Raw genomic sequence first — 56,467 nt, forward strand, 5'->3', positions numbered from 1 at the left:
CCCCTGGGCTCCGACACTCCGGCAGAGCTGCGGATCGAGAGCAAGAAGCGCCTCCGGGTCACCGGCGGTCAGGGCATCGTCGATGGCTGATTGCACGCCCGCGGCGCGCTCGTCGAAGCTTCCGGGCGCCTTTGCCGTCAGCGTGGACGCACCGTCAGCCACGATCAGAAGCCCTTGCGGTCGGTTGTCGCTGTCGAGTTGCTTGCGCAGCTGCTGCCCGAATTCACGACATTCATTCACCGACGCCTTTGCACTGACGACGTGCATGTCGACGGTGATCTCCACGTCCGCTCGGGCACGCAGCCAGCCGGCAACAAGGGCGCACAGTTCGAGAGATGGCAGCGGTTCACCTGCCGCATCCGCGTCCAGGGACGTCCGGACATCGGCGCCGAATCCCGCGAAAGTACCGATCTGCCCACGTCCGACGCCCGATCGCCAGAGTTCGCCTGCATTCTCGGGTTCTGCATTCTCGGGGCCGACACCGACGCCCACCCAGTGAACCGCCTCGTGAGAGAGCCGGCGCACGGCGGCCGTCGCCGCGGCGCGCACCTGAGCAGACTCGGCCGAATCACCGGACAATTCCGGCACGAGTAACGGCGCCGAGGGGACAAGAACAGCGGAAGTCAACACAGTTGCCACGCTAGTCGACCCCGAGGTGGCGACCTCACACCCTCTTACCTGATTCAATAGTCGGAGAACGTGAGTACCGGGTTCAATGGAACCAGGAATGCGATCAGGCAGCCGTGACGCGCGGCAGAGACGAGGACCGATGACCGAGAACAGTGAACCCACCCCCGGCGCCGACAGCAGTTCGGCCAGCCCGAGCCCGGCAGCACCCAAACCCGGTGCTCCCAAACCTGGTGGACCACGCCCCGGTGCGCCCCGCCCCGGAGCACCTCGCCCCGGCCCGGCAGCCTCGCATGCCGTCACCGCCGCGCCGGCCAGCGACCCGAGCAAGTTCGGCCGCGTCGAGGAAGACGGAACCGCCTGGGTGAAGACCGCTGACGGTGAACGCCAGATCGGTTCGTGGCAGGCCGGCGACGCCACCGAGGGCCTCGCCCATTTCGGTCGTCGCTACGACGACCTCGCGACCGAGGTCTCACTACTCGAGGCTCGTCTGACGTCGGGCGCCGGAGACGCCAAGAAGACCAAGGCTGCCGCCATCGCTCTATCCGAATCCCTCTCCACCGCTGCCGTGATCGGGGACCTCGACGCTTTGGCCCGCCGACTCGACGTGATCGTTGCCGGGTCCGACGAGGCCGCAGCGCACGCGAAGGAAGAGAAGGAACAGTCTCGCGCCGCGAGCACCGCCCGCAAGGAGGCCCTCGCAGTCGAGGCCGAACAGATCGGTTCGGAGTCGACCCAGTGGAAGACCGCGGGTGATCGACTGCGCGAGATTCTCGACGAGTGGAAGACGATTCGCGGAATCGACCGCAAGGTCGACGACGCACTGTGGAAGCGGTACTCCAAGGCTCGCGAGTCCTTCAACCGACGGCGTGGAGCGCATTTCGCCGAACTCGATCGTGATCGTGCGAGCGCCCGTTCGACGAAGGAAGAACTGGTCGAGCGCGCCGAGAAGCTGTCGACCTCCACTGAATGGGGACAGACCGCTGGAGAATTCCGCGATCTACTCAGCGAGTGGAAGGCTGCCGGCCGCGCGCCGCGCGAGGCCGACGACAACCTGTGGAAGCGCTTCAAGGGCGCTCAGGACGTGTTCTTCGCCGCACGCAACGCTGCTGCATCCGAGCGCGACGCCGAATTCGAGCAGAACGCGGTTGCAAAGGAAGAGCTGCTCGCTGCGAACGCGAACATCGATCCGGCACACGGACTCGAAAACGCTCGTGCAGCGCTGCGCGACCTGCAGGAGAAGTGGGACGCGATCGGCAAGGTGCCGCGCGACCGGATGCAGGAACTCGAAGCGAAGCTTCGGGCCATCGAAACCAAGGTGCGCGACGCCGTCGACGCCGAGTGGCGTCGTACCGATCCGGAAGCACTTGCCCGGGTCGCGCAGTTCAAGGAGCGGGTGAGCCAGTTCGAGGAGCAGGCCGCCAAGGCTCAGGCTGCCGGCAAGACGAAGGACGCCGAGAAGGCTCTCGCTCAGGCAAAGCAGTGGCGTGAGTGGGCCGAAGCAGCCGAGAGCGCTGTCAGCGAGTAATCGACGACGAGCTGCTTTGACAACAACGCCGGCTGACTCCGAAAGGAGTCAGCCGGCGTTGTCTTGCGCTATTGGCTAAGAGAACTTCCGTGTCAGCCGACGTTCCATTCCTGATGCTTCTCGGCTTCAGCCGCAGCGATCCGGCGTTGTTCCTCGGCAGCGAGCTGAATGTTGGTTCGGGTCCAGACCACCTTGAGCCAATGGAACGTCAAGAACACGACGGCAAACCATCCGATGACCAGCCCGATCGACGGTCCTGCCACGTTGAATCCGGCGGGAATGGTCTGACGTGACCAGACGGCCATCATTCCCAGCGCACTCGCCACGGCACTACCGGCCAGCGCGACCCACGCCAGACTCCAGCGCCGCGTCACGAGTGCGAGCATCGAGAATCCGATGCCGAAGATGACAACGAACCACACGAACAAGCGTGAGAACAGTGCAATCCGTTCACTTTCCGCGTCCTGGTTGTACGCGAGCACATCCCAGCCGTTCGCAACTCCCGCATGGGGCAGTGCAAGTGTGCCGACCAGCACGAGCACCGCAACCGCGACAACCATGGCGCGCGCACCCGGATCGATTTCCCCCGCGACCTTGCGTTCCGCGTCGTCGAGGTCCTTGCGGTAGCCCTCGAAGGCGTCGTCGCCCGGCTGAGGTGTCTTGTTCTCGTGTTGCGAGGTCATGCGTTGCATCCCATCTGGACGGGTTGTGGGGCTGGGGCACCGATCTTCGGTAGTCCGAGACCTACGCCGATGGGCGGGGTCTTCGGTGTGATGCCCTTTTCGAACGAATCACCGGCGCGGGTCCGACGGTGTGTGAGCACTCCGTCATCTGCCACGAGGTGATGGGGGGCTCCGTGGGTGACGACGACCGTCACCACATCGCCGGGTCGGATTGTGCCGTCGAGGTTTCCCTCGGGTCGGAAATGCACCAGGCGGCCGTCTCGCGCGCGACCGCTGAGACGGTGAGTCGCTGCATTCTTGCGGCCCTCACCCGCAGCCACCAGCAGTTCTACCTCGGTGCCGACGAGTTTGCGATTTTCCTCGATGTTCACTTCTTCCTGAACCGCGAGCAATCGCATGTAGCGTTCCTGGACAACCTCTTTGGGGAGTTGATCGGCCATCTCCGCCGCCGGCGTGCCCGGGCGCTTGGAGTACTGGAAGGTGTAGGCGTTGGAGAATCGCGCCTTACGCACGACGTCCAGCGTCTCCTCGAAATCCTCTTCCGTCTCCCCCGGGAACCCGACGATGATGTCCGTGGTGATGGCGGCGTGCGGCATTGCGGCGCGCACCTTCTCGATGATCCCGAGGTACTTCGACTTGCGGTACGAGCGCTTCATCGCCTTGAGAACCTTGTCCGAACCGGACTGCAACGGCATGTGCAACTGCGGGCAGACGTTGGGAGTGGTTGCCATCGCTTCGATGACATCATCGGTGAACTCTGCCGGGTGCGGCGATGTGAACCTGACCCGTTCGAGGCCGTCGATGTGTCCACATGCCTTCAAGAGGGAAGCGAAGGCTCCGCGATCGCGCGGTTGTTCCGGATCGGCGAACGACACGCCGTAGGCGTTGACGTTCTGTCCGAGCAGGGTCACTTCCGAGACACCCTCGTCGACGAGTGCCTGCACCTCGGCCAGGATGTCGCCGGGACGTCGATCCACTTCCTTGCCACGCAAGGCCGGAACGATGCAGAACGTGCACGTGTTGTTGCAGCCCACCGAGATGGAAACCCAACCTGCATAAGCAGATTCGCGCTTGGCTGGCAGTGTCGAAGGAAACGCCTCGAGTGCGTCGAGGATTTCGACCTCGGCGCGCTGATTGTGACGCGCACGGTCGAGCAGCGCAGGAAGCGAGCCGATGTTGTGAGTGCCGAAGACGACATCGACGAACGGTGCCTTCTTGACGACGGTGTCACGATCCTTCTGCGCCAGGCACCCACCGACCGCGATCTGCATGTCGGGGTTCGCCTCCTTGTTGGGGGCGAGCTGGCTGAGGTTGCCGTACAACTTGTTGTCCGCGTTCTCGCGGACCGCACACGTATTGAAGACGACAAGATCAGGATCGGTTCCGGTCTCCGCCTTCGAATACCCGGCGTCCTCGAGCAGACCGGACAGTCGCTCGGAATCGTGGACGTTCATCTGACAGCCGTACGTCCGCACCTCGTAGGTGCGAACAGGCGTAGCAGTTGCCTCCGGAACTGCAGTCGGCTCCGGAAGTGCAGGGGACATTTCGTCGATCAGTGACACGCTTCAGCCTAGCTCACGTCCACTACGACGTGTAATAACGCCCTGATAAACAGCCGAAACGCGACACAAACGTCGTCACAGTAAAATTTCCATTACATATGGCAAGAACCATGGCGAAATCACGGGCGTCGACGCAAACTACGCCTAAGGTTCTCGTTTATGACCCAAGCCGACGATGCGACGACGCCGACCACCTCCGGCGATTCCACATCCATGATTTCGATGACCTCGGTGAACAAACACTTCGGGGAACTTCACGTCCTGCAAGAGGTCAATCTCGAGGTACCCAAGGGCCAAGTGGTGATCGTCCTCGGTCCGTCGGGCTCCGGTAAATCGACTCTGTGCCGCACCATCAATCGCCTCGAACCCATCGACTCCGGCACCATCGCCGTCGACGGCAAGACGCTCCCTGAAGAGGGCAAAGCACTTGCCGCGCTTCGTGCCGACGTCGGGATGGTCTTTCAGTCTTTCAACCTGTTCGCGCACAAGACGATCCTCGAGAACGTCATGCTCGCACCGATGAAGGTCCGCAAGGCAAAAAAGGACGAAGCCAAGAAGACCGCGCAGGCGTTGCTCGAACGTGTCGGTATCGCCAATCAGGCCGACAAGTACCCGGCGCAGCTTTCCGGCGGTCAGCAACAGCGTGTCGCCATTGCTCGCGCTCTTGCGATGCAGCCGAAGGTGATGTTGTTCGACGAGCCCACCTCCGCTCTCGACCCCGAGATGGTCAACGAAGTCCTCGACGTCATGACCTCCCTCGCGAAGGAAGGCATGACCATGCTCGTGGTCACGCACGAGATGGGCTTCGCGCGCAAAGCCGGCGATCGTGTGCTGTTCATGGCTGACGGCCAGGTCGTCGAAGACACCACGCCCGAAGAGTTCTTCACCCATCCTAAGTCGGATCGGGCCAAGGACTTCCTCGGCAAGATCCTCACGCACTGATTACAGTCTCCCCTCCGACAGTCCTGTCCTCGTCCACAAGACAACTTGCTCGACTGCACCGTTCACCTCGGCTGCACCGTTCATCTCGACTGCACTGTTCGTGTGTCGACAACTGAGAGGATCTTCATGAAGATCAATCGTTCCGTCCGTTTCGGAATCGGAATCATGGCCATCGCGTTCGCTGCCACGGCCTGTGGCGGCGGCGAGGAGAACAAGTCGATCACCGAGAGCGCTTCCGACGGCACTCTCACCGTCGGCATCAAGTTCGATCAGCCCGGCCTCGGTCAGCGCAACCCTGACGGCACCTTCTCCGGCTTCGACGTCGAGGTAGCCCGTTACATCGCAAACGAACTCGGCGTAAAGCCCGAAGGCATCACCTTCAAGGAATCTCCGTCAGCCCAGCGCGAGACCCTGATCCAGAACGGCGAGGTCGACTACATCGTCGCGACATACTCGATCACCGACACGCGCAAGGAAAAGGTCAGCTTCGGCGGCCCGTACTTCATCGCAGGCCAGTCGCTGCTCGTTCGCTCCGACAACACCGACATCACCGGCCCTGATTCCCTGACCGGCGGCAAGAAGCTCTGCTCGGTGTCGGGTTCGACTCCGGCGCAGAACATCCAGGACAACTACGCAAAGGACGTCCAGCTCCAGCCGCTCGACACCTACTCCGCTTGTGTCGAGGCTCTGCGCAACGGCGCTGTCGACGCTGTCACCACCGACGACATCATCCTCGCCGGCTACGCTGCCCAGTACCCGGGCGAGCTGAAGGTCGTCGGAGAACCGTTCACGACCGAAAAGTACGGTGTCGGCCTGGCCAAGGACGATTCCGAGGGTCGCGGCAAGATCAACGATGCCATCGAGAAGATGATCTCCACCGGCGCGTGGGAAGAAGCCTTCAACAACACCGTTGGTGCTTCGGGCTACCCGATCCCGGCCCCGCCCACCGTTGATCGTTACTGACCTGCTTTTTTCACCGTCAATCTCGCTGCGGCTCCCCACTTCGGGAGCCGCAGCGCGTGACGCCACCAACGGAGATCCCGTGATCTGGGGAGACGGCAAGTGAACCTTCTGAGCAAGTACGGCGACCAGATTCTGGAAGCCTTCTGGACCACGATCCAGCTGACGTTCTTCTCCGCGATCGGCGCCGTCATCATCGGTGTCCTGATCGCGGCCATGCGCGTGTCACCGGTTCCGGTCGCCCGATTCCTGGGTACCGCGTACGTGACCGTGTTCCGCAACACCCCCCTGACACTGATTCTGCTGTTCTGTCTGTTCGGTCTGTCGCAGACGCTCGGAGTCAATCTCGCCAAGTCGGACTCACCGACGTTCTTGACAGACAACAACTTCCGACTCGCAGTACTCGGCCTCAGTGTCTATACCGCCGCGTTCGTGTGTGAGTCACTTCGATCGGGAATCAATACCGTTCCGGTCGGCCAGGCCGAAGCGGGCCGATCACTCGGTCTGTCGTTTGCACAAAATCTTCGGCTGATCGTCCTGCCTCAGGCATTTCGCGCGGTCACAGCACCGCTGGGTAGCGTGCTGATCGCACTGACCAAGAACTCGACCATCGCCGCGGTGATCGGCGTATCCGAAGCGTCAGCGCTGATGAAGAAGATGATCGAAAACGAAGCGGCGATCTTCGTCGTCGGTGGAATCTTCGCTGTCGGTTTCGTGATCCTGACACTTCCCATGGGCTTGATCTTCGGCAAGCTGAGCAAGCGATTCGAGGTTTCACGATGAGCAACCGCGCAACAGTCCTCTACGACGCGCCAGGTCCCAGAGCGCGAAATCTCTACCGATTCGCATCCCTTGTCGTCGCTGCACTCATGGTCGCAATCGGTTACGTCATCTACCGCGCACTCGACGAAAAGGGCCAGCTGACAGCAGCGAAGTGGGATCCGTTCCTCGAATCCACGTCGTGGACAACGTATCTGATACCCGGCATCCGGGGAACGCTGATCGCGGCTGCGATGTCCATCGTCTTCGCGCTCATCCTCGGTTCTGCCCTGGGTATCGGCCGACTCTCCGAGCACAACATCATTCGGAAGATTTGCGGCGTCATCGTCGAATTGTTCCGAGCAGTACCGGTTCTGATTCTGATGATCTTCTCGTATCAGGTGTTCGCCGAATACGAGGTCTTCAAGTCCAAGTACCTCGCACTCGCGGCAGTCGTCGTGGGTCTGACTCTGTACAACGGGTCAGTGATCGCCGAGATCGTCCGTGCCGGAATCAACTCACTCCCACGAGGGCAAAGTGAGGCCGCCAAGGCACTGGGCATGCGCAAGACGCAGATCATGGTGACGATCCTGCTCCCCCAGGCGGTTACCGCCATGCTCCCGGCACTGATTTCACAGATGGTCGTGGCGTTGAAGGACTCCGCCCTCGGTTACCTGATCGGGTATGTCGAGCTGGTGCGTCAGGCCCAACAGCTCGGCACCTTCTACGGAAACTTCCTGCCGGCGCTCATCGTGGTCGCCGCGATTATGATCGCTCTCAACTCGGCTCTGACCTTCCTGGCAACCAAGGTGGAGAAGCGCCTGCGTTCCGGAAAGCGAAAGGGCAAGGGCCCCATCGCGGCTCCGTCCGCCGACCCAGCCGTTTCGGTTCCGGGCATGGACCTGACCAAGCCGTGAATCAGATGGAGCCGTGAGTCGAATCCAGCCGCGTTAGCGCGAATACACAGCAGGGCGGGGGTACCACCGAATTTCGGTGGTACCCCCGCCCTGTTGTTCTGAATGCTGCACTTCGCTACAAGTCGGTGACCGCCGCCATCTCGGCTTTGACCACCTCGTACGACATCCCAGCTGAATATCCCTTGCGTGCCAGCATCGAGACCAGTCGACGCGTGACCTTGTCACGATCATCGACGGGCTTGTTCTTCAGCTTCCGCCGAACCAGCTCCGCTGCTCGCTCGCGCTCATCTTCCGGATCGATCTGCGACAACGCTTCGGAAGCGACGTCCTGGTCGATTCCTTTGAGCCGCAACTCGACTGCAAGCGCACGCTTTCCCTTGCCCGAGTACGTATGCCGCGAATGAACCCATTGGTTCGCGAAGTCCGCGTCGTCGATCAACCCGATTTCCTGGAGTCGATCGAGGACCTTGGTAATGATCTCGGGTTCGAAGCCGCGTCCGCTCAGCTTGGTTTCCAGTTCGGAGCGGCTGCGCGCCCGGTCGGTCAGAAGGCGCAGGCAAGCATCTTTGGCCTGCGCCTCTGTCCCACCTTCTGCGCGTTGCGACGGCTTCTCGGATCGTTGACGGGATCGACGCCGAGGAGCGCCGTACTCTTCACGAGCATTCTCGCCGTTGTCACCGTCGTCGAAGCTCATGACTGAACTCAGAAGTCGGCGGGAGCTTCGTCGGTTGCAGTGACGTCAGCACCGATACCGAGCTTTTCCTTGATCTTCTTCTCGATCTCGTCACGGATATCGGTGTTCTCCAGCAAGAACTTACGAGCATTTTCCTTGCCCTGACCCAACTGGTCACCTTCGTAGGTGTACCAGGAGCCGGACTTGCGGATGAACCCGTGCTCGACACCCATATCGATGAGCGAGCCTTCCTTGCTGATGCCCTGGCCGTAGAGAATATCGAACTCGGCCTGCTTGAACGGCGGCGCGACCTTGTTCTTGACGACCTTGACTCGAGTGCGGTTACCGACTGCGTCGGTACCGTCCTTGAGAGTTTCGATACGACGGATGTCGAGGCGGACCGAAGCGTAGAACTTCAGTGCCTTACCACCGGTGGTGGTTTCGGGAGAACCGAACATCACGCCGATCTTCTCGCGAAGCTGGTTGATGAAGATGACGGTGGTGCCCGAGTTGTTCATGGCACCGGTGATCTTGCGCAGTGCCTGACTCATCAGTCGAGCCTGCAAACCGACGTGGCTGTCACCCATCTCGCCTTCGATCTCGGCGCGAGGAACAAGAGCGGCCACGGAGTCGATCACGACGATGTCGAGGGCGCCCGAACGGATCAGCATGTCGGTGATTTCGAGAGCCTGCTCACCCGTATCGGGCTGCGAGACCAGGAGTGCATCGGTGTCGACGCCCAGCTTGGCTGCATAGTCGGGATCGAGTGCGTGCTCCGCGTCGATGAACGCCGCGATGCCGCCGTTGGCCTGAGCATTGGCAACTGCGTGCAGTGCCACGGTGGTCTTACCCGAAGATTCCGGGCCGTAGATCTCGATGACGCGGCCACGCGGCAGTCCGCCGATACCCAGCGCGACGTCGAGCGCGATGGAACCGGTGGGAATGACGGCGATGGGCTGACGAACACCCTCGCCCAGGCGCATCACCGAACCCTTGCCGAAGTTCTTGTCGATCTGCGCCAACGCGAGGTCGAGTGCCTTGTCCCGATCAGGTGCCTGTGGTGCCATCGTGATCCCCATCCTTGTTTCAGTCTTCAGTGCCTGCCTGAGCAGACTCCGTCTCTTCAGCGCCTGCCTGAGCCGACCCTGTTGGTGTGTTGCGATCAGAGTAGATCCGGCCACCGACAGACTTTTCGATCTTGCTTTCGCGCTTGTCGATCACTGTGCTTGTCGATAACCGTGCTTGTCGATAACCGAAAGTTCGCAGTTACGAAAGGAGCGTCACCACCGAACAGCTTCAGCATAGACGAACACGTGTTCGAACAGAAGATGGGAGACGTTCGACACGCCGAAAAAATCAGCGGCGGGCGGGCGGTACGTCGAACTCCACACAGAGCGCACGCCACACTTCGCGAGGCTCCCAACCTGCTTCGACGGCCTCCGCAGCAGTCATTCCGTCGAGACTCTGGAGTACATGGTCGATCAGCATCGAGTCGCCTCGTACCTGCCCGAACTCTTCGCGCACCATTTCATGAAATTCGGTCAACCGCACAGCCGCCACCGTAGTCCACAGAACGGTGCACCTGCATTCAGGCGCAACATGCTCACGCCGTCACACCGCCGTTGACCACCTGTCGGCACACCGCCACCGGATCGGTGACCTGCGACGCAGTCGCGGCAGCGGACATCGCAGCTTCCGCGAATCGTTTGTCGGAGAGCACCTGCAGCACGGCATCGCGAATCGAGCGGGCATCTGCGGGCCGCACGATCACCGACGTCCCTGCCCGCGCAGCGCGATTGGCCAACTCCCACTGGTCCCCACCCCCGGGAACGACGACCGTCGGCACGCCGGCCAGCAAGGCCTTCGCCAACATGCCGTGCCCGCCGCCGCACACCAACACCGACGCGTCACGCAGCATCGCGTCCTGGCGTCCGAGACCTGCACGAACCCAATCGGGATGCTCGCCTTCGGCTCCGTCGAGCATCGACGCGATCAGCCGCACACCGGCTCCGCCGAGTCCTTCGACCGTGCCCTCGAACATTCGCACTGCGCCGGTGTGCGCCGTGGAGGGCGCCACCATAACCAGCGGTTCGTCACCTGGCGGTGGATCCAGAATCACCTCGGTCGGCTCCCAGAGAAGCGGGCCGACGACGTGAGCGTGCTCCGGCCAGTCGGGACGTGGCACTTCCAGTGCCGGAAGTGTTGCGATCAGGCGAGCATGCGGGCCTGGATCCAGGGCGGGTAGCCCGATGCCGACACGGGCCTGCGAGCGCTGCGCCAACCCTTGCTTGATCGAACGTCCTGTTGCGGCGCGCATCAGGGTGTCGCGAAGTCGACCACGAATTCCGATGCCGGGCGCGAGCCCACTGCCGATCGGCGGTAACCCCCGCGACGGTGAGTACAGCGGGTGAGGCGAAAGTTCCACCCAGGGGATGCCGAGTCGTTCGGCGGCCAATCCGCCTCCGGCAGTGAGGATGTCGGAGACGACGAGATCCGGGGAGACGGATTTCAGGTCGGGAAGCAGTTCGGTGGAAATATAGGCGGCGCGCGAATGAATCCGAGCGCCTGCATCAAGATCGTCGTCTCCCGGCCGCGGGGCCAAGCCCTTGAGAGGCTCGGCTTCCACGCCGGCCGCTCGCGCTGCCTCGACCCACCGGGTCCCCGTGTACAGAATCGGGTCGTCGCCGGCCTGGATCAACGCCAGCGACAACGCTATTGCGGGAAAAGCATGACCCGGGTCCGGCCCGGCAACAACGGCTACACGCACCGGATCAGAGTGTCACACCGAGTGAAAGGCCTGTTCCGCCGCACCCAGTGCGCGTTCGCGATCCGAAGCCACCAATCCGATTCTCGTCCTGCGATCAAGGACGTCGTCGACGTCGAGTGCGCCTTCATGCGATACCGCGAAATCGAACTCGGCGCCGCAGATCTCCAAGTCCGCAACCGATCGGAGTCGATCGCTGCTCGCCGCGGCCACGACCTCGGCCTCTGTGCCGTATCGCGCCACCAACGACGCCGGTGCCTTGATCTTTTTCAATTCCACCGGTGATGCAGCGCCTACCAGCGGCAACGCGCGTGTCCGACACGCCCCGGCGCTCAGCGATCCGACCTCGACCGCGGCGTCGACGGCGTCTTCGGCCATCTTGCGGTACGTCGTGAGTTTTCCGCCCACCACCGTGACCAAGCCCGAGTCCGAACGGACTACAGCGTGATTGCGCGAGAGGTCGGCCGTCGAGCCTTCACCGGTGTCCAGCAACGGACGCAGACCCGCGAAGGTCCCCAAGACGTCCTCACGGGTCAGCGGAACTTCCAACGCCGTGTTCACGGTGTCGAGCAGGAAGTCGATCTCGTCCTCGGACGCCGTCGGTACGTCGGGCACCGGTCCCGGCGCTGCTTCGTCGGTCAACCCGAGGTAGATCCGGCCGAGCTGCGCGGGCAGCGCGAAGACGAAACGGTTGGTCTCGCCGGGAATCGGCACGGTCAGTGCTGCCGTGGGGTTCCCCAATCGCGCTGCATCGAGCACCAGGTGCGTCCCGCGGCTGGGGCGCAGGGTGATGCTGGAGTCGACCTGATCAGCCCAGACACCGGTCGCATTGACCACGACGCGGGCACGCATCAAGAACTCGGACCCGGTCAACTCGTCGCGCAAGGTGGCCGACGTTCCGGATACGTCGTATGCACCGACGCGGGTCAGGATTCGCGCGCCGTGGGACGCTGCGGTTCGGGCGATGCCGACGACGAGGCGGGCGTCGTCGATGAGCTGCCCGTCGAACGCGGTCAAGGCGCCGCGTAAGTTCTCCTGCTTGACCGCGGGAGCCAATTCGCGCGCCCGCGCAGCGCTGACCGTCCGTGATCTGGGTAAAACCGAAGCCGGGGTTCGCGCCGACATGCGCAGAGCGTCACCGGCCAGGAAACCGGTACGCACCAGGGCCTTCCCGAAGAACGACGTTTCGGGCAACAGCGGTACGAGTTGAGGCATGGCGCGAACGAGGTGCGGCGCGGTGCGCGTCATGAGAATGCCGCGCTCGACCGCACTTTCACGCGCTATACCGACATTGCCGGAAGCCAGGTACCGAAGGCCGCCGTGTGCCAGTTTCGAACTCCAGCGGCTGGTGCCGAACGCGAGGTCGTGCTTTTCGACCAGCGCAACACTGAGCCCACGAGTCACGGCGTCGAGAGCGACACCGACACCGGTGATTCCGCCGCCGATGACCAGGACGTCAACCGAATCGCCGTTCGCCAACTGCTCGAGCTCACGAGTACGCCGCTGTGCATTGAGAGCTGAATCGCCGCCTGCTGAATCACTGCCTGCTGAATCTCGAGGGTCCACAGCTATTCTCCCGAATTCTTTGCAGGTGCCAGATACGCAGCGACCGCATGTCTGAGTTGCTCGACCGACGCGTCGGCGGAAAGTTCCGGCTCGAGAGTCGGTGCGGAGATGACGACGGACTGAGCCATCAGTAGAACCATCGCCGCAATCTCGTTGACGCTTCCCTCGCGAATCGAACCGTCTTGTTGACCGGCAGCGACGACGGAAGTGATCAGTTCGAGAATCGACTTCTGGCTCGCGCCGAGTCGGTCCACGATGTAGGTGGTGAGCAACTCTTGATCAGCGTGCCGAATCTTCACGAAGAGCGGATGGTCGCGAATCTGGCCGACGACGTCCCCGATCGCTTCCACGAGCAATGTGGCCGCAGACCCGGTGAAGGTCACCTCGGGCAGCACCGATCGAATCTCCCGGGTGAGCAGATCCGCGACGACGGCTCGCGTGTCCGGCCATCGCCGGTAGACGGTCGGCCGGCTCACGCCGGCGCGACGCGAGATCTCCGCCAGTGTGGTTCGCTGCATTCCGAAATCGAGGACACACGACCTTGCTGCGTCGAGAATCACGTCGTCGATCTCGCGGCTGGGGATGCGCTGACCGTCTGCCTTGCGAGGGACAATTGGGCCATCTGCGTTACGGATTACCATCGTGTGTAACACAATACCGGACAAGTCACCGGTAATCCCGTCGGGACTTGCGAGTTCTCTCGCTCAGAGATCATCAGAAATAGTACAACTCGAAACCAACTGCGCGCTCGGCGTCGAATCCAGGCTTCGGTCCGCTGACCATGTCGATCTGTGCGCGCGCCTGTTCCCGGATCGGCGTGGAACTCAACGCCGCCAGATATCGCGCATGTTCTGCGAGCGAATCCACGGCGCGATCGACCGTCGACGTCACGTCGACGCAGTGTGTAGGAGTCATCGTGTTGACCGCAACCCACCGAACGCCGGACCACGGCGCCAGTCCCTGCGCCGTCAATGACGGAAAGATCCATTCGTTCGCCGCATCAGCGGTCGCGTCCAGGACGCTGATCCCGAGCGCTCGGTGATCCGCGCTGTTGAGGTAGCCAGGCCCCCAGGTATAGGAGAAGTTCATCGTCACCACCAATTCCGGGCGGTGACGACGAATTGCTGCGGCGAGAGTCGAGCGCAACTCCAAGCCTTCCACGAGACGACCATCGGGCAGGCCGAGGAACTCCACCTCACTGACACCGACGATCGCGGCCGAGCGACGCTCTTCTTCCTCGCGGACCGGGCCGGACTCCTCGGGCGACAGACCGGCAATTCCGGCCTCGCCGCGCGTGGCCAGGACATATCGCACGTCTTTGCCGAGATCGGTCCACTGCGCCACTGCTGCGGCTGCGCCGTATTCGATGTCATCGGGATGCGCCACGATGACAATCGCGCGCTGCCAGTCCTCGGGGAAGTTTTCCATAGGGCAGATCTTGCCCGTCAGAACCGCGAAGCGGGCGAATTGTCGTCACTTCCCGACATCGCCTTCACCAGGAAATAGATTCCGAAGCCGACAGCGCCGACCACCAGAACCCAGAAAAGCCCCTTGATCAGCGCACCGACCACCGCGAGTGCGACCCACACCAGTACGACGGCCAAAACGATCTTCCAAAACATGCTTGCCTCCAACGTGCCGTTGAATAATCAGTCGAATCGGACAGGTGCTGCGTCGTCCGTAGAACCAGCCTGACAGGTCTGGCGTGACAAAGCAGCAGCTCAGCGGCAAGTTCAGGTAAAGATCAGGGTTCACCCCGAGACCGGCCCTCACGCAGGTCAGGTGTCCAACCCATCGGAGCTTGCTCCTGGCGTAAACTCGCGAAGTTCGATCCCGTATGCCGAAGGAGCACGTCCGCAGTGTCTACGACCCGTTTCCCCGCTCGCGATCTCGCGCATGTAGCCGTCTTCGCCGCACTCATCATCGCGCTGGGCCTCCCCGGGTCGATCAACATCGGCATCTCCGGTGTACCGATCACACTTCAGTCCATGGGCGTCATGATGGCCGGCGCTCTACTCGGACCGCGCAAGGGTGTTCTCGCCGTCCTGACGGTCATTGCCCTGGGATTGGTCGGGCTACCGGTCCTTGCCGGCGGTCGCACCGCACTCGTGTCCCTCTCCAGCCCGACGGCCGGATTCCTCATCGGTTGGATCCCGACGGCGTTTGTCATCGGATGGCTGACTGCCAAGATGCTGCCCAAGTACCGGATCATCGCGGGCATCGGCATCAACCTTCTCGGCGGCGTCGTCATTCTCTACGCGTTCGGCATCGTCGGAATGATGGTCCGCGGACACATGAGCTTCGTTGCCGCATGGTCGGCCAACGCCGCCTTCATTCCTCTCGACGCCGCAAAAGCGGTCGTCACCGCGTTGGTCGCGTCCCAGGTCCATCGGGCATACCCGGCACTACTGCGCGACTCGGTGATCTCGTCGAACAAGACCGTGGTGGCGAATTAATCTCCGATGAGTGAGATCGTCTTCGAGAACGTCGGACACAGCTTCGGTGAACGAACGGTCCTGCAGCAGATAAATCTGCGACTGAGCGAGCAGCGAATCGGAATCGTGGGTGCGAACGGAAGCGGCAAGTCGACCCTCGCTCGCATGATCAACGGACTGGTCGTTCCAACGGAAGGACGCGTCCAAGTCAACGGCTTGGACACGGCGAAGAAGGGCCGCGACGTACGCAAGCAGGTCGGATTCGTCTTCACCGATCCCAACCACCAGATCGTGATGCCGACGGTTGCAGAGGACATCGAATTCTCGCTCCGCCGTAGCGGATTGGGCAAAGCCGAGCGCGCCGCAAAGGTGGCCTCGGTGCTCGAACGCTACGGCCTCGCCGGGCACGCCGACCATCCCACCCACCAGCTTTCGGGCGGGCAGAAACAGCTCCTCGCGCTCGCAGCCATCATGGTGACGGAACCGAACGTACTGGTCGCCGACGAACCCACCACGCTCCTCGACCTTCGCAACTCTCGGCTGATCAGCTCGGTATTCGAGTCACTCGATCAGCAACTGATCGTCGTGACCCACCAACTCGATCTCCTCGAATCCTTCGAACGGGTGTTGGTCGTCGACCAAGGACGCGTCGTCGCTGACGGCTCCCCCGCCGACTCCATCGATCACTACCGGTCGTTGGTCTCGTGACCACTCTCGGCGTCTACCGTCCGGGCTGCTCACTCCTGCACCGGATGCCGACGGGGATCAAGCTCTTCGCCTTGGTCGTGGCCATTCTCGCCGTCTCGATCTTCGTGCGTGAGCCGTGGCAACTGGCAGCTCCCACGATCGTCGTTGTGACCCTGTACGCGATTGCGCGCATTCCTCCGATGACTGCGATCCGGCAGCTGCGTCCGGCGCTGTGGATGTTGCTCTTCATCGGGGCGTTCCAGCTGATAGTCGCGGGATGGCAGCGAGCGGCCGTCGTTTGCGGGGTTCTGATCATTTCGATCGCCTTCGCGGCGATCATGGGTCTGACCACACGGATCTCCGAGATGCTCGACGCGATCACCAGATTTCTGACACCCTTGCGACGCTTCGGCGTCAATCCCGAACGGATCGCCTTGCTCCTCGCAATGACGATCCGGTGTATCCCGCTGATGTTCGAGGTCATCACACAGGTGTCCGAGGCACGCAAGGCGCGAGGGCTCGGATTCTCGCTGCGATCCTTCGCAGTGCCGGTCATCGTCGGCACCCTGATGACCGCGGACGCAATGGGCGAAGCATTGGCGGCACGCGGCGCCGACGACTGAGATGTCGAACAGGGAGCATTGATCGGCGCGAGGGCCGATCAGTTGTACTTGCGGGTGATGTCGTCCACCTCGCCGATGGCGTCGGCAAGCGCCGAGAGCCGCTCGGCGGCCGCGTGCAGCGCCGAAAGCTCTCGGTTGAATCCCACGAGCGCCGACGGGCTGTGAGGCGCTGTCAGAGCAGCTGCCGAAGTCACCAGATCCTCGTACTGATCCAACCCCGACTGCAACTCACGGACTGCGCCGTCGATGGTGGGATCAAGAGGTTCGGTTACCTTCGGCGTCGCGGCCACGGCGCGTTCCATCGCGACGACATCCGAAGACACCGCGAACATCGCTCTCAGTGCCGAATCGGCGGTAACAGTGATTTCGTCCAACTCACCGGGGTCGATGGTGTCGGCGCGTCTGAGCACACTCAAGATCTCGAACAGCGAAGTCTCGGCGCCGATGAGGCGCGACATCGGGATGAACGCGCGAGACGACGACGGTGGCAACCGCCGGCGAATCGGCGCTGACGGCGGTGGGCCGGAACTCATCGAACGGTAGCGGCCGACCGCGATCACGGCGGGAACCGCGAACAGTGCCGCTCCCCCGCCTGCCACGACCACCGACCACTCTGGAGCCGACGCGACGGCGAGGCCGGCCGTGCCGACCACGGATCCCCCGGACATGAAACCCCAACGCTGAGCGCGTCGGCGCGCACGGGCACGCTTGCGCTCGAACTTGGCCCGCGGGTCCTGCCATCGCCGAGCGGCATCCGCCGCCGAAAGCCCGACCTCGCGCAATGTATCCGCGGTGCGTCCCAAGGCTCCGAAAGCGCCGGATACGGAAACGGGAACGGCCGACCGGGGCTCACGCCCAGATCGACCGTCTCGTGAAGAAAACATCAGAGCATCACTGCCGACATCGAGGATTCGGCTACTGCCCGGTCTGACCGGCAGCCGGGGGCTGCTTCTCGACGGACGGAGTCGCGGGAGTGGCTGCTGCGCCGCCGGACGGCAGCGCCTCGCCCTTCATGGATGCCCGAATCTGCTCGAGGCGACTGTGCCCTGCCATCTGGACCGAGGCCTGCTGGACCTCCATCATGCGGCCCTGAACGGAGTTCTGGGCGAGCTCGGCCGAGCCGAGTGCGTCAGCGTAGCGACGTTCGATCTTGTCGCGCACAGCATCGAGGCTGGGTGTGTTGCCCGGAGCCGACAGCGTGCTGTCCATGGAACGAAGGGACTCGCTCACGCGCTCCTGCATCTTGGCCTGCTCGAGCTGGCTGAGCAGCTTGGTGCGCTCGGCAACCTTTGCCTGCAGTGTCATCGCGTTCTGCTCGACGGCCTTCTTGGCCTGAGCGGCTGCCTGCAAGGACTGGTCGTGCAGTGCTTTCAGATCCTCGACGCCCTGCTCGGCCGTCACCAACTGGGCCGCAAAAGCTTCTGCAGCGTTCGTGTACTGAATCGCCTTGTCGTTGTCGCCGGCAGCAGCGGCCTGATCGGCGAGGTTGACTGCCTGGCGCGCGTTGGCGTTGAGCTTTTCGACCTCGTCGAGTTGACGGCTGAGCTTCATCTCGAGTTGACGCTGATTACCGATCACCGACGCAGCCTGCTGGGACAACGCCTGATGCTGGCGCTGTGCGTCCTCGATCGCCTGCTGAATCTGAACCTTTGGATCTGCCTTCTCATCGATCTTCGAATTGAAGAGCGCCATCAGGTACTTCCAGCCCTTGACGAAAGGATTAGCCATTGGTTTGATCCTGCCTCCATCTGATGCGCCGCGCCGAACGCGACCCGGAGCGCGACCGTCGCGCACCGAAACAAGGGCTGCGCCCTATCTGCTCTGACCCCACCTGCTGGAAACCGGCGGTTACGTACAAAATCTATCGGTTACGGCCGGTAGTGGCTACGCCGCCGCCAACCTTCGAGCGTTCGGTGCCGGAATCACGACGCGGGTGTCGCGTGCGATAGTCGGCGAACCGGAAGCCGAGACAGAGCCGGAAGCCGACACGGCAGGTTCGGCAACCTGCCGACCAGCTACCGGAGCGCTCTTCTTCGTGGCCAGGGTCTCGCTCACGTCGACCAGCACGTCGGACAGTGGGACTGCGAGCGCATCACAGATCGCCGCCAACAATTCGCTCGATGCTTCCTTACGTCCACGTTCCACTTCGGACAGATAGCCCAAGCTCACACGCGCGCTGTTCGAGACCTCACGTAGCGTGCGGCTCTGCGAAACGCGCGTACGCCGGAGACTGTCACCGATTGCCTCACGCAATAGCAGCGCCATCTCGCTCCTCCTTCATCCGTGACCTCATCGTGCATGGTCGTACGTCTTCACAATCGTCAACGTCCGAACACATCCGATTGGTTCCCGAGCCTATCGTGCCGCACGCTCTACGACACGATCACGCAACCGCGACACGGCAGTCGCGACCGCGGTTGTCCGAATCTCCCACCGTTCGCCGCCGAGCGCGAGCGGTTCGCATTCGGTTCCGTCAGGGCCGGCGATACCGAGAAACACTGTTCCGACCGGGTGTCCGTCCTGCTCACTCGGACCGGCGACTCCGGTCAGACCGATACCCCAGTCCGCACCGCACTTCGTCCGGGCACCGAGCGCCAATGCCACCGCCGTGCTCTCGGACACGGGGCCGTCCGTTGCCAGGCGGCCTGGATCCACACCAGCCAGTGTTGCTTTCAGGTCGGTCGCGTACACGACCAGCCCCCCACGCAGCACCGCGCTCGACCCCGGCACCGACGCGACTGCAGCCGTGAACAACCCTGCTGTCAGAGATTCGGCGGCGGCGACAGTCTGCTTCGCGGCGCCGAGGGCCTCGACAAGTTCGACCACTCCGAGTCCGAGCAGCGGGTCGGTCATGACTCGACTGCGCGAACTCCGGCGCGAAGCCTGATCGCCTGCACGATGTATTCGATTCCCGTCGCCACCGTCAGCACGACGGCAGCGGCCATCAGCAGCCCGCTGACGATGTCCCAACTGCTCGGCAGCGGGCAGAGGTAGAACCCGATCGCAACGGCCTGCACGAGGGTCTTGAGCTTGCCGCCCTTGCCCGCCGGGATGACCGCGTGCCGCAGAACCGCGAACCGCAGCAGCGTGATTCCGAGTTCCCTGGCGATGATCACTCCGGTCACCCACCACGACAGATCGCCGAGAACCGAGAGCCCGATCAGCGCGGCTCCGATCAGCGCCTTGTCCGCGATCGGGTCCATGAGTTTGCCGAAATCGGTGACCAGACCGTACTTCCGAGCCAATTGGCCGTCGATCCGATCCGTGATCGCGGCGACGATGAACACGCCCATCGCCCCGAGACGCCACCACGTCGAGTGTCCGCCGTCGACGAACAGAACAACGAGAAACACCGGAACGAGAACCATCCGGACCATCGTGAGAATGTTCGCGATGTTCAGCAACGGAACCGGGTTGTCCGCGACAGGTGTGCCGTCGGACGGGCCGACGGCGGCGCGATGGGCGTCGGTCTGATCGCGCGGGGTACTCATCGGATCACCGCACAGGCGGTGAGCCGAACCCGGGATACAGCCGAGCGGCGCGGGAATTGCGTGGGGCGGACAGGCACGCGACTTAGAATATCGGTAGGGCCATTGACTAATGTGCACCACATGACTTCGACCGCGCCGACCTATACCGAGAGCCAGTTGATCGTGCGTCGCGCGCGAACGTCGGACATCCCCGAAATCAAGCGTCTGATCGACATCTACGCCGGCAAGATCCTCCTCGAGAAGAATCTCGTGACGCTGTACGAGGCAGTCCAGGAGTTCTGGGTCGCCGAGCGGGGTGACCAGGTAATCGCTTGCGGCGCACTGCATGTGCTGTGGGCGGACCTGGGTGAGATCCGCACCGTCGCAGTCGATCCGACTGCGAAAGGGCAGGGCGCAGGTTTCCACGTCGTCGACAAACTCATCGAGGTCGCCAAGGAATTGGAGTTGGAACGGTTGTTCGTTTTGACGTTCGAGACCGAGTTCTTCCACCGTCACGGATTCGCGGAGATCGACGGCACTCCCGTCACCGCCGAGGTCTATGCGGAAATGTGTCGGTCCTACGACGCCGGCGTCGCCGAGTTCCTCGATCTGAGCTATGTGAAACCCAACACACTCGGCAATACTCGCATGCTCCTGACTCTCTGAACCGTTCAGACTCTTCAAACACACCTGTCTCGATCATCAGCCTCCGAAAGCGGTTCACGATGTCGTTGTTCCTCGTCGAATACACCTACGCACCCGAGAAGACCCCTCAGCGCGACGAAGTCCGCAGCGATCACCGCGCCTGGCTCGCGGATCTGGTTTCCCGCTCGATCGTTCTGTCATCTGGCCCGTTTGCAGATGGAAACGGCGCGCTGATCATCGTCGACGCCGCTGACGCCGACACCGTTTCACTCCTCTTCACCCACGACCCGTTCGCGATCGCCGATTTGATCGAGAAGGTCCGGATCACCGAGTGGGTTCCGGTGTTGGGTCAGTTCAGCGCCTGAGAGCGTCGGCCTACTCCCCGGCCCGGTCGCGAGTCTTCAACAGGCTCGCGACCGTCGTCACCGCCAATACTCCGATGATCACTCCGAGTGAGAGTGCCGTGGAGATTTCCGGCACGGAGACGTGTTCACCTCCGTTGACGAACGAGAGCGTGTTCTCGTGCAACGCGTGAAGTACCAGCTTCACACCGATGAACGCCAAGATTATCGAGAGCCCGTACGAGAGATAGACCAGCCGTTCGAGCAACCCGCCGATCAGGAAGTACAGCTGCCGTAGGCCCATCAGCGCGAAGGCGTTGGCGGTGAAGACCAGATACGGTTCCTGGGTCAGACCGTAGATCGCCGGAATCGAATCGAGCGCGAAGAGCACGTCGGCAAAGCCGATTGCGATGAGCGCCAACAACAACGGAGTCACGACACGCTTGCCGTCGATCCGGGTGATCAGTTTGTCGCCGTCGTATTCCTCGGTAGTCGGCAGCACCCGTTTCACGAGCGAGATGATGCGACTGTCGCGCTTCTCCTCGGCTTCCTTCTCGTGCCCGTGATCGCGGATCAGGGTGTACGCGGTGTAGATCAGGAACGCACCGAAGAGGTAGAACACCCAGCTGTATGCGTTGATGGCGGCGGCACCGACACCGATGAAGATTCCGCGCATCACCAACGCGAGGACGATGCCGATCAGCAATACCTTCTGCTGGAACTCTCGTGGCACCGCGAAGGTCGACATGATGATCACGAAGACGAACAGATTGTCGACCGAGAGCGCCTTTTCCGTGACATAGCCGGCGAAGTACTCACCGCCGTACGTGGTGCCCCAGATCCACATCACAACAAGGCCGAAGACGATGGCGATCGAGATGTAGACAGTCGACCAGAACGCGGACTCCCGGAAGGTCGGCGCATGCGGAGTGCGGACGTGGGCGAAGAAGTCGAAGACGAACAGGCCGAGGATCACCACGATCGTGATTCCCCAAGCCAACGGCGTCACATGCACGGGTTCCTCCGGTCGTCTGTCGACGGCTTGTCCGCCGAGGTGTCCCTACTCGTCTGCGCGTGCCTCATCCGGGTCGCCGCCGCGAATCGACCACAGCAGACCGTCGAGTTCCTCAGGCTTCATGAGTACCTCGCGGGCCTTCGAGCCCTCGCTGGGTCCGACGACGCCACGATTTTCCATGAGGTCCATCAGTCGGCCGGCCTTGGCGAACCCGACTCGCAGCTTGCGCTGAAGCATCGACGTCGAACCGAACTGGCTGGTGATCACCAATTCCACGGCCTGCAAGAGGACATCCATGTCGTCGCCGATGTCGGGGTCGACGTCTTTCTTCTCCCCGGCCTTCTGCGCGGTGACACCTTCGGTGTACTCGGGCTCCGCCTGGTTCTTCGCGAAGTCGACGACCGCCGAGATTTCTTCGTCGGTGATGAACGCGCCCTGCATACGGGTCGGCTTACCCGCACCCATGGGCAGGAAGAGGCCGTCACCCATACCGATGAGCTTCTCGGCGCCTGGCTGATCGAGGATGACTCGCGAGTCCGTCAGTGAAGACGTCGCGAACGCCAGACGAGACGGCACGTTGGTCTTGATCAGGCCGGTGACGACGTCGACGGACGGGCGCTGCGTTGCCAGCACCAGGTGGATACCGGCAGCACGGGCTTTCTGCGTGATGCGGACGATCGCTTCTTCGACGTCGCGGGGAGCGGTCATCATGAGGTCGGCCAGCTCGTCCACAATTGCCAGGATGTACGGGTACGGACGGTAGACGCGCTCGCTGCCCAGAGGGGCGGTGATTTCGCCGGACTTGACCTTGGAGTTGAAGTCGTCGATATGACGCACCCGGTTGGCCTGCATGTCCTGGTAACGCTGTTCCATCTCCTCGACCAACCAGGCCAGCGCTGCCGCGGCCTTCTTCGGCTGAGTGATGATCGGCGTGATCAGGTGCGGGATACCTTCGTACGGCGTGAGCTCGACCATCTTCGGGTCGATGAGGATCATCCGTACTTCTTCCGGCGTTGCTCGGGTGAGCAACGAGACGAGCATCGAGTTCACGAAGCTCGACTTACCCGAGCCGGTCGAACCTGCCACCAGAAGGTGGGGCATCTTCGCGAGGTTGGCACTGACGAAGTCACCTTCGATGTCCTTGCCCAGACCGATCACCAGTGGATGGTGATCGCGTCGGGTGCTCGGCGCGTTCAGCACGTCGGCGAGGCGAACCATTTCGCGGTCGGAGTTCGGTACCTCGATGCCCACCGCGGACTTACCCGGAATGGGGGCCAGGAGGCGGACGTTGTCGGTAGCCACTGCATAGGCGATGTTGCGGGCGAGCGCGGTGATCTTCTCGACCTTGACGCCCGGGCCGAGTTCGACCTCGTACCGCGTCACTGTCGGGCCGCGGGTGAATCCGGTAACGGCGGCGTCGATCTTGAACTGTTCGAGGACCTCGCTGATCGCTTCGATCATCGCGTCGTTCGCAGAACTGCGGAGCTTGGGCGGGTCCCCTTCGATCAGCAACGTCGTCGGAGGGAGGTTGTAGTCGCCGTCGGTGACCCGATCGGTGACGAAGTGTTCCTTCTCCTCCGGCTCCGGTTCGGGTTTCGGCACAGGCTTGGCGATAGGGACGGAACGGGCCGGCACCTTGGGGCGCGGCGCCGGAGTCTCCACGACGGGCGCGGCAGCAGCCACGACGGGCTCGTCGGGTACTGCGGTGTCGTCGGCGTTCCACAGACCGAGTACTTCGGTCTTCTTGTCGCCGGATTCGAACTCGTCCGTCGGGTAGTTGTCGATCGGTGCGCGTCGGCTGGTCCGCTTGGCGGGCTTGAGCGGTGGCTCGGCGTAGGTGTCGACCGGGTAGCCGTCGGCGTCGAACAGTGAAGGATCGTAAGCAGATTCGCCGTAGTGGTGCTCGCCGTCCTCGTCGAATTCGGATCCGTAGTCGCCGTATTCGTCCGAGCGATACGAGGCACCGAAGAAGGACTGGAACTTGCTCGGCACCTCACGCAGCGTGGTTCCGGTCAGAAGGAGGATTCCGAATCCGGCGGCGATGACCAGCAGCGGCGCAGACAGCCAGACGGTGAGCCCGTTGGTGAGCGGGCCGCCCACGACGTACCCGACGAACCCTGCTCCGTTGGAGCGACCGGTGGAGTCTGTCGGTGAACCCGAGATGATGTGCCAGAGGCCGAGCGCCGGCAGACCGACCAGCAACGATCCCATGATCAGTCGGGGGCGGATCTCAGGTTTCGGTTCTGTGCGCATCAACAGGATCGCGAGGCCGACGCCGACGATGGGGAGCACGGCCGAGGCCGCGCCGAAGATAGCGCGCACAAGGGTGTCGATGCCGCCGCCGATCGGACCACCGGCCTTGAACCAGACGCCGCCGGCGATGACGACGCTGAATGCGATCAGGCCGAGCGCTATTCCGTCGCGGCGGTGGCCGGCTTCGATCTCGCCGACCTTACTGACGGTGCGTGTGGTGGCGCCGACGCCGCGGGCAGCCAGGGACCACCCGGCTCCTATTCCCTTGCCGACGGCCGCCAACGGACTGGCCCGCTGAGACGTTTTCGATACCGGGCGGCGCGCGGCCGACGACGTACCGGAGGCCTTCTTGGGCGCTGGCTTGGAGCCTTTGCCCGAGGCCGGGCGCCCACCAGCCCTGGCCGAAGTCGTGACGTTCCGAGGAGTCGACACCGTCCGTGTGGTGCGCGAGGTGCGAGGTTTTGCGGTCGTGCGCGCACTCGGAGTGGAGGCTGACGACCTGGTCGATGCCCTGGACGTGGACGTGCTTGTACTGGATCCCCGGGCGCTCGACTTACCTGCCATGGAGTTCAGGCTAGTCTGTGCGACCCCATCTGGACCATCCGCAACACCAGCAACACTGGTCGCGAGTGCGAAACGTGATCTTCGCAACCCGTCGGTCGAGCGCTACTCAGGTAGAAAAAGGCAATCAGAAACTGCGATCGAGCGCCATCACGGATTGGACGTCGGCCAGTTCACCTTTGGCTTCGATCTTCACTTCGTTGCGACCGAAAGCGTGCAGCAGCAACTCGGCGGGTTCGCCCTGCAAGACAACACTGCGAGAGCCGGATTTATGGACGACCGCACTCTCGCCGGAGGGAAGTTCGAAAATTACCTCGACAGCAGCCTTGCGGTAGCCCATCTTGCCGATCTGGCGTGCGTACTTCCACAGCTGAGCCTGCCGACCCTCCGACAACGGACGCGGCGCCCAGTTCAGATGTGCGCGGCGTACGTCTTCGTGGTGAACGAACATCTCGGTGGTGTTGACCTGCGCGTCGAGCCAGTACATCGGCGACCATCGCGGCGGCCCGCTCCGAACGTCGTCGAGGATCTCCTCCCACGGACGCGCCGCTGCGGCCTTTCGAACGCTTTCGGTGTGACCGGCAAGAGGGCTCAACATGATTCCGGGAGCGGCGTCGAGACGCCGCTCCCGGACAATCAGATGTGCTGCCAGGTCACGATTGGTCCACTCCCCACACAGTGTCGGAGCATCGGGGCCGAACTCGACCATGCTGTCAACCAGGGCGAGTCGTTCGTCATGAGCGAAGGTCACCTTCGCCAAAGTACTCGAACCGGACCGGGTTCGAGCGGAAGCGACCTGCTGTGCCGAATCTACGGAACCGCGATGACCGTCGGAATGATCATCGGACGGCGGCGGTACTTGTCCGCGACCCAGCGTCCGACGACGCGGCGCACGGACTGCGCGATGCGATGAGCGTCGATGACGCCTTCGCTCGCCAACCGGGCCAGGTCCGATTCCACGAGATCCGCGGCGGCCTTGAGTGCCGTCGGATCGTCGGAGAAGCCGCGACCGGACACCTCGGGAGTGCTGACTGCGCGTCCTGTCGACTCGTTGATGACGATGGTGATGGCGATGAAGCCGCCTTCGCCGAGTACGAGGCGATCGGAGAGCGTCGGCTCGCCGACGTCGCCGACTGAAAGACCGTCGACGTAGACGTGTCCGACCGGTACGCGTCCGACGATCTCGGCGAGGCCGTCGACCATGTCGACCACGACGCCGTCCTCGGCCAGCACGATGCGCTCTTCCGGAACGCCGGTGGCCTTGGCAAGGGCGGCGTTGGCACGCAGGTGGCGCCATTCACCGTGGACGGGCATGGCGTTGGTGGGCCGAACCGCGTTGTACAGGTAGAGCAGCTCACCGGCGGACGCGTGGCCCGAGACGTGAACCTTGGCGCTCTGCTGAGTCACGACGGTGGCACCACGCTTGGCCAAGCCGTTGACCACGGCGAAAACGGAGTTCTCGTTGCCCGGGATCAGGGAGGACGCGAGAACGACCAAGTCGTTGGCCCGGATGTTGATTTGGCGGTGCTCGCCGCGCGCCATCCTCGAGAGCGCTGCCAACGGCTCACCCTGCGAACCCGTGGAGATGAGAACGAGGCGATCGTCGGGAAGGGTGGCGGCGGTGTCGATGTCGACGACCAGGCCGTCTGGCACCGTGAGGTAGCCGAGATCCTGGGCGATCTGCATGTTGCGGACCATCGAGCGGCCGACGAAGACGATGCGACGGTTGTACCGAGCGGCAACGTCGACGACCTGCTGGATGCGGTGCACGTGGCTGGCGAACGATGCCACGATGACGCGCTGCTTCGCCTTGCCGATGACGTTGTCGAGCACTCCCCCGATTTCACGCTCGGGCGTGACGAATCCCGGGACCTCGGCGTTGGTCGAGTCCACGAGGAACAGGTCGACACCCTCGTCGCCCAGGCGGGAGAAACCGGCGAGGTCGGTCAGGCGGCCGTCGAGAGGCAGCTGATCGAGCTTGATGTCACCGGTGTGCAGTACAACTCCGGCGTCGGTGCGAATCGCGATTGCGAGCGCGTCGGGAATCGAGTGGTTGACGGCGAAGTACTCGCAGTCGAACGGGCCGTGAGTGGTGGTGTTTCCTTCGACGACCTCGACGAGGTTCGGTCGCAGGCGATGCTCGCGGCACTTGGCGGCAACGAGGGCGAGAGTGAACTTCGCGCCGATGACCGGAATGTCCGCGCGCAGGCGCAGCAAGAACGGTAGAGCACCGATGTGGTCCTCGTGGCCGTGAGTCAAGATGACGGCTTCGACGTCGTCCATACGGTCTTCGATGTAGCGGAAGTCCGGGAGGATCAGGTCGACGCCGGGCTGCTGGTCCTCGGGGAACAGCACACCGCAGTCGACGATCAGCAACTTGCCGCGGTGCTCGAACACCGTCATGTTGCGACCGATTTCGCCGATGCCGCCGAGAGCAACGATGCGCAGACCTGATGCCGGCGCCTTCGGGGGTGTTCCGAGGCGACCTGTGGGATCGACGGCCGGACGGTTCTCGGGGCGCTTGTTTCCGCGCCCGTTGCCCGCCTTCGACGCTGCCGGACGGTTGCCGCCGGCAGATTTGCGTGGCGACCTGTCTTCGGTCGATTTCTTGGGTGCAGCAGATTTGGTGGCTGCGGACTTGGTCGCTGCAGATTTGGCTGCTGCGGCCTTCTTGGGCGGGGCGGCTGCGGCGGGGGCCGCTTCTGCCGCCGGCGCAGCTGGTGCCTCTACCGGTGCGGCCTTCGCGGCCGTTTCGGGAGCCGGAGGCGAAGGCGGACCGGCTTGACGACTGGCACTACGACGTCGGGGGGGACGGGTCATTTACAAAACTCCTGCCGCATGCAGATCGGCGGCAAGACCGTCGATCTGCTCTTTAGTGGGTGCAACCTGCGGAAGGCGTGGTTCTCCGACATCGATTCCGATGAGTCGCAGACCCGCCTTCGAAGCGCTGACACCGCCGAGGCGGGCAACGGAACGAATCACAGGGATCAAACTGAGGTTTATCTCGCGTGCGCGGGCGATGTCGCCGGACACGAACGCGGTGTGGAGGTCGCGGAGGCGACCCGGAACGAGATGGCCGATGACGCTGACGAAGCCGGTAGCACCGACAGCGAGCCACGGCAGGTTCAGCGGGTCGTCACCGGAGAAGAACTGAAGCTCGGTGGTGCCGATCAACTCTGCGCCGGCGTTGAGGTCACCCTTGGCATCCTTGACGGCCTTGATCCGCGGGTGCTCGGCGAGTCGGCGGATCGTTTCGGTCTCGATGGGGACGACGGAGCGGGGCGGAATGTCGTACAACATGACGGGCAGGTCGGTCGCGTTGGCGACGGCGGTGAAGTGTGCAAAGAGTCCGGCCTGGGGCGGACGCGAGTAGTACGGGGTGACGACGAGCAGACCGTGCGCTCCGGCGCGAGCCGCGTCACGGGCGAGTTCGACACTGTGGGCGGTGTCGTTGCTCCCGGCGCCTGCAACGATCTTCGCGCGGTTGCCGACGGCGTCGATCACTGCGCGGAGCAGGTCGAGCTTCTCGGACTCGGTGGTGGTGGGAGACTCACCGGTCGTGCCGGCAAGAACGAGGCCGTCGCAGCCGTTGTCGACGAGATGGGCTGCGAGGCGCACTCCCGCGTCGACGTCCAACTTCCCGTCGGCAGTGAACGGGGTCACCATCGCAACGGAAATGGTGCCGAACGGACGCTCGACAAGAGAAGCGGAATCACCGTAGGTCATGGTCAGAAGGTTACCCGGTTCAGCTCTTACTTCTGCACACGAGTCACGACTCGGCCGCAAATGCACTGACGGCGATTTCCGATCCGTCGCTTCCGCGGAGAATCTCGTAGTCCCCGAACACATTTGGGGCGACGTCACGAAGCTGACGTAGGCACTCGATCGCGACTCGCCGGATCTCGACGTCGGCATGTTCGGTGGCGCGCATCTCGACGAAGTGCCGCCAGGCCCGATAGTTCCCGGTCACGACCAAGCGCGTCTCGGTTGCGTTGGGCAGCACCGAGCGCGCAGCTTGCCTGGCTTGCTTCCCACGCATCGGGGCACCGGGCACTGATTGCAATTTCCCCTCGAGGGCGGTCAGCAGTTCGCCGTAAGCGCGACGGCTCTCGTCGGTGGCAGACAGAAACAGTGCTTCGAGCTCAGGATCACCTTCGACCGCGGGAGGCACGACAACGTTCGCATCATTCTCGCGAACGAATCGCTGCGAGAGTTGCGAGTACGAGAAGTGCCGGTGACGAATCAATTCGTGAGTGCACGAGCGCGAGATACCAGTGATGTAGAAGCTCACCGTCGCGTGCTCTAGCACCGAAACGTGTCCGACCTCGAGCAGATGTCTGAGGTAGCCGGCGTTGGTTGCGGTTCGCGGATTCGGCTTGGACCAACTCTGGTAGCAGGCTCGGCCGGAGAATTCGACGAGTGCTTCGCCGCCATCCGCGTCCGTCTCCCACGGAATGTCCTCGGGCGGGAAGAACTCGGACTTCGCCACCAACTGCACTTTCAGCGACACCGTGTTCGGCACAACCCACTCCTCGACAAGCACGAAACGACCAGCACGAAACCCGGGCGCCGTTCGCCTCAGGTGCTGGGCAACTCTATAGCGGTCGACCACCCCCGAGATCGAGTGACGTCATCACATCCTTGACTGACGTCACTTTTGACGCCACTCTGGTGTCATGGACATTTCGGAGTACACCGCGAAGCTGCAGAATGACCTCGTCACCGCAGCCGAACTCGGCGACGATCACACGCGCCGGATTGCGGCGTCGTTGTCCGCCGCCATCGAACCCTCGGTCCGCCTGGTCTTGTTGGCCGCGGCGACGGAGTTGGCCAAGGAGATCGGGACCAAACTCGACGGCCGCGAGGTCAGGGTCAATCTCGACGGCAACGAGATCGTGACCGACGTCGTCCGCCCGACGAATTCGACCGGCGGCGAGGGCGGAAACGAGAAGGCAGACGATGAAAGAAAGGACTCCACTTACTCGTTCGACGACGTCAGCGGCGATATCAGCCGAGTGACGTTGAGGATGATGGAGCAGATCAAAGCCCGCGCCGAGGAGGCAGCCAATCAGAACGGAGTCTCCCTCAACTCGTGGGTTTCACAAGCCGTTCAGGGCGCATTGCGGGACCAGATGCGCAAGAACGGCATGGACTAGTTCGACGCCACCCTGATCGCCGATGATCTAATTGCGCAACTGCAGTAATCACGAACCGTTGCCGCAAGGCGAGAAGGAGCACGTTCATGGCCGTTTCGGGCGTCAAGGAATTCGAGATCAAGGCTGATCCGGAAACGGTGATGAAGGCCGTAGCTGCCGTCGATCGGCTGCCGGAGTGGTCGTCTGCGCACAAGAAGATCACCATCGAGAGCACTCACGACGACGGTCGACCCCATCGCGTTCGCATGGCCGTGTCCATTCTGGGAATCAACGACGAGCAGGTAGTCGACTACACCTTCGAGGGCGACGACAAGGTGACCTGGACACTCGTCGAGAGCGGCCAGCAGAACCAGCAGGACGGCTCGTACGTCTTGACTCCCACCGACGGTGGAACCAAGGTCACCTTCGAACTGACCATCGATCCCAAGATCCCGCTGCCGGGCTTCCTGGTGAAGAAGGCGCAGAAGACGGCCCTGGAAACAGCAAGCAAGGGCCTGACGAAGTTCGTCGAAAACTTCTGAGCGCACACGCAATTCAGGCGGCCCTTACTTCGGCGTTCATCGCCGGGTAGGGGCCGTTTGCTGTGAAGCCCAGCTGCGATTTCTCGGAAGTTCTTGCCGATGTTGAACATTCGCCGGTAGCCGTGGACCGCCCGGAGTAACGTCGGCCGCGTGTCCGCCGAGACCGCAGAGCCCAACTCCATGGCACCCGTGCGCATCCTCGTCTACAGCGACGACGCACACACCCGCGAGCAAGTTCGGCTCGCTCTCGGAGAGCGCCCACACCCTTCGATGCCCACCATCGACTACGTCGAGGTCGCGACCGCGCCGATCGTCGTCGACAAGCTCGATGCCGGCGGAATCGATCTCGCCATCCTCGACGGCGAGGCGAGTCCGGCGGGCGGCATGGGCGTCGCGAAACAACTCAAGGACGAGATCGTCGACTGTCCGCCGATCCTCGTACTGACCGGTCGACCCGACGATGCGTGGCTGGCGTCGTGGTCGCGAGCGGAAGCCTCAGTGCCGCAGCCGATAGATCCGATGGAACTCTCTTCCACCGTCATCGCACTTCTGCGTCGGCAACTGAGCCGGTGAGCACCCGTTGCAGCGGTGATTCGTTGCGGCGCCGACTACTTCGGACTTTCGAGAGCGAAACTCGGCACCTCGAAAATCAACCCAATGTCGGAGGCCTCCCCTAGTGTGGGTGTCGCAGGTCACATAAGTGTCGAATTGCTGGCAGTATCGAAATCGAACGGCACCTTCGGGTTAACGGCACCTTCGGGTTAACGGCACCTTCGGGCTAGGCGGACATCCGCACAGCGGAGAGGAGTTCGGGTGAGATGAACGCTTACATCCCCATTCTCGTTCTCGGGGTCATCGCGATGGCCTTCGCTGTGGTGTCGGTTGTTCTCGCGTCCGTGGTCGGCCCGAAGCGGTACAACAGGGCGAAACTCGAAGCCTACGAATGCGGAATCGAACCGGCACCCCGTACCGCTGGTGGCGGACGGTTTCCCGTCAAGTTCTATCTGACGGCAATGCTGTTCATCATCTTCGACATCGAGATCGTTTTCCTCTATCCGTGGGCGGTGCATTTCGATTCGCTCGGTTTGTTCGGCCTCGCGGCGATGGGCCTTTTCATAGTCAACGTCTCGGTGGCATACGCATATGAATGGCGACGAGGCGGTCTCGGTTGGGACTAGCTCAGCGAACACAGGAACAGCACACACGAGTCAGACAAAACCGGTCACACCGCAGCTGTTACGACTGAAAAGAGTCGGATATGGGTCTCGAAGAAAAGCTCCCCAGCGGATTTCTACTGACCACGGTCGAGGGCCTGGCAGGTTATGCCCGCAAAGGATCACTGTGGCCTGCCACCTTCGGGCTCGCGTGCTGCGCCATCGAGATGATGGCAACCACGTCGGGTCGCTTCGACCTGGCGCGGTTCGGCATGGAGGCATTCCGCGCGTCGCCGCGACAGGCAGACCTTCTGATCGTGGCCGGGCGGGTCAGTCAAAAGATGGGCCCGGTACTTCGTCAGGTCTACGACCAGATGGCCGAGCCGAAATGGGTTCTGGCCATGGGTGTATGCGCGTCGTCCGGCGGAATGTTCAACAACTACGCAGTGGTTCAGGGCGTCGACCACATCGTGCCGGTCGACATCTACTTGCCCGGCTGTCCGCCGCGGCCGGAGATGCTCCTGAACGCGATCATCGAACTGCACCGAAAGATCCAGGAAATGCCCCTCGGCGTGAACCGCGAAGAGGCACGCGCGGCAGCCGAGCGCGCCGCACTGGCATCCACCCCCACCATCGACATGAAGGGGCTGCTGCGATGACCTCGGGTAACACCGGCGCGAGAGGGATGTTCGGGGTCCGCGGCACTGGCGACACCTCGGGCTACAGCAGGCTTGCCCCTCCGATCTCTCTAGAGGACAAGGCTTCTCGACCCTTCGGCGGTTATTTCGATGCAGTCGCGGATTCGTTGGACGCGGCATTGAGCAGCGCGGGTGGCACTTTCGCCGCTGCAGTCGAGCGTGTAGTGATCTTTCGAGACGAGATGACGCTGCACGTCGAACGCTCCCACTTGCCGCAGGTTGCGCGAAGACTGCGCGACGAACCGGACCTTCGCTTCGAGCTCTGCCTGGGTGTCGACGGAGTGCACTACCCGCAGGACACCGGTCGTGAACTGCACGCCGTGTATCCACTTGCCTCGATTACGCACAACCGCCGAATCAGGCTGGAAGTATCTGTGCCGGATTCCGATCCGCATATTCCGTCGATCGTCGGGATCTACCCGACCAATGACTGGCATGAACGCGAGACGTACGACTTCTTCGGGATCGTCTTCGACGGTCATCCGGCCCTGACCCGCATCGAGATGCCCGACGACTGGAAAGGCCACCCCCAGCGGAAGGACTATCCGCTCGGCGGTATCCCGGTCGAGTACAAGGGCGCCCAGACTCCGCCTCCCGACGAGCGTAGGTCGTACAACTGATGAACGAGACGACAGGAAGCAACTCCGGTGCCACGACGGAAACCGTCGTCACGGCATCGGGTCAGGACTGGGACGACATCGTCACCGCGGCCGCCCGCCAGCGAACCGGCGAGGCGGAACGGATCGTGGTCAACATGGGCCCGCAGCATCCGTCCACTCACGGGGTCTTGCGCCTCATTCTCGAGATCGAGGGTGAGACGGTCGTGGAAGCTCGATGTGGAATCGGCTACCTGCACACCGGAATCGAGAAGAATCTCGAATTCCGGAACTGGACGCAAGGCGTCACTTTCGTTACTCGAATGGACTACCTGTCACCGTTCTTCAACGAAACCGCGTACTGCCTCGGAGTCGAGAAACTTCTCGACATCACCGACGACATTCCTGAGCGAGCCACCGTCATTCGCGTGATGATGATGGAACTCAATCGGATCTCCTCACATCTCGTGGCCCTGGCGACCGGCGGAATGGAACTGGGCGCCGTAACGGCGATGCTGTTCGGATTCCGCGAACGCGAATTGATTCTGGATGTGTTCGAGACGATCACCGGACTGCGGATGAATCACGCCTACATCAGGCCTGGTGGTCTCGCTCAGGATCTACCCGACGGGTCGGTCGCGAAGGTTCGGGAATTGTTGAAGGTCCTACCGAAACGGTTACGTGACGTCGAACTGATGCTCAGCGACAACTCCATCTGGAAAGCACGTACCCAGGGAATCGGATATCTCGATCTCACCGGCTGTATGGCGCTCGGGGTGACGGGGCCGGTCCTTCGCGCCACAGGTCTCCCCCACGATCAGCGTCGAGCGCAGCCGTACTGCGGCTACGAGAACTACGAGTTCGACGTAGTGACACACGACGGATCCGATTGCTACGGAAGGTACGTCATCCGCGTCGAGGAGATGAAGGAGTCCCTCAAGATCGTGGAGCAGTGCCTCGACAAGCTACAACCGGGCCCGGTCATGGTGGACGACAAGAAGATCGCCTGGCCTGCCGATCTCGCTGTGGGACCGGATGGCCTCGGCAACTCGCAGAAGCACATCGCCAAGATCATGGAGTCCTCCATGGAAGGTCTGATTCACCATTTCAAACTGGTCACCGAGGGTATCCGCGTGCCGCCAGGTCAGGTGTACGTCGCCGTCGAGTCTCCGCGTGGCGAACTGGGGGTGCACATGGTCAGCGACGGGGGAACCCGGCCGTACCGCGTCCATTTCCGGGACCCGTCGTTCACCAACCTTCAGGCAGTAGCCGCGATGTGTGAGGGAGGCATGGTGTCCGACGTGATCGCTTCGGTTGCCAGTATCGATCCCGTCATGGGCGGAGTGGACCGATGACCGGCCCGAACAGCTCGTCACGCGTGTTCATCGAACTCGGGCCGCGCCCGGAGGAGCCCACGCAATTGGTACGCCCTGGCGCACGATCGAGCTATCCACCCGACGTACTCGCCCGACTCGACGCCGACGCCGAAACCGTCATCGCTCGCTACCGTGAGCCTGACGCCGTCGCGACCACCAGTCGATCCGCCCTCTTGCCGCTCCTTCATCTCGTGCAATCCGAGGACGGGTACATCACCCCGGCCGGGATCGATTTCTGCAGTGCCAAGCTGGGTTTGACGGGCGCCGAGGTCGCCGCAGTTTCCACCTTCTACTCCATGTATCGCCGGGGGCCGACGGGTGAGTATCTGGTCGGAGTCTGCACCAACACGCTGTGCGCGATCATGGGCGGCGACGACATCCTCGCGGCACTCGAAGAGCACCTGGGCTCGACAGGCTCCAGAGATGAAGGTGGACACTCCATCTCGACGTCCGACGGTAAGATCACCCTCGAACACATCGAGTGCAATGCGGCGTGCGACTACGCCCCCGTCATGATGATCAACTGGGAGTTCTTCGACAATCAGACCCCGGAATCGGCGCGCTCACTCGTCGATGCGCTCCGCGCCGGAGAGCGCGTGACACCCGATCGCGGTGCCACGCTGTGCTCGTTCCGGCAGACTGCGCGCACTCTGGCTGGTTTTCCGGATACGCGAATCGAGGCAGCCGAAGCGCAGACCGTCGGCGATGCAACTCTTGCCGGACTACGTATCAGCCGATCTCTCGACGACAACCCACCCGGCTCGGCTTCCGCGGCCGACGCTCCCGGCGAAGGGAAGTGACATGACACTCGCCCCCGTCCTGAGTCGATACTGGGATCAACCGAATTCATGGACCCTCGACAGCTACCTTCGCCGCGACGGCTACCAGGCGCTGCGCAAAGCGCTGGCAACGCCCCCCGACGCCGTGATCGAAACCGTCAAGGACGCGGGCCTGCGCGGACGTGGCGGCGCGGGCTTCCCGACAGGCCTCAAGTGGAGCTTCATCCCCCAGGTCTCCGAAGACAAGCCAGGAGACGGCAAGCCTCACTACCTCGTCGTCAATGCCGACGAGTCCGAACCGGGCACATGCAAGGACATGCCGTTGATGATGGCGACCCCACACACGTTGGTGGAGGGAGTGATCATCGCGGCGTACGCAATTCGAGCAGCAAAGGCGTTCATCTACGTCAGAGGTGAGGTTGTCCCGGTTCTGCGGCGCCTACAGACCGCTGTCGCCGAGGCTTACGCGGCTGGATATCTGGGCCGCAACGTCCTCGGTTCGGGTTTCGATCTGGATCTCGTCGTCCATGCCGGAGCCGGCGCCTATATCTGTGGGGAAGAGACGGCCCTCCTCGATTCGTTGGAGGGACGACGCGGTCAGCCCCGACTGCGGCCGCCGTTCCCCGCTGTCGCCGGTCTCTATGCCTGCCCGACCGTCGTCAACAACGTCGAGTCCATCGCGAGTGTTCCGTCGATCGTCCTGGGCGGCCCGGAGTGGTTCCGGTCGATGGGAAGTGAGAAGTCACCGGGATTCACGCTGTATTCGCTCTCGGGTCATGTCACCACACCCGGCCAGTACGAGGCTGAACTCGGGATCACCTTGCGCGAGCTGCTCGAATACGCAGGCGGGGTCCGCGCTGGACACACCCTCAAATTCTGGACTCCCGGCGGATCCTCGACACCGATCTTCACCGACGAACATCTCGATGTCCCACTCGACTACGAAGGCGTCGGCGCCGCGGGATCCATGCTCGGCACCAAGGCCTTGCAGATATTCGACGAGACAACCTGCATCGTGCGTGCGGTGTTGCGATGGACCGAGTTCTACGCTCACGAATCCTGCGGTAAATGCACGCCGTGCCGCGAGGGCACGTACTGGCTGGTGCAGATCCTGCGACGGCTCGAAGGCGGAACAGGAACCGAGGCCGATCTCACCAAACTTCTCGATATCTCGGACACGATCCTCGGAAAGTCCTTCTGCGCGTTGGGTGATGGAGCGACCAGCCCGATCATGTCTTCCTTGAAGTACTTCCGCGAGGAATACGTAGCGCATTTCGACGGTAACGGATGCCCGTTCGATCCTCACCGGTCCGTTCTCGCGACAGGAGCGTTCGTCTCATGACTGCAGCCGACGCCGCCACTGGAACCGATGCGGCACCGCCGACCGATCTCGTCACCCTCACCATCGACGGCCGGGAACTCCAGGTCCCCAAGGGCACGTTGATCATTCGCGCTGCGGAGATGATCGGCACCCAGATTCCGCGGTTCTGCGATCATCCTCTTCTGGACCCGGTCGGTGCTTGCCGCCAGTGCATCGTGGAAGTCGAGGGTCAACGCAAGCCGGTGGCGTCCTGCACGACACCGGTTGCGGACGGAATGGTCGTCACCACACAGCTCACGTCGCCTGTGGCCGAGAAGGCGCAACGCGGGGTGATGGAACTCCTGCTCATTAACCACCCTCTGGACTGCCCCGTGTGCGACAAGGGCGGCGAGTGTCCGCTCCAGAACCAGGCGATGTCGACCGGTCGCACCGAATCCCGGTTCGGTGAGGAGAAAAGGACCTACCCCAAGCCCATCCCCCTCTCGTCCGAGATCCTCCTCGACCGCGAGCGTTGTGTCCTCTGCGCCAGGTGCACGCGATTCTCGAGTCAGATCGCCGGCGACCCGTTCATCGATCTCCTCGAGCGCGGCGCGCTTCAACAGGTCGGAATCTACGCCAACGAGCCCTTCGAGTCCTACTTCTCGGGCAACACCATCCAGGTTTGCCCGGTCGGCGCGCTCACCAGTACGGCATACCGATTCCGGGCGCGACCGTTCGATCTGGTGTCCAGCCCCAGCGTGTGTGAACACTGCGCCGACGGATGTGCTCAGCGCACCGACCACCGTCGCGGAAAGGTTCTCCGTCGTCTCGCCGGGGACGACCCCGACGTCAACGAGGAATGGAACTGCGACAAGGGGCGCTTCGCTTTCACGTACACGACCCAAGGTGATCGGATCACCACTCCCCTGATCCGCAATGCTGACGGCGAATTGATTCCGGCGTCGTGGCCTATGGCACTCGACCTCGTTGCGCGATCCTTCGCGCAGGCCCGCGGTGACGCAGGCGTACTCGTCGGCGGACGCTCTACCTTGGAGGACGCCTACGCCTACGGTAAGTTCGCGCGAGTTGCTCTCGCTACCAACAACATCGACTTCCGAATCCGCGCTCACTCAGCCGAAGAGGAAGATTTCCTCTCAGCTCACGTCGCTGGCCGCACACTTGAAGGGTCGGTGACGTACCAGGACCTCGAATCTGCCCCGACCGCGTTGCTGGTAGCTCTCGAGCCCGAGGAGGAGTCACCGATCATCTTCCTGCGACTGCGCAAGGCCGCACGTTTCGGCAAGACGACGGTGCTCTCCAGCGCGCCATTCGCTACGCGCGGCCTGCAGAAGATGGGCGGTGGTCTACTTCGGACCGTTCCCGGAAGTGAAGCAGCTCTGATGGATTCGTTGTCCCACCCCGGCAGTGAGGAGGGTCAGCTCCTCCGGCAGCCCGGTGCTGTGATCCTGCTGGGTGAGCGACTGAGTGCGGTAGCAGGCGGCTTCGCCGCGGCGCTGCGACTCGCCGAATCGACGGGAGCTTCTTTGGCCTGGGTACCACGCCGCGCTGGTGATCGCGGCGCCGTCGAGGCCGGCGCGCTACCGGGATTGCTTCCCGGCGGACGCCCCGTTGCGGACCCGGCAGCACGTCAGGAGGTGGAATCAGTGTGGGGGGCCTCCATCCCGGCATCCGACGGTCGCGACGCCGCGAGTCTGCTGGATCCGGGGCAGACGACTGCTGCGCTTCTTGTCGGCGGCGTCGAGTTGAGTGATCTCCCGAACCCGGCGAGGGCAAGGGCCGCGATCGAAGCCGCAGGGTTCGTTGTGAGTTTGGAGATCCGTCACAGCGGAGTCACCGAACTCGCCGACGTCGTCTTCCCGGTGGCACCGGTCGCCGAGAAGCCCGGAACCTTCCTCGACTGGGAAGGCCGCGAGCGCGTGTTCGACACCGCGTTGAGAACGACAGGAGTAATGCCGGATCAGCGCGTTCTCCACGCGATCGCAGCCGAGATGGGCATCGATCTGGGCCTACCCGACGCAGATTCCGCACGCTCGGAGATACACCGCCTCGGCGCTTGGTCCGGATCGCGCCCCACCTCGCCTCAGGTCCCGTCAGGCACCATGCCCACACCGGCACTGGGCGAGGCAGTGTTGTCGAGTTGGCGAATGTTGCTCGACAACGGCCGATTGCAAGACGGCGAGCCCAACCTGGCGGGTACGGCACGGCCGTCGCTCGTGCGTTTGTCGGCCGAGACCGCTGCCGAGATCGGCGCCGACAACGGCGATCACGTTGCGGTGTCGACTGAATCCGGTTCCATCACATTACCGTTGGAGATCACCGACCTCCCGCCTCGAACAGTCTGGCTCCCGCTCAATTCACCGGGTAGCACGATCTACGAAACGCTCTGCGTCACCGCGGGGTCCGTGGTGAAGATTGCGAAGGCGGGAGCGCAATGAACACCCACGAGTACGGGACGGTCGCAGCTCCGGTCGACCTGTCGGCGTTCGGGCACGACCCGTGGTGGTTGGTGATCGGCAAGGCTCTCGCAATCTTCGTGTTCCTCGTACTCACCCCGCTGGTGGCGATCTACGCGGAACGAAAGGTCATGGCACGCATGCAGATGCGTGTCGGACCGAACCGCGTCGGCCCCCGTGGAATGCTCCAGAGCCTCGCTGACGGAATCAAGCTCGCCCTCAAGGAGGGCATCACACCGACCGGCGCCGACAAACCGATTTACCTCCTCGCGCCCGTCATCGCGGTCGTGCCCGCCTTCATGGCGTTTGCTGTCATCCCGTTCGGTCCACAGGTGTCGATTTTCGGAACCCGGTCACCCCTGCAACTGACCGATCTACCGGTCGGCGTTCTGTACATCCTGGCCGTCACTTCTATCGGTGTGTACGGGATCGTCCTTGCCGGCTGGTCTTCGGGATCGACGTATCCCCTACTGGGCGCACTTCGATCGACCGCTCAGGTCATCTCGTACGAGGTAGCGATGGGCCTGTCTTTCGCTGCCGTTTTCCTCTACGCCGGCACGATGTCCACGTCCGGCATCGTCGACGCCCAACAGGGAGCCTGGTACGTCTTTCTCCTCCTGCCGTCCTTCCTGATCTACGTGACAGCCATGGTCGGCGAAACCAACAGGGCTCCCTTCGACCTTCCCGAGGCCGAGGGTGAGCTGGTAGGTGGGTTCCACACCGAGTACTCCTCCCTCAAGTTCGCGATGTTCATGCTGGCCGAGTACGTGAACATGGTGACGGTGTCCGCTCTGGCCACCACGCTGTTTCTGGGCGGGTGGCACGCACCGTTCCCGTTCAATCTTTGGGACGGCGCCAATTCCGGTTGGTGGCCGGTGTTGTGGTTTGTCGCGAAAGTGTGGGGCTTCCTCTTCGTCTTCATCTGGTTGCGCAGCACGCTTCCTCGATTGCGCTACGACCAGTTCATGAATCTCGGCTGGAAGGTTTTGATCCCAGCAGCTTTGGTATGGGTGATGGTGATCGCGACCGTTCGTGCGTTCCGCAACGAGGGCTACAACACCTGGGTCGTACTTCTCTGCGTCGCACTGGTTCTCGGAGCTGCGCTCCTGATCGTGTTGGCCGGGATCTACCGCGGCCGACGCCGAACTGCCGCGTTGGTCACCGCTTCGGGGACCTTGCCTTTCGATGCAATGTCGGGCGGCTTCCCGGTTCCACCGCTGCCTGGTCAAAAACTGCCTGGTCAAAAACTGCCTGGTCAAAAACTGCCTGGTCAGAACGTGCCACCGCCGCGACGCACAGATGTTTCCGACACATCGGAGGACTCCCATGCCTGAATTCCTCGGACCTATCGCGGGTTTCGGAGTGACGCTCTCGACCATGTTCAAGAAACCCGAGACCGAGTTCTATCCGGAGGAGAAGCGCCCCACCGCGCCCGGATACCACGGTCGCCATCAACTCAACCGGTATGCGGACGGACTCGAGAAGTGCATCGGTTGCGAACTGTGTGCCTGGGCCTGCCCCGCCGACGCGATCTATGTCGAGGGTGCTGACAACACCGAAGAAGAACGGTTCTCCCCCGGAGAGCGCTACGGGCAGGTGTATCAGATCAACTACCTGCGGTGCATCGGCTGCGGCCTCTGCGTCGAGGCCTGCCCCACTCGGGCCCTCACGATGACCAACGAGTACGAGATGGTCGACGACAATCGAGCTGGATTGATCTACGAGAAGGACCGACTGCTCGCGCCCCTGAAACCCGACATGACAGCGCCACCACACGCGCTGCGTCCCGGCACAACTCAGGACGACTACTACCGCGGCGACATCACAGCAGCACCCGAACAAGCAGTATCCGAGCGAGAGCCGAACCCGGAGACCGAGAAATGATCGCGGCGGTCACGACCACGATCCTGGCGGAGGGAACGATGACATCGACCTCCACCGGCGAGGCGGTGCAGTTCTGGATCCTCGGAACCCTTGCGGTGATCAGCGCTTTGGGTGTCGTCGCCGCGCCCAAGGCCGTCTACTCTGCACTCTTCCTTGCGATGACGATGATCATTCTGGCCGTGTTCTACATCGTCCAGGGCGCACTGTTCCTGGGTGTCGTCCAGATCGTCGTCTATACCGGCGCGGTGATGATGTTGTTCTTGTTCGTCCTGATGCTGGTGGGCGTGGATTCTTCGGACTCCCTGGTCGAAACGCTACGCGGACAACGAGTCAGCGCGATCGTGATCGGCGTGGGATTCGGGCTACTCCTTATCGGCGGCCTCGGAAATGCGTCGATCTCGGGCTTCACCGGATTCACCGGACTCGACCAGGGCAACATCGACGCACTCGCCGATCTCATCTTCATCCGCTACGTCTGGGCCTTCGAACTGACCGGTGCACTGCTGATCACGGCGACACTCGGCGCAATGATGCTCGCGCACCGGGAGAAGATCGGAGCCACACTCAGCCAACGCGAACTCTCGCAGCAACGATTCGCGTACCTGGGTAGCGATGAAGACAATCCCGAAAAGGGCTCGGCCACTCCACTCCCCAGTCCCGGCGTGTACGCACGTCACAACGCAGTGGACATGCCGGCCTTGTTGCCGGACGGAACATTCTCGACGCTCTCGGTCAGCAGCGCGCTCACTCCACGTTCCCCGGATCCGAGCACCGGTGAGGAGACTCAGCGATGAATCCCGAGAACTATCTGTATCTGTCCGTCCTGTTGTTCACGATCGGAGCTGCAGGAGTCCTCCTGCGCCGCAACGCCATCGTGGTGTTCATGTGTATCGAATTGATGCTCAACGCCGCCAACTTGGCGTTCGTGACCTTCGCGCGCATGCACGGCAATCTGGACGGCCAGATCTTCGCCTTCTTCACGATGGTGGTCGCTGCGGCCGAAGTAGTCGTCGGCCTGGCAATCATCATGATCATCTTCCGATCTCGGCGTTCTGTATCCGTCGACGACGCAGACCTGCTGAAGTACTGATATGTCAGGAGGAATCACGTCCGCCATCTGGTTGCTCCCCGCCCTGCCGCTGTGCGGCGCCGCTGTCCTTTTGCTGGCCGGTCGTCGCACGAACACGTGGGGTCACCTGCTTGCCTGCGTCATGGCTATCGCGTCGTTTGTCGTCGCAGTGGTGTCTTTCATCGCCATGCTCGGCCGTGACACCGCCGACCGCACCGTCACCGAGCACCTGTTCAGTTGGGTCCCGGTCGACAGTCTTCAGGTCGAGTTCGGACTGCAACTGGACCAACTGTCGATGTGTTTCGTTCTGCTCATCACCGGTGTAGGTTCGCTGATCCACATCTACTCGGTCGGATACATGGCGCACGACCCCGAGCGTCGTAAGTTCTTCGCGTACCTCAATCTTTTCCTCGCTGCAATGCTGCTTCTGGTGCTCGCCGACAACTTCCTCGGACTCTACGTCGGCTGGGAAGGCGTCGGTTTGGCGTCATACCTGCTGATCGGCTTCTGGCAGCACAAGCCGTCGGCGGCGACTGCCGCCAAGAAGGCTTTTGTCGTCAATCGGGTGGGCGACATCGGATTGATGATCGCAATGATGTTGATGTTCAGCACATTCGGCTCGCTCTCGTTCAGCAATGTCTTCGGCGACGCGTCCGGCGCAAGCGAAGGTGTCCTGACGGCGATCGGTCTGATGCTCCTCCTCGCTGCGTGCGCGAAGTCGGCGCAAGTGCCGCTGCAGTCGTGGCTCGGCGACGCGATGGAGGGCCCTACCCCCGTTTCGGCTCTGATTCACGCGGCCACGATGGTCACCGCCGGCGTCTACCTGATCGTGCGCTCCAATCCGATCTTCGATCTCGCGCCCGACGCTCAACTCGTGGTTGTCATCGTCGGTGCCGTGACGCTCCTGTTCGGTGCGATCATCGGCTGCGCGAAGGACGACATCAAGAAAGCGCTCGCCGCATCGACCATGAGTCAGATCGGATACATGGTCCTGGCCGCGGGTCTCGGACCAGCCGGATACGCCTTCGCAATCCTTCATCTGATCACCCACGGATTCTTCAAGGCGGGCCTGTTCCTCGGCGCCGGCTCCGTGATGCACGCGATGAACGACGAAACCGACATGCGGCGCTACGGCGGACTCCGGGCGTTCATGCCACTGACTTTTGTCACGTTCGGGCTCGGATATCTTGCCATCATCGGTGTTCCGCCGTTTGCCGGGTTCTTCTCCAAGGACAAGATCATCGAGGTTGCAATCGGCGAGGGCGGCGTCAAGGGTGTTGTGCTTGGCATCGTCACGCTCTTGGGTGCGGCGCTCACTGCCTTCTACATGAGCCGCGTGATGCTGATGACCTTCTTCGGGAAGGCCCGCTGGGAGAACCAGAAACCTCACGAATCTCCGGCGGTGATGACGTCTCCGATGATCATTCTGGCGGTGGGATCCGTCGGGGCCGGCATGCTCCTGACCATCGGGTCCAGCTTGCAGAACTGGCTGGAACCGGTAGTCGGCTCCCATCACGTCGAACCGCCGATACCCGCATGGTCGATCACCGCGCTGGCGCTGCTCGCAGTTGCCGCCGGCGTCGCGATTGCTTATCGCGAGTACGCCACCCGGGAGATTCCCGTGGTGGCACCGACTCCGGTTTCTCCGTTGACCGTTGCGGCTCGCCGTGATCTGTACGGTGACGCCTTCAACGAGGCGGTGTTCATGAAGCCGGGACAACAACTCACCAAGTCGCTGGAAGTGGTCGACACCAAGGGAATAGGCGGCGTCGTGGGTAGCTTTGCGGTGGTCGTCACCGGGTTGTCCACGCTCACGCGGAAGCTACAGACCGGGTTCGTTCGTTCGTACGCGCTGGTGATGTTTGTCGGAGCAACACTCGTGGTCGCGACAATGATGGCGGTGACACTGTGGTGATCGAAGCGGCGGTGAGCGACTCTGTGAACAATGCCGGCTTCCCTGCGCTGACGGCGCTCTGGCTGCTTCCGCTCATCGGAGCGGGTGTTGTCCTCGCTCTGCCTGCACGGTCGTACCAATTTGCCAAATCTCTCGCGCTGGCAGTGTCCGTGGCAGTCCTGGTGATCGCCGGCGGTCTCGGAGTTGCATTCGACCGCGGCGGCGAGCAGTTTCAGTTCGTCGAAAGCCATAGCTGGATACCGGCTTTCGGTACCAGCTACACACTCGGACTTGACGGAATCGCACTCGTTCTGGTTCTTCTCACCGCAGTGCTGGTGCCGTTACTACTGATCGCGGGCTGGAACGACGTCCCCGCGGACCCGGCATCACCCAAGCGGATGCCGCACACCTATTTCGCGCTGATCCTTGTTGTCGAGTCCATGGTGATGATTTCGTTCAGCGCCTTGGATATTCTCCTGTTCTACATTTTCTTCGAGGCAATGCTGATACCGATGTATTTCCTCATCGGCGGGTTCGGCGGAGTGGGCAGATCTCGCGCAGCCGTGAAGTTTCTGCTCTACAACCTCCTCGGCGGCCTGGTTATGCTCGCTGCGGTCATCGGCCTGTACGTGGTCACCACGCGCGACGAGAGTCCCTTCACCAGCGGCACTTTCGACTTCCGAGCGATCGAGTCCGCGGCGAGCAGCGGTGAACTCGGCGTCGGACCCGGGGTGCTCAACGCCTTGTTCCTCGGATTCATGTTCGCGTTCGCGGTCAAGGCACCGCTCTGGCCGCTGCACAGTTGGTTGCCGGACTCCGCGGTGGAATCGACTCCGTCGACGGCAGTGTTGATGATGGCGGTCGTGGACAAGGTAGGCACCTTCGCGATGATTCGCTACTGCCTGCAACTGTTCCCGGAGTCGTCGTCGACTTTTGCACCGTGGATCATCACGCTCGCCGTGATCGGAATCGTCTACGGCGCAATACTGGCGATCGCGCAGACAGACGTCATGCGACTGATCGCCTACACGTCGATTTCACACTTCGGCTTCATCATTCTCGGAATCTTCGCGATGACCAGCCAGAGCCAGGCAGGTTCCGCGCTGTACATGGTCAATCACGGAATCTCCACCGCCGCGCTGTTCTTGATTGCGGGCTTCCTGGTCTCGCAGCGAGGTACACGATCGATCGCAGCGTACGGCGGCGTCCAGAAAGTCGCACCCGTCCTGGCCGGCACATTCCTCGTTGCGGGGTTGGCAACACTGTCGCTGCCGGGTCTCGCGCCGTTCGTCAGTGAGTTCCTGGTGCTGATCGGAACGTACTCGCGCTACCACGTGGCCGCTATCGCGGCGACTGTCGCGCTTGTACTGTCCGCGATCTACATACTCTGGCTCTATCAGCGCATGATGGGCGGACCGGTGAAGGAAGGGCAGGGAACGATCCGCGACCTCGCGCGACGCGAACTCGTGGTGGTCGCCCCTCTGATCGCACTCCTCCTGCTCCTCGGCATCTACCCCAAGCCTGCCTTGGACGTCATCACTCCTGCAGTGAGCCGCACCGTCGTCCACGAGGCACCGACGCCGCTCGTCGCCGACCACGAAGGAGGTGTCCACAAATGAGTTCCTTCAACGACGTGACCATCCTCGGCTCGGCCGACGCGGCATCACCCAGTATCGAATACAGCCTGCTCGCGCCGATGTTGATCGTGTTCGGTGTTGCGGTGGTCGGGGTACTCATCGAAGCCTTTGCACCCCGGCGTATTCGGTACCCAGTGCAACTCGTTCTCGGTGTCGGAGGTTTGGCGGCTGCGTTCGTGGCAGTGCTTCTGCTCGCCGGCACGCGGTCGACGGCGATGATGGGTTCTGTTGCGGTCGACGGACCGACGCTGTTCTTGCAGGCCACGATCCTTCTTGTGTCGATCCCCGCGGTACTGCTGATTGCCGAGCGAGGCTCGGGCAACACTGCCGAAGTGATTGCGCAACATGACGCGCTCGGCAGTTTCACCCCTCAAGCGTCGAGCGTCCCGGGAAGTGTTGCGGAGCAAGAAGCAGTGAAGGTCGGTATCGCCCAGACCGAAGTCTTTCCGCTCACGCTCTTTGCGGTCGGCGGTATGTTGTTGTTTCCGGCTTCGAACGATCTACTGACGATGTTCGTTGCGCTCGAAGTGTTCTCACTGCCTCTGTATCTCCTGTGCGGTCTGGCACGCAGACGTCGCCTGCTCTCCCAGGAAGCTGCGCTCAAGTACTTTCTGCTCGGGGCATTTTCGTCGGCGTTCTTCGTTTTCGGAATTGCGTTGCTGTACGGCTATGCCGGGACGGTCACGCTCTCCGGTATCGCCGACGCAGCACGCATCGGGTCGGGCACCGACGCCTTCCTCTGGCTCGGAACGGCCCTGGTGGCAGTGGGGTTGCTGTTCAAAGTCGGTGCAGTGCCGTTTCATTCGTGGATTCCCGACGTCTATCAAGGGGCGCCGACGCCGATCACCAGTTTCATGGCAACTGCGACCAAGATTGCCGCGTTCGGCGCCATCCTTCGCGTCTTCTACGTGGCCCTGCCCAATGAATACGTGAACTGGCGCCCACTGATGTGGGCGGTCGCGATTCTCACGATGGTTGTCGGATCGATCGTTGCCGTGACGCAGACCGATATGAAGCGAATGCTGGCCTATTCGGCGATCGCGCACACCGGATTCATTCTGACCGCCGTGGTGGCGGACTCGGATGCCGGCCTCGCCTCGGCGATGTTCTATCTTCTGGCTTACGGATTCAGCACCGTGGGTGCGTTCGCCGTCGTCAGTGTGGTCCGGGACGCTGACGGTGAGGTCGCTGCGCTGTCGCGCTGGGCCGGATTGGGCAGACGCTCACCATTGGTCGGCGTTGTGTTTGCACTGTTCCTGTTGGCTTTCGCCGGGATTCCGTTGACCAGTGGGTTCATCGGAAAGTTCGCGGTGTTCAGCGCGGCCGCCGAGGGTGGGGCCGCGCCTCTCGTGATCGTCGGCGTCCTGTGCAGCGCGATCGCCGCCTACTTCTACGTGCGAGTGATCGTGTTGATGTTCTTCACCGAATCGGCGGAAGACGCACCGACCGTCGTGGTGCCGAGTGCACTGACCAGCAGTGTGATCGGCCTCGGCGCCGGTGTAACGCTCATCCTCGGCATACTCCCCCAGCCGGCGCTCGATCTCGCCGAGCGTGCAGCGGACTTCGTGCACTGAGCCGATGCGTGAATCTGTTCGCGACGCCGGACTGCCGAGTACCTTCCGGTCGCCATGGTTTGTCGGGTTTTCCGCGGTGGCGATTCTTCATCTGATCCTGAATGCCGCTGATGCTGCGCCCTGGGACGGGATCACCAAGGTCATGCTCGCGCCGATTCTGGCTGCCTGGGTTGTCGACCAAGGCGGGCCGAGGATTGTTGCTGCTGCGCTGATTGCCTGCGCTTTCGGAGACCTGTTCCTGATCTGGGACTCCACGTTTGTCATCGGGATGGCCGCCTTCGCGATCGGTCACGTCTGTTTCATCCGATTCTTTCTCTCGCACGGCGCGCTTCGGGAGATACGAAGGCGGCCATGGTTTTTGTGCGCGTACGCCGTTGCCGGAATTGCCCTTGTGTCGTACGCCTGGACCGGTCTCGAACCGGCACTTCGGATTGCCGTCCCTGTGTACGCCGCAATCCTGGTGGGAACCGCGTCCACCGCACTGGCCTACAACACGATCACCGGTATCGGCGGCGCACTGTTCCTCACCTCTGATGCCCTGATCCTGCTCGGTCAGGCGAACAAGTGGCAGCCTGCCGCTGCCGGCATCTGGATCATGACGCTGTACATCCTTGCGTTGTTGCTCCTGACCGTCGGAATCCTCGGCCGGAGTAACACGGCATACCGTCCATTGGCGCCCACGCTGTAAGGATCAGCCACCAGCCGGACATCTCTTCTTATGACGCCGAAATCCGAGGACGGGCCACCACCGAGCGACGAAGAGCGTTTCACCGTCCTGTGGGACGCCTACGCCGGTCGGGTGTTCGCGTACACCTGCCGCCACGTTGATCATCACAGCGCACAGGAAGTTGTCTCCGAGACGTTCCTCGTTGCCTGGCGACGCTTGGACGAGGTGCCCGAACAGGCACTTCCATGGCTGTTGGTGGTGGCTCGAAACACCGTGAACAACAACCGTCGGAGCGTTCGGCGCCACGATGCGTTGACCGAGAAGATGCGACGAATCGAAGAGATCGCGGCATCGACGCCGGGCGCCGACGTCACTGTCACCAACCGCACAGAACTGCTCGAAGCACTGGCAACACTCACCGTCGCCGAGCGTGAAGCCCTACTCCTGACTGCCTGGGACGGATTGACCGCCACCGAAGCAGCGCGGGTCGCCGGGTGTTCGGTTCCAGCCATGCATGTTCGACTCTTTCGCGCTCGGCGTCGATTAAGCACCGGGTTGGCTTCAGAATCCGACACCGCGATCCCGATGAACACCGCCCGACCTTGCGCTGCCGCCGAACACGGGAGTACTCCATGAGCAAAGATCTGCTGACCACCCTCGAGAAGCTGCGGCCGACCGATTCTCTTTCCGCCGAGCTCTGGCCCGAGAACGTCCAGGTTGCCGCTCGCATCCGAATCATCGCTGACGAAAACAACATTGGAACACCCAGAGTTCCACGCCGCCGGGTAGGCGCCGTAGCTCTCGTCGCGATGCTCTGTGCAGCGGGAATGGTGGGCTGCGCCGCTGCCACGGCGATGATGCCAAAACCGTTTACGGATATGTACTCGGGTTGGCAGACCATGCCGGGAACCAACGGCGGAATAGATCCGTCCACCGCCGAGCGGGTCGGGTCCGTCCCCGGACCTGACGGAACCGTGTTCAGCGTCTTCGTTGCCCACGGCGCTGATGGCTGGAGGTGCGTCGCCCCGGTTTTCGAGACGTCATCCGAGACCGACAAGGTTGGTCCGTCGAAATTCATCAGCCTCGGACACGGCTGCAGATCGAACGGCGACTTGTACGGCGCAGATTCATTCGGGGGCGGCGCCGGGTACGAGGCCGGTTCGCACGAGGCGACCTACGACGCAGGGGCGGGAGGTGCCGTTCGGGCCGAACTTCACACCGCAGACGGCCAAATCTATCCGACAATTCTTGCCGAAGACCGCTTCTACGGATGGATTCCCCTCTCGCTCACCTTCCCGCGTCCAACTCTCGTCGGATATGCCGCAGACGGGACGGTCGTCGGCACCCGGTGAGCTGTCGGTACCCTCGAAAGATGACTGCACAGGCCCCGAACGAGCGCATCCCCAGCCAGTGGGAAGAGATCACTGCAGCCGACTCGACGCATTCCACACGATATGTCGAGCGTTTCCGTTCCATGAGAGCGGACGGCAAGGACATTGTCGGGGAAGCACGTTTGATCGACGCGATGCTCGGACGCGGTGGCCGGGTTCTCGATGCAGGGTGCGGGCCGGGCCGACTCGGCGGTTATCTGCACGACGTCGGGCATGTGGTTGTCGGAGTCGACGTTGACCCGGTTCTCATCGCTGCCGCGGAGGAGGACCACCCAGGCCCGACGTGGCTTGTCGGCGATCTCTCCGAGCTCGATCTACCGGCCCGCGGTGTCGAGGCGAATTTCGACGTCATCGTGTCGGCAGGCAACGTGATGGCGTTTCTCGCTCCGTCAACCAGGCACGCAGTATTGTCAGGATTTGCTGGTCATCTCGCTCCGAGCGGCCGAGTGGTCATCGGATTCGGTGCCGGCCGTGGCTACGAGTTCCCCGAGTTTCTCGCCGACGCGGCCGCGAGTGGCCTCGAGGCTGATCTGCTGCTGTCCACGTGGGACCTGCGCCCGTTCAAGGACAATTCCGAATTCCTGGTCGCGGTGTTCTCCCGCGCCTAGCCCGCCAGTTCACCGCCTTCCCCACAATCCGTCACATGGCGATCAATTCACCCTGATCACAATCCTGGCGACTGTTGTTCACTACGAACATAATTGGATCAATGCGGGTGTGGCCGAGCGGCAAGGCAGCGGTCTGCAAAACCGTCCACGCAGGTTCGACTCCTGCCATCCGCTCAGCTTGCGAACCAGCGACTCATGCCGCGACCAACCACCTACCAATGACATTCGGTGCACGCAGCCTGCATCGCTCCGCTCTGTCTCCGCGCACAGGGCTCCGGACAGTTACCCTCGATCGATGCACCCTCTCCCCGAGACAGGCCAGTTGCCTCCCGGACCGATGGCCTTACAGGTGGAACACCTCTGCATGGCGTTCGGCGCGAAAGTTGCTGTGAACGACCTTTCCCTCGCGGTGCCCTCAGGTTCGTTGTTCGGCCTGGTGGGCCCTAACGGTGCGGGAAAAACGACCACACTGTCGATGGCTGTCGGATTGCTTCGCCCGCACTACGGTCGCAGCCTGGTGTACGGCTACGACGTGTGGAACGACCCTGTCGCAGCGAAGAGTCTGCTCGGCGTTCTACCCGACGGTCTGGCGCTACCCGCCCAGTTCACCGGCCATGAACTACTCACCTATTTCGGACGCCTGCGCGGCATGCCAGAGGACGTCATCGCGTCACGACGCGACGAACTGTTGGCCGCGCTCGATCTCGCCGATGCAGGTGGAACGGTCATCGCCGATTATTCAGCGGGCATGACGAAGAAAATCGGGTTGGCCTCGGCCTTGTTGCACGGCCCTCGCTTACTGGTACTGGATGAGCCGTTCGAAGCTGTCGACCCCATTTCTTCGGCCGGAATTCGGAGCATTCTGCTCTCGTTCGTCCACTCAGGTGGCTCGGTCATTCTTTCCAGTCACGTGATGGCCCTTGTCGAACAACTGTGTACTCACATCGGAGTCATCGCAGACGGTCGCGTCGTGGCTTCAGGAACGGTCGACGAGGTGCGCGCAGGCAACACACTCGACGAGGCATTCGTTCGCCTTGTCGGCAGCCGCAGTCCCAATCCCGACGGACTGTCATGGATGCGCGCATGAGCATTACGAGCTTGCCGACGACGCGCAGCGCCCCAACCTCACTGTGGCGCACTGTTCTCCGCATGCGCGTGACCCTCTACAAACGTCAATTCACCGGCGGCAGAGCCGTCATCAAAGTCGTGGCAGCACTCTTCGGCGTTCTGGGGGCAGCTCTGCTGTGCCTGCAAGCCTCGGGGACGAGCGCGAGCTCTTCCGAACTCGTCAGCGGCACAACCAGTCTCGCACTGTCGGCTATCGGCGTGATGTGGATCTTGATGCCGATCATGTCTGGTCTGTCAGATGACAATCTTCACCCCAGACAGTTCCAACTACTCCCCCTGGAACCCGTCCGACTCGCCAGAGCACTGTTCTCGACGTCGCTGGTCGGTATGACCGTGCCGATTACCGCGTTGGCTGCAGCAGCGATTCCAATTTATGCCGCTACACACCACCCTGCCGCACTGCCATTGGCCATTATCGCTTGGCCCGCAACGGTCCTGCTCATTGTCGGCACCTCACGGGTCGCGATGCTGGCGATGTCGCAGCTCCTGCGGAGTCGTCGCAGCCGCGAACTGGGACTGTTGGTATTCGGCACGTTCTTCGGCGGACTGTATCTGCTGCAATTTCCGCTGCAGAGTCGCCTCGGCACGGTCGTGGACGGCGACGTCACGTGGCCGCTCACGGTCGCGCATTCGATACCGTTCGCGTGGGGAATCACCAGTGTCGACGCAGCTGCAGGAGGCGCCTGGCTCCTCGCCGCCGGAGCAGTCCTCGCCCTGGTGCTGGCCGATCTCGCACTGCTGTGGTCATGGCAACGCCTGGTCGTTCGCTACTTCAACGGGAAGGTCGCAGAATCAGCGGGCGCCACTTCCGTGCAATTGAAGAACCAGGGCCGCGACATTCGAACCGGTTGGCGCGCATCCCGACTGGGCACCGTCATCTCTCGCGAGATTTCGCTCTGGCACGGAGACATGCGCCGACGAACACAACTGCTCTCCGTTGCCATCATGACCTTGGTCTCCGGCTTCGGACCGCTGATCTCGTCATCGATCCCCTTCTCCGCCGCATGGGGTGCCTGGTTCCTGATCTACCTGGCAATGGCAGCCGGATCGAATCTGTACGGATTCGACGGCGCATCGATCTGGCATCTGGTGATGATCCCCGAAGCCGCTGCCGCTGACGTCCGGGGCCGACAAATCGCGTGGGCAATCGTGATGACACCCTTCGTGGTCGTCGCAACAGCTGCTGTACGGATCTTCGGGGACCTCGGGACCGACCGACTGGCCGTGCCGATCGCCGTCGGCATTTCGATGATGGGAGTCGGTGCAGGATTGGTAGTGGCGATATCCGCCAAAGCGCCCTACCCGGTTCCGGAGATGAAGAAGACGTTCTCCTTCAACACCCGCGGGTCCTTCAACGGCTCGTCCTTCGGACTGATCATCCTCGCCATCGTCATCTTCGCCGCGACAACGGCGCCCGGCGTTCTACTCGGGGCGCTGCTACCGAACCCGGTGAACTATTTCGCCATCCCTGTCGCTGTTGCGATTGGTGCACTTGGTGCTTGGATCGGGGGCCGCGTCGCGATCACCCGTATGCAACGCGAGCCGGATCGGATTCTGTTCGCGGTTACCACCACATGATCGTTGCCCAGTTAGTCCGAGAATTTCTGGGCGTCAGCGCAGTAGCCGCAGCTTGCACCAAAAAAACTCAGTCTGGGCAATCGGATTATCAGGTATCCAGGTAGCCAGGTAGCCAGGTAGCCAGGTAGCGCCGCCTCAACGCGTTCGGTCCTCGCATATCGCCGCCGGCGCTTTCGTGACATAGCTTCCGCTCGAGCCGAACCATTGCCCTGGAATCATCGCACCACCAAGATGTTTGGCATGCCCCCGGAGCACCACGGTTCCGTACGTGTCGCCGAACGTCCCGGCCGATGCGGGAACTGCGCGCACCCGGCCCCTTCGCTCGAGCGCGGCTGGATCGAGCGCTGCCTCAGGTTCGCACCGCAGCCCGCTCGGTGTGCAGAAATCCTGGTGATGGACCACTACACCGGAGCGATGGAATTCTGCCGGTGCCGACATCCGTTCCACGGGTCCTGATCGCGCCGGATCCTCGAGATCCGCTGCCGAGCCGAGTCCCTCGGCGCCCCGGCTCGACAGCGAAATCACACCTGAATCAGCTCAGCGAACTCAGCAGCGGCTCGAGCAGCTTGTAGAGCTCGAAGATGCCGATGATCGTTGAAATAGAACCCATGATGATCCTCCGTGATTCGTGAACTTTCCGTGACGTCGCGTCACAGGCAGAAAGCTAACAAACCCGGCATTCAAACGGGGACCTTGGATGTGTCCGGCAGATGAACTCCCTGCTGGCAGAGCCCTTTTGGTGACCAGCGTCATGTTCGACGAGAAATACGCCTCATCGTCACATCACCTGACCCTGACCGACCACAACAGCGAAAGTCTGCCGGTTGTGGTCTCGCGATACTTCGCGCCAATTCCGCCCCATCCGGCTCTTGCTTTGTGCGCTGAATCCGATTACATTTCTCCACAATAACGGTACGCGTAACGAAATAACAAGACGCTCTACCGCACTGACCTATATACCCAGTGCCACAACCCTTCCGGACTCTTGCTGGGGCGGCGCTTCGTCGTGTCCAGAAGCCCCTCACTCCCCGATCGAAAGAGAGCACGATGACCACAGAGAGCATCTCCGGAAATCAGCCGCGACCGGTAGCAACTATCGCAAGCCTGACCCTGCTGATCGCTGCCGTCGCCGCGCTCGAAAGCATCATCGTCCCCGCACTCCCCCTGATACAGAGAGACTTCGGAGTGACGGCCGACGTCGGAGCGCTCGCATCCGTCGCTCTGACGTTGAGCACTGTTCTCGTCACACCGATGGCCGGGCGAATAGCCGACGTGTACGGCGCCCGCCCCACCTTGCTCGCGATCACGACAATCGTCGTCCTGGGCGGCAGCGTGTCCGCTCTTGCAACGATCTTCCCGCTGTTCGTCCTCGGCCAGTTTCTCCAGGGATTCGGGCTCGGGTTGCTTCCCGTGAGCTTCGTGGTCCTACGACGCACTTTGTCCTCGGACCGACTCAAGACGGCCACGGGTTTGCTCGGGGCTGTCGTCGTGGCCGGCGGCGCTCTGGGAGTCGTATTGGCCGGGCCCGTCGCGGAAAACGTCTCACGCAGCGCGATGTATGCAGTTCCGACCGCGTTCGTTTTGCTCGGGGCAATTGCTTTTGCCGTGAGCGCACCACGAGATCACATGTCGAACGTCGGCGGCCGCCTCGATTGGCCGGGAGCGGGCGGATTGGCGCTGGGGTTGTTGACGCTGACGGCGTGGCTGGCGAGCGCATCGAGCAACGGGTGGGGCGCACCGACGTCGATGCTGCTGCTTCTCGCTTCCGCTGCCGTGTTCACGATCTGGGCCAGGTATCAGAGCCGGACAACCGAGCCGATGGTCGACCTGACGATGATGCGGCATCGTTCGATGTGGAGCGCCGTGGTCGTCGGCGTGGTTTTCGGGTTCACTTACGGCGCTGTTGTCTATCTACTTCCGCAACAACTCGCCGTGCCGGAGGAGAGTGGATTCGGCCGCGGTGCGTCGACCAGCGCCATCGGCTTCCTGCTGTGCGTCGGCTACGGCGCAGCGGTCATCGCGTCGGTGATCTCCGGAAAGCTCGCACAACGGGTCGGCACGAAAGCCATTGCGGTAGCGGGAGTTGCCTTTCTCGGCCTCAGCGGCGCCGTCGGGGTCTTTGCAACCACGATGTGGCAGATCGTTGCGGTGCTGATCCTTGCGGGTACCGGCGTTGCCGCCGCGTCGACGGCAGTGTTCGTCATCTCCGCCGACAGCGCACCGGCAGACCGCGTAGGTGTCACGACGGCAATAGTCACGATCGCCAGATCGCTGGGTTCTGCTGTGGGAACCCAAATTGCCGCCGGGATCATCGCGAGCGCGACTTCATCCGGCGGCCTTCCCCAGCACTCGGCATTCGCCACGGCTTTCGGAGTAGCGGCAATCGTTGCGATTGTCGGACTCGTTGTCGCGGTGACGATGCCGAAACCGGCGTCAACCGATGTTCAGTGGTCGTCGTCGTCCTCGTCGAAGTCTGCGACTCCGCGCTTCCAGTAGCCCGTGATCAGGTGGTCGCCCGAACTCAGGCCGAGTTCGTCGCGTACGAATCTGCGAATCGGCTTGAGACTGGTGGCCTCACCGGAGATCCAGGCGTACAGGCGCTCACCTTCGGGCACGGTGACCGTCCGGACTGCCTGCTCGAGCAGATCCGAGTGACCGGCTGGGACGTCACCGCGGTGCAACCATCGCACCTCGACTCCTTCCGGAACAGTGAGTTCGATTTCCTGTAAAGGGTCGGTGATCTCGACGAACACCCACCCGGCGGCAGCAGCGGGCATCATCTCGAGCCAACGAGCAATGGCAGGAAGGGCGGTGATGTCACCGGCCAGCAGATAGCGGTCGTAAGTCCATGGAACTACGACGCCGCCGGGCGGACCTGCCACGTGCACCCGAGTGCCGACGGTGGCCGCCTGAGCCCAATCAGAGGCGTACCCACCTTCGTGGAGCGCGAAGTCGAGGTCCAGCTCCCCCGCCTCGGCGTCGTATCGACGGACGGTGTACTCACGCGAGATCGGCAATGGACGAGGCCACTTCAGGCTGAATCCGTCGCGTTCGGGTAGACGCAAAGTTCCGTCTGCATCCGGGTAAACCAGGCGGACATGCTCGTCGGGAGCGTGCGATTCGAAGCCCGCCAACTCCGGTCCACCCAAGGTCAGACGCAACAGTCCGGTCCCGACCATTTCGCTGCGAACAACTTCGAGTTCGCGAATGCCGATGGGGTACGGCACTTTTGCGCCGGTGGTTCCCGCCAGAACTTCGGCGATGGTCGCGAGGTGGTCTCCTCGGTTCATGAACTACCTTCCTTTTCCGGCGGAGCATTCCCCACCGGCACAGTGTTTTCGGAGAGATCGACTTCGTTGATCTCCGAAGTTACCCGGCGCACCGAACCCAATGCTGCCAGGAGCACCAGGCCCAGTGTCACACCGGCGAGCCCCAAGACCAGTAGCGCGGCGCCAGGCTCGAGCCACTGCCCGAGGAACCCGGCTGCCATCGAACCGATCGCCGTACCCGTGACGGCTTGCACCATCCACAGACTGGACACGCGTCCGCGCAATTCGTCCGGCGTGTTCTGTTGAAGGACTGCAAATCTCAGAATGTCGTTGAGTGCGCGGCCGAGGCCGAATCCGGCCAGGCCCAGGAACGCGACAATCGCTGCTCCCGACGCACCCAGTACCACCAGGCCGAGAGGCATCAGCGCAACAGAGATCAACATCGCGGCGCCGTTGCGGTGGACTCGTCCCGTCCACCCGCTGGTGAGGGAACCGACCACAGCGCCGACAGCGGGGGCGCCGTAGAGCAGACCGAGCATGGTGGGTCCGCCGCCGAGAACCTGGTCGACGAAGGCAGGCAGCAACACCATCGGCCCGCTGACGAACATGACCAACAGTCCGCTGATCAGGATGCCGCGAATGACTGTGTGCGTGCCGGCGAATTTCACGCCGGTCACAAGCGCGCGCATCGGGCTTTCGTGAT

General features: G+C 62.6%; 59 protein-coding genes and 1 tRNA gene (2 of these 60 only partly in view). 35 read left to right on the top strand and 25 right to left on the bottom strand.

All coding sequences use genetic code 11. The features are described 5' to 3' along the window. Window positions 1-630: the 5' portion of a class III extradiol dioxygenase subunit B-like domain-containing protein gene (locus H351_RS18975; protein ID WP_020907527.1), read on the bottom strand. It extends 129 nt beyond the left edge of the window; 630 of the gene's 759 nt are visible here — the first part of the coding sequence; its start codon is at window positions 628-630; the stop codon falls past the left edge of the window. Window positions 631-769: 139 nt separating this feature from the next. Here H351_RS18975 and H351_RS18980 point away from each other — a divergent pair, with 139 nt between their 5' ends. Further along, complete coding sequence (locus tag H351_RS18980) at window positions 770-2,155, top strand: DUF349 domain-containing protein (RefSeq protein ID WP_029255239.1); 1,386 nt, start codon at window positions 770-772, stop codon at window positions 2,153-2,155. A 92-nt stretch (window positions 2,156-2,247) separates the two neighbouring features. Here the strand turns inward: H351_RS18980 and H351_RS18985 are convergent, their stop codons facing one another. Then, window positions 2,248-2,838, bottom strand: coding sequence for an Rv2732c family membrane protein (locus tag H351_RS18985; RefSeq protein WP_020907525.1), 591 nt, complete (start codon window positions 2,836-2,838; stop codon window positions 2,248-2,250). Next, window positions 2,835-4,382: a tRNA (N6-isopentenyl adenosine(37)-C2)-methylthiotransferase MiaB gene (gene miaB / locus H351_RS18990; RefSeq protein ID WP_044480362.1), complete on the bottom strand. Its 1,548-nt coding sequence runs from the start codon at window positions 4,380-4,382 to the stop codon at window positions 2,835-2,837. The genes H351_RS18985 and miaB overlap by 4 nt, the downstream gene beginning before the upstream one ends. A gap of 231 nt (window positions 4,383-4,613) precedes the next feature. Here miaB and gluA point away from each other — a divergent pair, with 231 nt between their 5' ends. The 4 genes from gluA (at window position 4,614) to H351_RS19010 (ending at window position 7,978) form a co-directional block, all read left to right on the top strand. Continuing rightward, entirely contained in the window at window positions 4,614-5,342 is a 729-nt protein-coding gene (gene gluA, locus H351_RS18995) for a glutamate ABC transporter ATP-binding protein GluA (protein ID WP_007735175.1), read from the top strand. 126 nt (window positions 5,343-5,468) lie between these two features. Further along, the gene (locus H351_RS19000; protein WP_020907523.1) at window positions 5,469-6,305 is read left to right on the top strand and encodes a glutamate ABC transporter substrate-binding protein; all 837 of its coding nucleotides are present in this window, start codon (window positions 5,469-5,471) and stop codon (window positions 6,303-6,305) included. Between the two features lie 99 nt (window positions 6,306-6,404). Continuing rightward, window positions 6,405-7,085 carry an amino acid ABC transporter permease gene (locus tag H351_RS19005; RefSeq protein ID WP_019748198.1) on the top strand — a complete coding sequence of 227 codons (681 nt, stop codon included), beginning with the start codon at window positions 6,405-6,407 and terminating at the stop codon, window positions 7,083-7,085. Beyond that, window positions 7,082-7,978: an amino acid ABC transporter permease gene (locus tag H351_RS19010; RefSeq protein WP_007735172.1), complete on the top strand. Its 897-nt coding sequence runs from the start codon at window positions 7,082-7,084 to the stop codon at window positions 7,976-7,978. The genes H351_RS19005 and H351_RS19010 overlap by 4 nt, the downstream gene beginning before the upstream one ends. A 115-nt stretch (window positions 7,979-8,093) precedes the next feature. On the opposite strand, the gene recX is transcribed toward H351_RS19010, so the two are convergent. The 8 genes from recX to H351_RS32305 all read right to left on the bottom strand — a co-directional run bounded on the left by recX (window position 8,094) and on the right by H351_RS32305 (window position 14,615). Next, window positions 8,094-8,672 (bottom strand): recombination regulator RecX, encoded by a 579-nt coding sequence (gene recX / locus H351_RS19015; protein ID WP_020969471.1) that lies wholly within the window; start codon window positions 8,670-8,672, stop codon window positions 8,094-8,096. Window positions 8,673-8,680: 8 nt separating this feature from the next. After that, window positions 8,681-9,718 carry a recombinase RecA gene (recA, locus tag H351_RS19020; RefSeq protein ID WP_007735170.1) on the bottom strand — a complete coding sequence of 346 codons (1,038 nt, stop codon included), beginning with the start codon at window positions 9,716-9,718 and terminating at the stop codon, window positions 8,681-8,683. Window positions 9,719-10,007: 289 nt separating this feature from the next. Beyond that, window positions 10,008-10,202 carry a DUF3046 domain-containing protein gene (locus H351_RS19025; RefSeq protein WP_003942185.1) on the bottom strand — a complete coding sequence of 65 codons (195 nt, stop codon included), beginning with the start codon at window positions 10,200-10,202 and terminating at the stop codon, window positions 10,008-10,010. A 52-nt stretch (window positions 10,203-10,254) separates the two neighbouring features. Further along, window positions 10,255-11,418: a glycosyltransferase gene (locus H351_RS19030; RefSeq protein WP_029255238.1), complete on the bottom strand. Its 1,164-nt coding sequence runs from the start codon at window positions 11,416-11,418 to the stop codon at window positions 10,255-10,257. A 12-nt stretch (window positions 11,419-11,430) separates the two neighbouring features. Further along, the gene (locus H351_RS19035) at window positions 11,431-12,981 is read right to left on the bottom strand and encodes a glycerol-3-phosphate dehydrogenase/oxidase (protein ID WP_029255237.1); all 1,551 of its coding nucleotides are present in this window, start codon (window positions 12,979-12,981) and stop codon (window positions 11,431-11,433) included. A gap of 2 nt (window positions 12,982-12,983) precedes the next feature. Then, entirely contained in the window at window positions 12,984-13,622 is a 639-nt protein-coding gene (locus tag H351_RS19040; protein ID WP_019748192.1) for a TetR/AcrR family transcriptional regulator, read from the bottom strand. A gap of 73 nt (window positions 13,623-13,695) precedes the next feature. Beyond that, on the bottom strand, window positions 13,696-14,409 hold the full coding sequence (locus tag H351_RS19045; RefSeq protein WP_029255236.1) for a PIG-L deacetylase family protein: 714 nt from the start codon (window positions 14,407-14,409) through the stop codon (window positions 13,696-13,698). A gap of 17 nt (window positions 14,410-14,426) precedes the next feature. Further along, entirely contained in the window at window positions 14,427-14,615 is a 189-nt protein-coding gene (locus H351_RS32305; protein ID WP_019748190.1) for a hypothetical protein, read from the bottom strand. Window positions 14,616-14,840: 225 nt separating this feature from the next. Between H351_RS32305 and H351_RS19050 the strand changes: the two genes are divergently transcribed. From H351_RS19050 to H351_RS19060, 3 genes are read left to right on the top strand one after another with little or no spacing between them, the layout of a single operon-like run. Next, window positions 14,841-15,437, top strand: coding sequence for a biotin transporter BioY (locus H351_RS19050; RefSeq protein WP_019748189.1), 597 nt, complete (start codon window positions 14,841-14,843; stop codon window positions 15,435-15,437). Window positions 15,438-15,443: 6 nt separating this feature from the next. Then, the gene (locus tag H351_RS19055) at window positions 15,444-16,124 is read left to right on the top strand and encodes an energy-coupling factor ABC transporter ATP-binding protein (protein WP_029255235.1); all 681 of its coding nucleotides are present in this window, start codon (window positions 15,444-15,446) and stop codon (window positions 16,122-16,124) included. Continuing rightward, complete coding sequence (locus H351_RS19060) at window positions 16,121-16,726, top strand: energy-coupling factor transporter transmembrane component T family protein (RefSeq protein ID WP_021344055.1); 606 nt, start codon at window positions 16,121-16,123, stop codon at window positions 16,724-16,726. Before H351_RS19055 ends, H351_RS19060 begins: the two co-directional genes overlap by 4 nt. Window positions 16,727-16,764: 38 nt before the next feature. Here H351_RS19060 and pspM read toward each other — a convergent pair whose 3' ends face one another. From pspM to pgsA, 5 genes are all read right to left on the bottom strand, one after another. After that, window positions 16,765-17,610 (bottom strand): phage shock envelope stress response protein PspM, encoded by an 846-nt coding sequence (pspM, locus tag H351_RS19065; RefSeq protein ID WP_020907518.1) that lies wholly within the window; start codon window positions 17,608-17,610, stop codon window positions 16,765-16,767. 31 nt (window positions 17,611-17,641) lie between these two features. Continuing rightward, window positions 17,642-18,454, bottom strand: coding sequence for a phage shock protein PspA (gene pspA, locus H351_RS19070; protein ID WP_003942098.1), 813 nt, complete (start codon window positions 18,452-18,454; stop codon window positions 17,642-17,644). Window positions 18,455-18,610: 156 nt separating this feature from the next. Continuing rightward, window positions 18,611-18,991, bottom strand: coding sequence for a helix-turn-helix domain-containing protein (locus H351_RS19075; RefSeq protein WP_003942191.1), 381 nt, complete (start codon window positions 18,989-18,991; stop codon window positions 18,611-18,613). 90 nt (window positions 18,992-19,081) lie between these two features. After that, the gene (locus H351_RS19080) at window positions 19,082-19,579 is read right to left on the bottom strand and encodes a CinA family protein (protein WP_019748185.1); all 498 of its coding nucleotides are present in this window, start codon (window positions 19,577-19,579) and stop codon (window positions 19,082-19,084) included. Continuing rightward, window positions 19,576-20,217: a CDP-diacylglycerol--glycerol-3-phosphate 3-phosphatidyltransferase gene (pgsA, locus tag H351_RS19085; RefSeq protein ID WP_003942125.1), complete on the bottom strand. Its 642-nt coding sequence runs from the start codon at window positions 20,215-20,217 to the stop codon at window positions 19,576-19,578. The genes H351_RS19080 and pgsA overlap by 4 nt, the downstream gene beginning before the upstream one ends. Before the next feature lie 120 nt (window positions 20,218-20,337). Here pgsA and H351_RS19090 point away from each other — a divergent pair, with 120 nt between their 5' ends. Further along, the gene (locus H351_RS19090; RefSeq protein ID WP_019748183.1) at window positions 20,338-20,862 is read left to right on the top strand and encodes an amino-acid N-acetyltransferase; all 525 of its coding nucleotides are present in this window, start codon (window positions 20,338-20,340) and stop codon (window positions 20,860-20,862) included. Window positions 20,863-20,921: 59 nt separating this feature from the next. Continuing rightward, window positions 20,922-21,206, top strand: a complete 285-nt coding sequence (locus H351_RS19095) for a YciI family protein (RefSeq protein WP_019748182.1) — start codon at window positions 20,922-20,924, stop codon at window positions 21,204-21,206. Between the two features lie 10 nt (window positions 21,207-21,216). Here the strand turns inward: H351_RS19095 and H351_RS19100 are convergent, their stop codons facing one another. The 6 genes from H351_RS19100 to thyX all read right to left on the bottom strand — a co-directional run bounded on the left by H351_RS19100 (window position 21,217) and on the right by thyX (window position 29,533). After that, window positions 21,217-22,197: a TerC family protein gene (locus H351_RS19100; RefSeq protein WP_019748181.1), complete on the bottom strand. Its 981-nt coding sequence runs from the start codon at window positions 22,195-22,197 to the stop codon at window positions 21,217-21,219. A gap of 45 nt (window positions 22,198-22,242) precedes the next feature. Then, window positions 22,243-25,014: a DNA translocase FtsK gene (locus tag H351_RS19105; protein ID WP_201026950.1), complete on the bottom strand. Its 2,772-nt coding sequence runs from the start codon at window positions 25,012-25,014 to the stop codon at window positions 22,243-22,245. A gap of 124 nt (window positions 25,015-25,138) precedes the next feature. Beyond that, complete coding sequence (locus tag H351_RS19110) at window positions 25,139-25,762, bottom strand: TIGR03085 family metal-binding protein (RefSeq protein ID WP_003942175.1); 624 nt, start codon at window positions 25,760-25,762, stop codon at window positions 25,139-25,141. A 59-nt stretch (window positions 25,763-25,821) separates the two neighbouring features. Then, the gene (locus tag H351_RS19115) at window positions 25,822-27,831 is read right to left on the bottom strand and encodes a ribonuclease J (RefSeq protein ID WP_019748179.1); all 2,010 of its coding nucleotides are present in this window, start codon (window positions 27,829-27,831) and stop codon (window positions 25,822-25,824) included. Continuing rightward, window positions 27,832-28,737 (bottom strand): 4-hydroxy-tetrahydrodipicolinate synthase, encoded by a 906-nt coding sequence (dapA, locus tag H351_RS19120; RefSeq protein ID WP_003942142.1) that lies wholly within the window; start codon window positions 28,735-28,737, stop codon window positions 27,832-27,834. It abuts the gene before it with no gap. A gap of 43 nt (window positions 28,738-28,780) precedes the next feature. Further along, window positions 28,781-29,533, bottom strand: a complete 753-nt coding sequence (gene thyX, locus H351_RS19125; RefSeq protein WP_020907513.1) for an FAD-dependent thymidylate synthase — start codon at window positions 29,531-29,533, stop codon at window positions 28,781-28,783. A gap of 154 nt (window positions 29,534-29,687) precedes the next feature. On the opposite strand from thyX, the gene H351_RS19130 reads away from it, so the two are divergent. The 24 genes from H351_RS19130 (at window position 29,688) to H351_RS19245 (ending at window position 52,495) form a co-directional block, all read left to right on the top strand. Continuing rightward, window positions 29,688-30,167: a toxin-antitoxin system HicB family antitoxin gene (locus H351_RS19130; protein WP_021344051.1), complete on the top strand. Its 480-nt coding sequence runs from the start codon at window positions 29,688-29,690 to the stop codon at window positions 30,165-30,167. An 86-nt stretch (window positions 30,168-30,253) separates the two neighbouring features. After that, window positions 30,254-30,688: an SRPBCC family protein gene (locus H351_RS19135; protein WP_020907512.1), complete on the top strand. Its 435-nt coding sequence runs from the start codon at window positions 30,254-30,256 to the stop codon at window positions 30,686-30,688. Window positions 30,689-30,868: 180 nt separating this feature from the next. After that, the gene (locus H351_RS19140; RefSeq protein WP_044480360.1) at window positions 30,869-31,261 is read left to right on the top strand and encodes an Rv3143 family two-component system response regulator; all 393 of its coding nucleotides are present in this window, start codon (window positions 30,869-30,871) and stop codon (window positions 31,259-31,261) included. Window positions 31,262-31,506: 245 nt separating this feature from the next. After that, window positions 31,507-31,866, top strand: a complete 360-nt coding sequence (locus H351_RS19145) for an NADH-quinone oxidoreductase subunit A (RefSeq protein WP_003942165.1) — start codon at window positions 31,507-31,509, stop codon at window positions 31,864-31,866. Between the two features lie 80 nt (window positions 31,867-31,946). After that, a complete protein-coding gene (locus tag H351_RS19150) occupies window positions 31,947-32,501 on the top strand; it encodes a NuoB/complex I 20 kDa subunit family protein (protein ID WP_003942234.1) in 555 nt (184 codons plus the stop codon). Next, window positions 32,498-33,160, top strand: coding sequence for an NADH-quinone oxidoreductase subunit C (locus H351_RS19155; RefSeq protein ID WP_020907509.1), 663 nt, complete (start codon window positions 32,498-32,500; stop codon window positions 33,158-33,160). Before H351_RS19150 ends, H351_RS19155 begins: the two co-directional genes overlap by 4 nt. Then, window positions 33,160-34,491, top strand: a complete 1,332-nt coding sequence (gene nuoD, locus H351_RS19160; protein ID WP_019748173.1) for an NADH dehydrogenase (quinone) subunit D — start codon at window positions 33,160-33,162, stop codon at window positions 34,489-34,491. The genes H351_RS19155 and nuoD overlap by 1 nt, the downstream gene beginning before the upstream one ends. Beyond that, entirely contained in the window at window positions 34,488-35,312 is an 825-nt protein-coding gene (gene nuoE, locus H351_RS19165) for an NADH-quinone oxidoreductase subunit NuoE (protein WP_029255233.1), read from the top strand. The genes nuoD and nuoE overlap by 4 nt, the downstream gene beginning before the upstream one ends. 1 nt (window position 35,313) lies before the next feature. After that, window positions 35,314-36,633, top strand: a complete 1,320-nt coding sequence (gene nuoF / locus H351_RS19170; RefSeq protein ID WP_019748171.1) for an NADH-quinone oxidoreductase subunit NuoF — start codon at window positions 35,314-35,316, stop codon at window positions 36,631-36,633. Beyond that, window positions 36,630-39,047: an NADH-quinone oxidoreductase subunit G gene (locus H351_RS19175; RefSeq protein WP_029255232.1), complete on the top strand. Its 2,418-nt coding sequence runs from the start codon at window positions 36,630-36,632 to the stop codon at window positions 39,045-39,047. The genes nuoF and H351_RS19175 overlap by 4 nt, the downstream gene beginning before the upstream one ends. Next, entirely contained in the window at window positions 39,044-40,399 is a 1,356-nt protein-coding gene (gene nuoH, locus H351_RS19180) for an NADH-quinone oxidoreductase subunit NuoH (RefSeq protein WP_029255231.1), read from the top strand. The genes H351_RS19175 and nuoH overlap by 4 nt, the downstream gene beginning before the upstream one ends. Then, a complete protein-coding gene (gene nuoI, locus H351_RS19185; RefSeq protein WP_029255230.1) occupies window positions 40,392-40,949 on the top strand; it encodes an NADH-quinone oxidoreductase subunit NuoI in 558 nt (185 codons plus the stop codon). The genes nuoH and nuoI overlap by 8 nt, the downstream gene beginning before the upstream one ends. Beyond that, on the top strand, window positions 40,946-41,743 hold the full coding sequence (locus H351_RS19190) for an NADH-quinone oxidoreductase subunit J (RefSeq protein WP_020907504.1): 798 nt from the start codon (window positions 40,946-40,948) through the stop codon (window positions 41,741-41,743). Before nuoI ends, H351_RS19190 begins: the two co-directional genes overlap by 4 nt. Further along, the gene (nuoK, locus tag H351_RS19195) at window positions 41,740-42,039 is read left to right on the top strand and encodes an NADH-quinone oxidoreductase subunit NuoK (protein WP_003942238.1); all 300 of its coding nucleotides are present in this window, start codon (window positions 41,740-41,742) and stop codon (window positions 42,037-42,039) included. The genes H351_RS19190 and nuoK overlap by 4 nt, the downstream gene beginning before the upstream one ends. Window position 42,040: 1 nt before the next feature. Continuing rightward, entirely contained in the window at window positions 42,041-43,933 is a 1,893-nt protein-coding gene (gene nuoL, locus H351_RS19200; protein ID WP_029255229.1) for an NADH-quinone oxidoreductase subunit L, read from the top strand. Further along, window positions 43,927-45,531 carry an NADH-quinone oxidoreductase subunit M gene (locus H351_RS19205; protein WP_051636471.1) on the top strand — a complete coding sequence of 535 codons (1,605 nt, stop codon included), beginning with the start codon at window positions 43,927-43,929 and terminating at the stop codon, window positions 45,529-45,531. Before nuoL ends, H351_RS19205 begins: the two co-directional genes overlap by 7 nt. After that, window positions 45,528-47,123 (top strand): NADH-quinone oxidoreductase subunit NuoN, encoded by a 1,596-nt coding sequence (gene nuoN / locus H351_RS19210; protein WP_029255227.1) that lies wholly within the window; start codon window positions 45,528-45,530, stop codon window positions 47,121-47,123. Before H351_RS19205 ends, nuoN begins: the two co-directional genes overlap by 4 nt. Window positions 47,124-47,127: 4 nt before the next feature. Continuing rightward, entirely contained in the window at window positions 47,128-47,811 is a 684-nt protein-coding gene (locus H351_RS19215; RefSeq protein ID WP_029255226.1) for a lysoplasmalogenase family protein, read from the top strand. Between the two features lie 30 nt (window positions 47,812-47,841). Further along, window positions 47,842-48,426, top strand: a complete 585-nt coding sequence (locus tag H351_RS19220) for an RNA polymerase sigma factor (protein ID WP_029255225.1) — start codon at window positions 47,842-47,844, stop codon at window positions 48,424-48,426. Then, window positions 48,423-49,142 (top strand): hypothetical protein, encoded by a 720-nt coding sequence (locus H351_RS19225; protein ID WP_029255224.1) that lies wholly within the window; start codon window positions 48,423-48,425, stop codon window positions 49,140-49,142. Before H351_RS19220 ends, H351_RS19225 begins: the two co-directional genes overlap by 4 nt. Window positions 49,143-49,162: 20 nt before the next feature. Beyond that, window positions 49,163-49,789 (top strand): class I SAM-dependent methyltransferase, encoded by a 627-nt coding sequence (locus H351_RS19230; protein WP_029255223.1) that lies wholly within the window; start codon window positions 49,163-49,165, stop codon window positions 49,787-49,789. A 103-nt stretch (window positions 49,790-49,892) separates the two neighbouring features. Next, window positions 49,893-49,963, top strand: a tRNA-Cys gene (locus H351_RS19235). A gap of 121 nt (window positions 49,964-50,084) precedes the next feature. Continuing rightward, a complete protein-coding gene (locus H351_RS19240; RefSeq protein WP_019748159.1) occupies window positions 50,085-50,876 on the top strand; it encodes an ABC transporter ATP-binding protein in 792 nt (263 codons plus the stop codon). Beyond that, a complete protein-coding gene (locus H351_RS19245) occupies window positions 50,873-52,495 on the top strand; it encodes a hypothetical protein (RefSeq protein ID WP_029255221.1) in 1,623 nt (540 codons plus the stop codon). The genes H351_RS19240 and H351_RS19245 overlap by 4 nt, the downstream gene beginning before the upstream one ends. A 135-nt stretch (window positions 52,496-52,630) precedes the next feature. Here H351_RS19245 and H351_RS19250 read toward each other — a convergent pair whose 3' ends face one another. Then, on the bottom strand, window positions 52,631-53,020 hold the full coding sequence (locus tag H351_RS19250) for a hypothetical protein (RefSeq protein WP_029255220.1): 390 nt from the start codon (window positions 53,018-53,020) through the stop codon (window positions 52,631-52,633). Between the two features lie 522 nt (window positions 53,021-53,542). On the opposite strand from H351_RS19250, the gene H351_RS19255 reads away from it, so the two are divergent. Further along, complete coding sequence (locus H351_RS19255) at window positions 53,543-54,991, top strand: MFS transporter (protein ID WP_029255219.1); 1,449 nt, start codon at window positions 53,543-53,545, stop codon at window positions 54,989-54,991. Here the strand turns inward: H351_RS19255 and H351_RS19260 are convergent. Both H351_RS19260 and entS read right to left on the bottom strand, forming a co-directional pair. After that, entirely contained in the window at window positions 54,940-55,785 is an 846-nt protein-coding gene (locus H351_RS19260; protein ID WP_029255218.1) for a siderophore-interacting protein, read from the bottom strand. The genes H351_RS19255 and H351_RS19260 overlap by 52 nt on opposite strands. Then, a protein-coding gene (entS, locus tag H351_RS19265) for an enterobactin transporter EntS (RefSeq protein WP_007735127.1) crosses the window boundary here: on the bottom strand, window positions 55,782-56,467 show its 3' portion. It continues 616 nt past the right edge of the window; only the last 686 of its 1,302 coding nucleotides appear in the window; its start codon lies off the right edge, out of view — the gene reads right to left on this strand; it ends in the stop codon at window positions 55,782-55,784. Before entS ends, H351_RS19260 begins: the two co-directional genes overlap by 4 nt.

Origin of the sequence: Rhodococcus erythropolis R138 (genome assembly GCF_000696675.2) — a bacterium.
GTDB lineage: Bacteria > Actinomycetota > Actinomycetes > Mycobacteriales > Mycobacteriaceae > Rhodococcus_F > Rhodococcus_F erythropolis.

Excerpts from the sequence above, each read along its gene's own strand:
- H351_RS18980 (WP_029255239.1), top strand. The coding sequence starts at position 770 with ATGACCGAGAACAGTGAACCCACCCCCGGCGCCGACAGCAGTTCGGCC.
- H351_RS18985 (WP_020907525.1), bottom strand. The coding sequence starts at position 2,838 with ATGACCTCGCAACACGAGAACAAGACACCTCAGCCGGGCGACGACGCC.
- miaB (WP_044480362.1), bottom strand. The coding sequence starts at position 4,382 with ATGTCCCCTGCACTTCCGGAGCCGACTGCAGTTCCGGAGGCAACTGCT.
- gluA (WP_007735175.1), top strand. The coding sequence starts at position 4,614 with ATGATTTCGATGACCTCGGTGAACAAACACTTCGGGGAACTTCACGTC.
- H351_RS19000 (WP_020907523.1), top strand. The coding sequence starts at position 5,469 with ATGAAGATCAATCGTTCCGTCCGTTTCGGAATCGGAATCATGGCCATC.
- H351_RS19010 (WP_007735172.1), top strand. The coding sequence starts at position 7,082 with ATGAGCAACCGCGCAACAGTCCTCTACGACGCGCCAGGTCCCAGAGCG.
- recX (WP_020969471.1), bottom strand. The coding sequence starts at position 8,672 with ATGAGCTTCGACGACGGTGACAACGGCGAGAATGCTCGTGAAGAGTAC.
- recA (WP_007735170.1), bottom strand. The coding sequence starts at position 9,718 with ATGGCACCACAGGCACCTGATCGGGACAAGGCACTCGACCTCGCGTTG.
- H351_RS19040 (WP_019748192.1), bottom strand. The coding sequence starts at position 13,622 with ATGGTAATCCGTAACGCAGATGGCCCAATTGTCCCTCGCAAGGCAGAC.
- H351_RS19045 (WP_029255236.1), bottom strand. The coding sequence starts at position 14,409 with ATGGAAAACTTCCCCGAGGACTGGCAGCGCGCGATTGTCATCGTGGCG.
- H351_RS19055 (WP_029255235.1), top strand. The coding sequence starts at position 15,444 with ATGAGTGAGATCGTCTTCGAGAACGTCGGACACAGCTTCGGTGAACGA.
- pspM (WP_020907518.1), bottom strand. The coding sequence starts at position 17,610 with ATGTTTTCTTCACGAGACGGTCGATCTGGGCGTGAGCCCCGGTCGGCC.
- pspA (WP_003942098.1), bottom strand. The coding sequence starts at position 18,454 with ATGGCTAATCCTTTCGTCAAGGGCTGGAAGTACCTGATGGCGCTCTTC.
- H351_RS19075 (WP_003942191.1), bottom strand. The coding sequence starts at position 18,991 with ATGGCGCTGCTATTGCGTGAGGCAATCGGTGACAGTCTCCGGCGTACG.
- H351_RS19080 (WP_019748185.1), bottom strand. The coding sequence starts at position 19,579 with ATGACCGACCCGCTGCTCGGACTCGGAGTGGTCGAACTTGTCGAGGCC.
- pgsA (WP_003942125.1), bottom strand. The coding sequence starts at position 20,217 with ATGAGTACCCCGCGCGATCAGACCGACGCCCATCGCGCCGCCGTCGGC.
- H351_RS19090 (WP_019748183.1), top strand. The coding sequence starts at position 20,338 with ATGACTTCGACCGCGCCGACCTATACCGAGAGCCAGTTGATCGTGCGT.
- H351_RS19095 (WP_019748182.1), top strand. The coding sequence starts at position 20,922 with ATGTCGTTGTTCCTCGTCGAATACACCTACGCACCCGAGAAGACCCCT.
- H351_RS19105 (WP_201026950.1), bottom strand. The coding sequence starts at position 25,014 with ATGGCAGGTAAGTCGAGCGCCCGGGGATCCAGTACAAGCACGTCCACG.
- H351_RS19115 (WP_019748179.1), bottom strand. The coding sequence starts at position 27,831 with ATGACCCGTCCCCCCCGACGTCGTAGTGCCAGTCGTCAAGCCGGTCCG.
- dapA (WP_003942142.1), bottom strand. The coding sequence starts at position 28,737 with ATGACCTACGGTGATTCCGCTTCTCTTGTCGAGCGTCCGTTCGGCACC.
- H351_RS19130 (WP_021344051.1), top strand. The coding sequence starts at position 29,688 with ATGGACATTTCGGAGTACACCGCGAAGCTGCAGAATGACCTCGTCACC.
- H351_RS19135 (WP_020907512.1), top strand. The coding sequence starts at position 30,254 with ATGGCCGTTTCGGGCGTCAAGGAATTCGAGATCAAGGCTGATCCGGAA.
- H351_RS19140 (WP_044480360.1), top strand. The coding sequence starts at position 30,869 with ATGGCACCCGTGCGCATCCTCGTCTACAGCGACGACGCACACACCCGC.
- H351_RS19145 (WP_003942165.1), top strand. The coding sequence starts at position 31,507 with ATGAACGCTTACATCCCCATTCTCGTTCTCGGGGTCATCGCGATGGCC.
- H351_RS19150 (WP_003942234.1), top strand. The coding sequence starts at position 31,947 with ATGGGTCTCGAAGAAAAGCTCCCCAGCGGATTTCTACTGACCACGGTC.
- H351_RS19155 (WP_020907509.1), top strand. The coding sequence starts at position 32,498 with ATGACCTCGGGTAACACCGGCGCGAGAGGGATGTTCGGGGTCCGCGGC.
- nuoD (WP_019748173.1), top strand. The coding sequence starts at position 33,160 with ATGAACGAGACGACAGGAAGCAACTCCGGTGCCACGACGGAAACCGTC.
- nuoE (WP_029255233.1), top strand. The coding sequence starts at position 34,488 with ATGACCGGCCCGAACAGCTCGTCACGCGTGTTCATCGAACTCGGGCCG.
- nuoF (WP_019748171.1), top strand. The coding sequence starts at position 35,314 with ATGACACTCGCCCCCGTCCTGAGTCGATACTGGGATCAACCGAATTCA.
- H351_RS19175 (WP_029255232.1), top strand. The coding sequence starts at position 36,630 with ATGACTGCAGCCGACGCCGCCACTGGAACCGATGCGGCACCGCCGACC.
- nuoH (WP_029255231.1), top strand. The coding sequence starts at position 39,044 with ATGAACACCCACGAGTACGGGACGGTCGCAGCTCCGGTCGACCTGTCG.
- nuoI (WP_029255230.1), top strand. The coding sequence starts at position 40,392 with ATGCCTGAATTCCTCGGACCTATCGCGGGTTTCGGAGTGACGCTCTCG.
- H351_RS19190 (WP_020907504.1), top strand. The coding sequence starts at position 40,946 with ATGATCGCGGCGGTCACGACCACGATCCTGGCGGAGGGAACGATGACA.
- nuoK (WP_003942238.1), top strand. The coding sequence starts at position 41,740 with ATGAATCCCGAGAACTATCTGTATCTGTCCGTCCTGTTGTTCACGATC.
- nuoL (WP_029255229.1), top strand. The coding sequence starts at position 42,041 with ATGTCAGGAGGAATCACGTCCGCCATCTGGTTGCTCCCCGCCCTGCCG.
- nuoN (WP_029255227.1), top strand. The coding sequence starts at position 45,528 with ATGAGTTCCTTCAACGACGTGACCATCCTCGGCTCGGCCGACGCGGCA.
- H351_RS19215 (WP_029255226.1), top strand. The coding sequence starts at position 47,128 with ATGCGTGAATCTGTTCGCGACGCCGGACTGCCGAGTACCTTCCGGTCG.
- H351_RS19220 (WP_029255225.1), top strand. The coding sequence starts at position 47,842 with ATGACGCCGAAATCCGAGGACGGGCCACCACCGAGCGACGAAGAGCGT.
- H351_RS19225 (WP_029255224.1), top strand. The coding sequence starts at position 48,423 with ATGAGCAAAGATCTGCTGACCACCCTCGAGAAGCTGCGGCCGACCGAT.
- H351_RS19230 (WP_029255223.1), top strand. The coding sequence starts at position 49,163 with ATGACTGCACAGGCCCCGAACGAGCGCATCCCCAGCCAGTGGGAAGAG.
- H351_RS19240 (WP_019748159.1), top strand. The coding sequence starts at position 50,085 with ATGCACCCTCTCCCCGAGACAGGCCAGTTGCCTCCCGGACCGATGGCC.
- H351_RS19245 (WP_029255221.1), top strand. The coding sequence starts at position 50,873 with ATGAGCATTACGAGCTTGCCGACGACGCGCAGCGCCCCAACCTCACTG.
- H351_RS19255 (WP_029255219.1), top strand. The coding sequence starts at position 53,543 with ATGACCACAGAGAGCATCTCCGGAAATCAGCCGCGACCGGTAGCAACT.
- H351_RS19260 (WP_029255218.1), bottom strand. The coding sequence starts at position 55,785 with ATGAACCGAGGAGACCACCTCGCGACCATCGCCGAAGTTCTGGCGGGA.